The sequence below is a fragment of the Trichococcus ilyis genome, from assembly GCF_900109135.1.
Lineage (GTDB): Bacteria > Bacillota > Bacilli > Lactobacillales > Aerococcaceae > Trichococcus > Trichococcus ilyis.
On the sequence record NZ_FNYT01000028.1, the window covers coordinates 1 to 40,611 of the forward strand.

40 protein-coding genes and 1 pseudogene are annotated in these 40,611 nt (G+C 53.7%); 25 read left to right on the top strand and 16 right to left on the bottom strand.

Annotated elements, in window-relative coordinates:
• The 5 genes and pseudogenes from BMX58_RS14735 to BMX58_RS11670 form a co-directional block, all read left to right on the top strand.
• A pseudogene (locus BMX58_RS14735) lies at positions 1-323 on the top strand (IS701 family transposase); the annotation flags it as partial.
• Positions 324-476: 153 nt separating this feature from the next.
• A complete protein-coding gene (amrS, locus tag BMX58_RS11655; RefSeq protein ID WP_068624491.1) occupies positions 477-1,349 on the top strand; it encodes an AmmeMemoRadiSam system radical SAM enzyme in 873 nt (290 codons plus the stop codon).
• A gap of 16 nt (positions 1,350-1,365) precedes the next feature.
• On the top strand, positions 1,366-1,980 hold the full coding sequence (gene amrB, locus BMX58_RS11660) for an AmmeMemoRadiSam system protein B (protein WP_068624493.1): 615 nt from the start codon (positions 1,366-1,368) through the stop codon (positions 1,978-1,980).
• Between the two features lie 37 nt (positions 1,981-2,017).
• Positions 2,018-3,235 (top strand): methionine adenosyltransferase, encoded by a 1,218-nt coding sequence (metK, locus tag BMX58_RS11665; protein WP_068624495.1) that lies wholly within the window; start codon positions 2,018-2,020, stop codon positions 3,233-3,235.
• A complete protein-coding gene (locus BMX58_RS11670) occupies positions 3,228-3,923 on the top strand; it encodes a methyltransferase family protein (RefSeq protein ID WP_068624497.1) in 696 nt (231 codons plus the stop codon). Before metK ends, BMX58_RS11670 begins: the two co-directional genes overlap by 8 nt.
• 61 nt (positions 3,924-3,984) lie before the next feature.
• Here the strand turns inward: BMX58_RS11670 and queC are convergent, their stop codons facing one another.
• From queC to BMX58_RS11685, 3 genes are read right to left on the bottom strand one after another with little or no spacing between them, the layout of a single operon-like run.
• Entirely contained in the window at positions 3,985-4,653 is a 669-nt protein-coding gene (gene queC, locus BMX58_RS11675; protein ID WP_068624498.1) for a 7-cyano-7-deazaguanine synthase QueC, read from the bottom strand.
• Positions 4,654-5,154 (bottom strand): preQ(1) synthase, encoded by a 501-nt coding sequence (gene queF, locus BMX58_RS11680; RefSeq protein WP_068624501.1) that lies wholly within the window; start codon positions 5,152-5,154, stop codon positions 4,654-4,656. It lies immediately after the preceding gene.
• An 18-nt stretch (positions 5,155-5,172) separates the two neighbouring features.
• The gene (locus BMX58_RS11685; RefSeq protein ID WP_068624503.1) at positions 5,173-5,670 is read right to left on the bottom strand and encodes a QueT transporter family protein; all 498 of its coding nucleotides are present in this window, start codon (positions 5,668-5,670) and stop codon (positions 5,173-5,175) included.
• A gap of 348 nt (positions 5,671-6,018) precedes the next feature.
• On the opposite strand from BMX58_RS11685, the gene BMX58_RS11690 reads away from it, so the two are divergent.
• The 3 genes from BMX58_RS11690 (at position 6,019) to mnmH (ending at position 9,206) form a co-directional block, all read left to right on the top strand.
• Entirely contained in the window at positions 6,019-6,495 is a 477-nt protein-coding gene (locus BMX58_RS11690; RefSeq protein ID WP_068624505.1) for an SRPBCC family protein, read from the top strand.
• 94 nt (positions 6,496-6,589) lie between these two features.
• On the top strand, positions 6,590-8,038 hold the full coding sequence (locus BMX58_RS11695; RefSeq protein WP_068624507.1) for a DEAD/DEAH box helicase: 1,449 nt from the start codon (positions 6,590-6,592) through the stop codon (positions 8,036-8,038).
• Positions 8,039-8,165: 127 nt separating this feature from the next.
• Positions 8,166-9,206, top strand: coding sequence for a tRNA 2-selenouridine(34) synthase MnmH (gene mnmH / locus BMX58_RS11700; protein WP_162268642.1), 1,041 nt, complete (start codon positions 8,166-8,168; stop codon positions 9,204-9,206).
• Positions 9,207-9,352: 146 nt separating this feature from the next.
• Here mnmH and BMX58_RS11705 read toward each other — a convergent pair whose 3' ends face one another.
• Genes BMX58_RS11705 through selD form a run of 4 tightly spaced genes read right to left on the bottom strand, consistent with a single transcriptional unit; the run spans position 9,353 to position 12,465 of the window.
• Positions 9,353-10,513: an aminotransferase class V-fold PLP-dependent enzyme gene (locus BMX58_RS11705; RefSeq protein WP_068624508.1), complete on the bottom strand. Its 1,161-nt coding sequence runs from the start codon at positions 10,511-10,513 to the stop codon at positions 9,353-9,355.
• Complete coding sequence (locus BMX58_RS11710; RefSeq protein WP_068624510.1) at positions 10,506-10,778, bottom strand: putative Se/S carrier protein; 273 nt, start codon at positions 10,776-10,778, stop codon at positions 10,506-10,508. The genes BMX58_RS11705 and BMX58_RS11710 overlap by 8 nt, the downstream gene beginning before the upstream one ends.
• The gene (gene yedF / locus BMX58_RS11715; protein ID WP_068624512.1) at positions 10,775-11,398 is read right to left on the bottom strand and encodes a sulfurtransferase-like selenium metabolism protein YedF; all 624 of its coding nucleotides are present in this window, start codon (positions 11,396-11,398) and stop codon (positions 10,775-10,777) included. The genes BMX58_RS11710 and yedF overlap by 4 nt, the downstream gene beginning before the upstream one ends.
• A gap of 35 nt (positions 11,399-11,433) precedes the next feature.
• On the bottom strand, positions 11,434-12,465 hold the full coding sequence (gene selD / locus BMX58_RS11720) for a selenide, water dikinase SelD (protein WP_068624514.1): 1,032 nt from the start codon (positions 12,463-12,465) through the stop codon (positions 11,434-11,436).
• Between the two features lie 243 nt (positions 12,466-12,708).
• Between selD and recQ the strand changes: the two genes are divergently transcribed.
• From recQ to BMX58_RS11735, 3 genes are all read left to right on the top strand, one after another.
• The gene (gene recQ, locus BMX58_RS11725) at positions 12,709-14,910 is read left to right on the top strand and encodes a DNA helicase RecQ (RefSeq protein ID WP_239420603.1); all 2,202 of its coding nucleotides are present in this window, start codon (positions 12,709-12,711) and stop codon (positions 14,908-14,910) included.
• A 306-nt stretch (positions 14,911-15,216) separates the two neighbouring features.
• Positions 15,217-16,878 carry a L,D-transpeptidase family protein gene (locus BMX58_RS11730; RefSeq protein WP_131814087.1) on the top strand — a complete coding sequence of 554 codons (1,662 nt, stop codon included), beginning with the start codon at positions 15,217-15,219 and terminating at the stop codon, positions 16,876-16,878.
• A gap of 48 nt (positions 16,879-16,926) precedes the next feature.
• Complete coding sequence (locus BMX58_RS11735; protein WP_239420604.1) at positions 16,927-17,925, top strand: asparaginase; 999 nt, start codon at positions 16,927-16,929, stop codon at positions 17,923-17,925.
• Positions 17,926-18,183: 258 nt separating this feature from the next.
• Here the strand turns inward: BMX58_RS11735 and BMX58_RS11740 are convergent, their stop codons facing one another.
• Genes BMX58_RS11740 through BMX58_RS11750 form a run of 3 tightly spaced genes read right to left on the bottom strand, consistent with a single transcriptional unit; the run spans position 18,184 to position 22,296 of the window.
• Positions 18,184-20,070 (bottom strand): ABC transporter ATP-binding protein, encoded by a 1,887-nt coding sequence (locus tag BMX58_RS11740; RefSeq protein WP_068624520.1) that lies wholly within the window; start codon positions 20,068-20,070, stop codon positions 18,184-18,186.
• Positions 20,060-21,799, bottom strand: coding sequence for an ABC transporter ATP-binding protein (locus BMX58_RS11745; RefSeq protein ID WP_068624521.1), 1,740 nt, complete (start codon positions 21,797-21,799; stop codon positions 20,060-20,062). The genes BMX58_RS11740 and BMX58_RS11745 overlap by 11 nt, the downstream gene beginning before the upstream one ends.
• A 56-nt stretch (positions 21,800-21,855) precedes the next feature.
• Entirely contained in the window at positions 21,856-22,296 is a 441-nt protein-coding gene (locus BMX58_RS11750) for a MarR family winged helix-turn-helix transcriptional regulator (protein ID WP_068624523.1), read from the bottom strand.
• Between the two features lie 180 nt (positions 22,297-22,476).
• On the opposite strand from BMX58_RS11750, the gene trxA reads away from it, so the two are divergent.
• Both trxA and budA read left to right on the top strand, forming a co-directional pair.
• Positions 22,477-22,791, top strand: coding sequence for a thioredoxin (gene trxA, locus BMX58_RS11755; RefSeq protein ID WP_068624526.1), 315 nt, complete (start codon positions 22,477-22,479; stop codon positions 22,789-22,791).
• Between the two features lie 156 nt (positions 22,792-22,947).
• Positions 22,948-23,661: an acetolactate decarboxylase gene (budA, locus tag BMX58_RS11760; protein WP_068624529.1), complete on the top strand. Its 714-nt coding sequence runs from the start codon at positions 22,948-22,950 to the stop codon at positions 23,659-23,661.
• A gap of 72 nt (positions 23,662-23,733) precedes the next feature.
• Here the strand turns inward: budA and pfkB are convergent, their stop codons facing one another.
• Positions 23,734-24,648, bottom strand: a complete 915-nt coding sequence (gene pfkB / locus BMX58_RS11765; protein WP_068624531.1) for a 1-phosphofructokinase — start codon at positions 24,646-24,648, stop codon at positions 23,734-23,736.
• A gap of 236 nt (positions 24,649-24,884) precedes the next feature.
• On the opposite strand from pfkB, the gene BMX58_RS11770 reads away from it, so the two are divergent.
• Entirely contained in the window at positions 24,885-27,275 is a 2,391-nt protein-coding gene (locus tag BMX58_RS11770) for an AAA family ATPase (RefSeq protein WP_068624534.1), read from the top strand.
• A gap of 237 nt (positions 27,276-27,512) precedes the next feature.
• Here the strand turns inward: BMX58_RS11770 and BMX58_RS11775 are convergent, their stop codons facing one another.
• Genes BMX58_RS11775 through BMX58_RS11785 form a run of 3 tightly spaced genes read right to left on the bottom strand, consistent with a single transcriptional unit; the run spans position 27,513 to position 29,004 of the window.
• Complete coding sequence (locus BMX58_RS11775) at positions 27,513-27,878, bottom strand: type II toxin-antitoxin system PemK/MazF family toxin (protein ID WP_068624535.1); 366 nt, start codon at positions 27,876-27,878, stop codon at positions 27,513-27,515.
• Complete coding sequence (gene mazE, locus BMX58_RS11780) at positions 27,862-28,098, bottom strand: type II toxin-antitoxin system PemI/MazE family antitoxin (RefSeq protein ID WP_068624537.1); 237 nt, start codon at positions 28,096-28,098, stop codon at positions 27,862-27,864. Before mazE ends, BMX58_RS11775 begins: the two co-directional genes overlap by 17 nt.
• Before the next feature lie 54 nt (positions 28,099-28,152).
• Positions 28,153-29,004 (bottom strand): DegV family protein, encoded by an 852-nt coding sequence (locus BMX58_RS11785; RefSeq protein ID WP_068624539.1) that lies wholly within the window; start codon positions 29,002-29,004, stop codon positions 28,153-28,155.
• Positions 29,005-29,139: 135 nt separating this feature from the next.
• On the opposite strand from BMX58_RS11785, the gene BMX58_RS11790 reads away from it, so the two are divergent.
• Complete coding sequence (locus tag BMX58_RS11790) at positions 29,140-29,475, top strand: hypothetical protein (RefSeq protein ID WP_068624542.1); 336 nt, start codon at positions 29,140-29,142, stop codon at positions 29,473-29,475.
• Positions 29,476-29,763: 288 nt separating this feature from the next.
• Here the strand turns inward: BMX58_RS11790 and rlmN are convergent, their stop codons facing one another.
• Together rlmN and BMX58_RS11805 are read right to left on the bottom strand one after the other, a co-directional pair.
• Complete coding sequence (rlmN, locus tag BMX58_RS11800; protein WP_068624548.1) at positions 29,764-30,828, bottom strand: dual-specificity RNA methyltransferase RlmN; 1,065 nt, start codon at positions 30,826-30,828, stop codon at positions 29,764-29,766.
• Positions 30,829-30,949: 121 nt separating this feature from the next.
• Positions 30,950-32,227 (bottom strand): NRAMP family divalent metal transporter, encoded by a 1,278-nt coding sequence (locus BMX58_RS11805; protein WP_068624550.1) that lies wholly within the window; start codon positions 32,225-32,227, stop codon positions 30,950-30,952.
• Between the two features lie 240 nt (positions 32,228-32,467).
• Here BMX58_RS11805 and BMX58_RS11810 point away from each other — a divergent pair, with 240 nt between their 5' ends.
• The 10 genes from BMX58_RS11810 (at position 32,468) to BMX58_RS11855 (ending at position 40,218) form a co-directional block, all read left to right on the top strand.
• Positions 32,468-32,845 carry an iron chaperone gene (locus BMX58_RS11810; protein WP_068624552.1) on the top strand — a complete coding sequence of 126 codons (378 nt, stop codon included), beginning with the start codon at positions 32,468-32,470 and terminating at the stop codon, positions 32,843-32,845.
• A 46-nt stretch (positions 32,846-32,891) separates the two neighbouring features.
• Positions 32,892-33,227, top strand: a complete 336-nt coding sequence (locus BMX58_RS11815; protein ID WP_068624554.1) for a DUF1622 domain-containing protein — start codon at positions 32,892-32,894, stop codon at positions 33,225-33,227.
• Positions 33,228-33,364: 137 nt separating this feature from the next.
• Positions 33,365-33,907: a ferritin-like domain-containing protein gene (locus BMX58_RS11820; protein WP_068624556.1), complete on the top strand. Its 543-nt coding sequence runs from the start codon at positions 33,365-33,367 to the stop codon at positions 33,905-33,907.
• A gap of 318 nt (positions 33,908-34,225) precedes the next feature.
• Entirely contained in the window at positions 34,226-34,810 is a 585-nt protein-coding gene (locus BMX58_RS11825) for a nucleotidyltransferase family protein (RefSeq protein WP_068624558.1), read from the top strand.
• Between the two features lie 4 nt (positions 34,811-34,814).
• Positions 34,815-36,941: a xanthine dehydrogenase family protein molybdopterin-binding subunit gene (locus tag BMX58_RS11830; protein ID WP_068624560.1), complete on the top strand. Its 2,127-nt coding sequence runs from the start codon at positions 34,815-34,817 to the stop codon at positions 36,939-36,941.
• Complete coding sequence (locus BMX58_RS11835) at positions 36,938-37,414, top strand: (2Fe-2S)-binding protein (RefSeq protein ID WP_093088855.1); 477 nt, start codon at positions 36,938-36,940, stop codon at positions 37,412-37,414. Before BMX58_RS11830 ends, BMX58_RS11835 begins: the two co-directional genes overlap by 4 nt.
• A complete protein-coding gene (locus BMX58_RS11840) occupies positions 37,408-38,256 on the top strand; it encodes an FAD binding domain-containing protein (RefSeq protein WP_068624563.1) in 849 nt (282 codons plus the stop codon). The genes BMX58_RS11835 and BMX58_RS11840 overlap by 7 nt, the downstream gene beginning before the upstream one ends.
• On the top strand, positions 38,253-38,867 hold the full coding sequence (locus BMX58_RS11845) for a hypothetical protein (protein WP_068624565.1): 615 nt from the start codon (positions 38,253-38,255) through the stop codon (positions 38,865-38,867). Before BMX58_RS11840 ends, BMX58_RS11845 begins: the two co-directional genes overlap by 4 nt.
• Before the next feature lie 10 nt (positions 38,868-38,877).
• Positions 38,878-39,396, top strand: a complete 519-nt coding sequence (locus BMX58_RS11850) for a nucleoside-triphosphatase (protein WP_068624567.1) — start codon at positions 38,878-38,880, stop codon at positions 39,394-39,396.
• A gap of 102 nt (positions 39,397-39,498) precedes the next feature.
• Entirely contained in the window at positions 39,499-40,218 is a 720-nt protein-coding gene (locus tag BMX58_RS11855; RefSeq protein ID WP_068624569.1) for a pseudouridine synthase, read from the top strand.
• Positions 40,219-40,611 lie beyond the last annotated feature (393 nt).

Below are 40,611 nucleotides of genomic sequence, written 5' to 3' on the forward strand. Positions count from 1 at the left end.
GTTGGGCAATCGAGGTTATCTTTTATGAACAGAAGACCTTTTGGTCATTCGGCAAATATATGGTCAGAAGTAAAAACGGGATTGAAAGCTACGTCAACTTCTTAGCCATTGCCTATAGCGGCGTTCAGCTTCTTCCCTTCAAACAGAAGAAGTATGCTCATTTGAAAACGGAAAGTTCTCAAGTGAAGAAACAACTCGTTGGAATGGCGATCCAGCAAGAAGTATTTTTCTATACTTTCGTGCTTTCCATCGAAAATAGGATTAAATCGTTGGCAATCCTAAAGGCTTATGAGCAATGGGTTGAAGAAAAACACAATTTTTAATTACTTGTAAAGTGGTATAATAAGGATTATGATACCGTTTTTTGTCACCGTTTACAATAGTTTTCTTGCCGTTGTTTTTGGATTGCCGACAAAAATGCAGTACTATATATGTAAACGGTACCATTATCGAAACGGATGATTGGAGTTGATGAAATGAAGGAAGCCATGCTGTACGAAAAATTGGAGGACGGCAGAGTCCGCTGCGGCGTCTGCCCGCATCACTGCATCATCGCTGAAGGCAAGCGGGGCATCTGCGCCGTCAGGGAGAACCGGGAGGGGACGCTGTACGCATTGAACTACGGGAAAGCGATCGCGGTCGCCATCGATCCCATCGAGAAGAAGCCGCTCAATCATTTCCTTCCGGGCACCACAGCCTATTCGTTTGCCACGATCGGCTGCAACCTGCGCTGCCTTTGGTGCCAGAACTGGGCGATTTCGCAGGCATCCAAACCGGATCGTCCGATTTACGGGGAGGACATCAGCCCGGCAGAACATGTGCGGCGGGCGTTGGCAGCCAAGTGCCCTTCCATCGCCTACACTTATACGGAACCGATCATCTTTGTCGAATACGCGCTCGACACGATGAAGCTGGCCCGTGAAGCCGGCTTGAAGAACATCTGGAAAACGGCCGGCTATGCGACGAAAGAGACTTTGGACGCCATCATCCCGTACCTGGATGCCGTCAATGTGGATCTGAAAGGGACTGATGACGAAGTCTACAAAGAATATTGCGGCGGGACCGCGCAACCGGTATTGGACACGATTAAACATTTCCATGCAGCAGGCGTGCATCTCGAAATCGCCACGCTGGTCGTCCCTGGGGTGAATGACCGCCCCGACCAACTGGAACGGATGGCGCGCTTTATCGCCGAGGAAGTCGGCAAAGAGGTGCCTTGGCATGTCAACCGCTTCTTCCCGGGCTGGAAAATGCCGGACACAGCCATCACGCCTATGGAGACGTTGGAAAAGGCCGCGGCGTTAGGGAAAAAATTCGGCCTGCAGCATGTGCACATAGGCAACGCCTGAAAAAGAAGGAATCGTTATGCTGGTTTTTGGCGTCATCAGTCCGCATCCGCCGCTCATCATTCCGGAAATCGGGGGGAAGGACATCGAAAGGGTCAAACGGACAGTGGCGGCTTTGGAGATTGCGGCCGAAAAACTCGCCGCCGCAAAACCGGAGCGTCTGCTCATCATCTCGCCGAATGAAGGCTACGGCTTCGAAGTGCCCATGCATTATCTCGGCAAACAGCTGCCGGCCGATCTGGAGACGGAAATGATTCTGGTGACGGAGCCTTCCTACGAGCACTACTATGAATGGGGAAAGCAGTATGGGGACGCCTGCGACCGGTCGGATCGGCGCACGGCCGTCATCGCCTCCGCCGATCTGTCGCATGTGCTGAAGCCGGAGGGGCCATACGGCTACCATTCGGCAGGGCCGCTGTTGGACAAATTGGTCATCAAAGCTGTGCAGGAAAAGGATGCAGCCCAACTGTTGCGCTTGGATCCCGGGTTCCTCGAAAGGGCGGCGGAATGCGGGCTGCGTTCCATCCTGTTCCTGATGGGAGCGTTCGAAGGAAAGGCGTATGAAGCGGAGGTGCTCTCCTATGAAGGTCCGTTCGGGGTCGGTTACCTTGTTGCCACTTTCTCGTTATCCTGATGCAGAAAAGTAAATTTAGAACAAGAGGCGATTACATATGAAAAAATCATTTTTCACCTCGGAATCCGTCATGGAGGGTCATCCGGACAAACTCTGCGACCAGCTGGCCGATGGGATTCTGGATGCCATTCTGGCCGAGGATCCGTTCGCGCGGGTGGCCTGCGACGTTTCCGCCAGTACCGGTCTGATCACGGTCTTCGGCCAGATCACGACAACCAGTGTAGTGGATATCCCAGCCATAGTGCGGGCCATCATCCAGGATGTCGGCTACACCGACAGCGACTATGGTTTTGATGGGAAATCCTGTTCCGTGCTGATCGGTCTGGACAGGCAATCAGCGGATATCGCCGCAGGGGTAGGCTCATCATTGGAAAACCGGCTGGGGTCAAACGATGAATCGGACCGATTGGGCGCAGGCGATCAAGGGCTGATGTTCGGCTATGCCTGCAACGAGACGGCGGAGTTGATGCCCTTGCCGATCACGTTGGCGCACAAGTTGGCAAAAAAAGTTGCCGAGTTGCGGAAATCAGGGGAGCTTCCTTACCTGAGGCCGGACGGCAAAACGCAGGTGACCGTAGAATATGCGGATGGCCAGGCCAAACGGGTCGATGCCGTCGTCATCGCCTGCCAACATGACGAAGCGATCACGCAAGACCAGATCAGACAGGATATGCTCAGTAAGGTGATCCCGGCCGTCATCCCTCTGGAGCTGTTGGATGACCGGACGAAATATTTCGTCAATGCGACCGGCCGTTTCGTCATCGGTGGCCCTGCCGGCGATTCGGGTTGGACCGGCAAAAAAATCATCGTCGACACTTACGGCGGTTATGCACGCCATGGCGGAGGCTCCTTTTCCGGAAAAGATCCGACCAAAGTCGACCGCTCCGCTGCCTATGCCGCCCGGTATGTGGCGAAAAACGTCGTGGCTGCGGGCTTGGCGGCCAACTGCGAGATCCAGATGGCCTATGTCATCGGGGTGGCCAGGCCCGTTTCTGTCCGCGTCGAAACGTTCGGGACGGCCAGCATTGCCGAGGAGCAGATCGAAGAATTGATCGAAAAACACTTCGATCTTCGTCCGGCTGCGATCATCCGTGAGTTTGACCTGCGGAAACCTATTTACCAAAAGCTTGCCTGCTACGGCCATTTCGGAAGGCCCGAACTGGACTTGCCCTGGGAGCGGACGGACAAAGCCTATTTGCTGGCGGATGAAGCGCAGGATTTGAAACGCCAGACAGGGGATGAATTTCATGGATAGAAAGCAGGTTCGGAAGGAAAAGAGCAATTTGCTTCAGTTGGTCCTGTTCCGCCTTTTTTCAGGTTTGCTTCTGATCGGAGGCATCCTGTTCGCCTTGGCGGGCACCTTCCGCTATTGGCAGGCTTGGCTTTTTCTGGCGGCATTGGCGCTGCCTTTGGTCATGACGCTTATCTTTTTGTTGCGGAAGGATTCTGCCTTGCTGGAAAAACGGATGAACCTGAAGGAACCGCGCAAAGAGCAACGCAAAATTATTCAAATTTCAGGGTTGTTCATGCTCGTGGGCTTTTTCCTGCCGGGACTGGACTACCGTTTTCAGTGGTCCGATGTCCCGATTTGGCTGATTGTTGTCAGCGTCATTGTGTTCGAATGCGCCTACGCGATGGTGGTCGCCGTTTTTGCCCAGAACAGCTATGCCTCCCGCGTCATCGAAATCCAGGAAGGGCAGCAGCTGATCGATACCGGGCTCTACGCCGTCGTCCGCCATCCGATGTATTTGGCGTCCATCATCCTCTATCTGGCCATTCCGTTGGTACTGGGTTCCTACTACGCCGTGATTCCGATGGCGCTGAGCTGTTTAGAAATCCTCGCGCGGATCAAGGACGAGGAGGAGATGCTGAAGGAAGGGCTGCCGGGCTACACAGCCTATACCCACCGCGTCAAATACCGTTTGCTTCCGTACGTTTGGTGATGTTTTGACCGCAAACAAATAACCCTCAAGCTGACCTGCAGCTCAAGGGTTATTTGTTTGCTCACTTGCTAAGATATTCGGCCAGTCCCGCGTTCCGGAGTTTGCAGGAAGGGCATTCGCCGCAACCGCCGGGGACGCCCATATAACAGGTATGGGTATGTTCCTCGATGTAGGCGAGGCAACCCAGCTGATCCGCCAGTTCCCATGTCTGTGCTTTGGTCAGGTACATCAACGGCGTTTCGACGTTGAAATTGTAATCCATAGCCAGATTCAGGGCCACGTTCATCGATTTGACGAACACATCCCGGCAATCCGGGTAGCCGCTGAAGTCCGTTTCGCAGACGCCAAGGATGATGGTGCGGATGCCTTTGGACTTGGCGAAGATGCCCGCCAGCAACAGGAACAGCGCGTTCCTGCCGTCGACGAAGGTGTTCGGATAGTCTTCGGCATCGGCTTCCTCGATTGTCTGCGTTTCGTCCATCAAGGCGTTCGTCGTGACTTTGCCCATGACAGTCGCGTCCAGGATGTGGTGTTCGACCCCGAGATCGTTGGCGATCCAGGCGGCCCGCTCCAGTTCGATGTTGTGGCGCTGGCCATAGCTGAATGAAAGGGCCACGGTGTTTGCCGCACCGTACTTTTGGATGGCTTGGATCAGACAAGTCGTGGAATCCTGACCGCCGGAAAAGATGACCAAGGCTTGTTTTTGGGTTGTTTCGTTCTTGTTTTCCATTTAGCGGTTGTCGACTTTCTCGGGATAGAGATCGTGCTGCGCCAAACGTTGCCAAGCCACGTCTGCCCATTTGGTGTCGGGCTTGCCGTAGTTGCAGTACGGGTCGATCGAGATGCCGCCTCTCGGTGTAAATTTGCCCCACACCTCGATGTATTTCGGCGCCATCAAGGCGATAAGATCCTTCATGATGATGTTCATGCAATCCTCATGGAAGTCGCCGTGGTTGCGGAAGCTGAATAGGTAAAGCTTCAGCGATTTGCTTTCGACCATGATCTCTCCGGGTACGTAGGAAATGTAGATGGTCGCAAAATCGGGCTGCCCCGTCATCGGGCACAGGCTTGTGAATTCGGGACAGTTAAATTTCACAAAGTAATCATTGTCCGGATGTTTGTTCGGAAACGTCTCGAGTACTTCCGGAGCGTAGTCCTGCGGATATTTTGTCTGTTGGTTGCCCAGTTGGGTGATGCCGTTCAGATCGGCTTCATTTCTGCCTGCTGTCATGTCTGTTCCTCCTTGCGCTCATGATTTCAGAAGCGCGCTTTTATAGAAGCGTTTTTCCAGGGCCTGCACCAAAAAGTAGCCGACGAAAGCCGGTACCGATTGGCCGATGCAAAGGCTGACGACAAGCGGCAGGAATGGGATGGCCAACAGCTGCGACAGGTAGATCGGCACGCCGATTCCAGGGATGAAAATGATCGGCAGGATCAGGCACCACTTCGGGAGGTTGTATTTGCGGACAGCGTAAACGAGCGAAGCCGTCACGATGCCGACGAGGGTCCCGCCAAGCATGTCGATGATCCCGAGTCCGCCGAAGAACAGGTTCGACAAGAGATTGGCGAGGCCTGCAGGGATGATCAGGAATGGGTTAAAATAAGCTAGGGCGTAAAGAGTTGTGGCGATGCGGATTTGATATTGTCCAAAAGCGAAAGATTGTGTCAGAGCCATGATGACGATGTACATAGCGATATACATTGCTGATAAAGTCAATTTTTGGGTTTTTGTGAATGATTTTTGCATCGGTCCACCTCCTAATTTTTTTTACAACGCCTTACAGGAATCTGCACAAAAAAAAGACGCATGAATGCCGAGAAGGCCGTCTCTAAGGAGAAAACAAGCCAACTCAAAAAACATTTCTGCGTTTTGATTGCGTGATTCTGTTACCCTAGTTTTATTTAACGACAGGATGGTTACGAACTGTCCCGAATAGTTTAACAAATAACCGAAGAATTGCCAAGTGCGGTTTTCGAAGTTTGTCGACCCAAGTTTGTATAAGGGGGTTCAATTGATTATAATGAAGCTAAAGATAGCGCTGCCAAAAATGCGTGTGAGAGTCAGCAGGTTCAATCAGCAGGAAGGATGGATAAAATGGACTACATCAAGAGCCACATCAAGAAAAGCATCTTTATCGAAGCGCCGCTGGGCAAGGTATGGCAATACGCCGCAAATGTCGGGAATTGGGGAGACATTCATGATGGCCTGAAAATCATCAATCAGATCAGCGGAAACGGCGGGCTGGGCAGTGTCTACAAAGCGGAATACGACATGTTCGGGAAAATGGTGCCGGTGAACATCGAAGTGCAGCAGTCGGAATTGTTCCCCGAGGAATTCGTCATGCGCGCAGCCATCCGGGTGGACACGTTCGATCCGAAGGAAGACTCTTTCGTCCGCCAAAATTACACGGCCAAAGCGGAGGAAGGCGGAACGACCCTGCACTTGGAAAGCATCCAGAATATCCCTTACGTCGATAAGCACAAAACCTTCGACAAAGCAGCGTATCTTGAAAAACGGGATGAGATCGCGCAACAAGCCATTGAACGGATCAGGCTGTTCTGCGAGGAATGACGGCGGGAAAGGAACGGAACTGTCATAAATGTTTCGTTCCTTTCCCATTTTTCTGTTATACTGAAACGGCAAATAAAGTTGAAAGTAGGACAAGATGGATTATACAACATTTGAAGACTTCGCGATCAGCGAAGAAATTGTTACGGCACTGAAGGCATTGCGTTATTTCAAACCGACGGAAGTGCAACAGCAGGTCATCCCGATGGCCTTGCAGAACAAGGACATCATCGTCGAATCCCAGACGGGCAGCGGCAAGACCGTCAGCTTCGGCGTACCGTTGTGCGAAAGTGTGGAATGGGAAGAAAACCGTCCGCAGGCGCTGATTTTGGTGCCAACAAGGGAACTGGCCTTGCAGGTGAAAGAGGACATCACCAACATCGGAAGGCTGAAGCGGATCAAGGCCACGGCTGTCTTCGGCAAGACTTCCTTCGACACGCAAAAATCGGAACTGAGACAGAAAAGCCATATCGTCGTCGGGACGCCGGGTCGGGTATTGGACCATCTGCAAAAAGGCACGCTGAAGGTCGATAAATTGCGCCACTTGGTTTTGGATGAGGCGGATGAGATGCTGAACATGGGCTTCATCGACCAGGTCGAGGCGGTCATTGACTTCCTTCCGAAAGAACGCCAGACGCTGCTGTTCTCCGCGACCATGCCCGATGAAGTGGTGCGTTTGGCCAGTTTCTATATGAAGAAAGACCGCGTTTCAGTGAAAATGGAAAGCGACGAAACGTCCAAACCGAAGATCATGCAATCCTTCATCCGCGTCCAAGCGGAGGGGAAAGAAAAGGTGTTGCTCGATTTGCTGACGGTCGAGAACCCGGACAGCTGCATCATCTTCTGCAATACGCAGGAAGCCGTTAACCGGCTGTACACTTTCTTGAGCAAAAACGGGTTGCCGATCGACAAGATGCACGGCGGAATGGTTCAGGATGACCGCACGGCCGTCATGGATGATTTCCGCAAAGGCAAGCTACGCTATCTGGTGGCTACCGATGTAGCTGCGCGCGGCATCGATGTCGATAACGTCACGCATGTCGTCAATTACGACGTCCCCGAAGAAAAAGAGAGCTTCATCCATCGTACCGGCAGGACCGGACGCGCCGGCAAAACCGGGATAGCCCTGACCTTCGTGACGCCGAAAGAAGAAAGAGGCTGGAAAGAGGTGCAAGAGTTCGCCCAGCTGGACATCGCGGAGATCCAACAGCCAAGCGCACGTTTGGTGCAACGCCAAAAGCCGGCCTTCGAGCGGAAACTGCAGGAACGCCTGGTCGTGAAGCGGGCGCGCAACCGTGAACTGAACAAGGACATCACCAAAGTTTATTTCAACGGCGGCAAGAAGAAAAAACTGCGCGCAGTCGATTTCGTCGGCACGCTGACGAACATTCCCAACGTCGATGCCGATGACATCGGCATCATCACCATCCAGGAAAACGTGACCTACATCGAAATCCTGAACGGCAAAGGTCCGTATGTGATTTCCGAGATGCAGAACCGGACCGTCAAAGGAAAAGCGCTGAAAGTGCATAAAGCAAGGAAATAGACCGGGAAATGATCCGCACACCCGCAGAAAAAGGGTGTGCGGATCGTTTTGCTGTATTCCTTTACGATTTCGGGTGGCATTCCCGACTGCCAAAAGCTATACTAAGATTCAGAAAGTGGTGAACCAATTGAAACCAGTCGCAACGTATGAAGAAATAGAACAGCAACGCGGAGACAAATCGATTTTGTATGTGGATGTGAGGAGCCCTTCCGAATATGCGAAAGCAACCATACCGGGCGCCGTGAATGTGCCTGTCCTGGATGATGAGGACCGGAAAGTGGTCGGAACGCTGTACGTGGCCGGCCGGGTCGACGAAGCGAAAAGCCACGGTATCCAAGCCATATCCCCACGATTGCCTGAGATGTTCCGGCTATTCCAGGAATATGTGAGAGCCTACGACCAAGTCGTCATCTTTTGCAGTAGAGGCGGATTCCGCAGCAATTCGATCTTTTCCTTGCTGAAATCCTTGGGCATGAATGTTTACCGGATGGAGGGCGGCTACAAAAACTACCGCAGCACGATCAACAAGCTGATCCCAGCATTGTTCGAAAGGATCCAGTTTGTGACGCTTTATGGTAACACCGGGACCGGAAAAACAGCCATCCTGGAGGAATTGAAGAAGCGCGGAGCGAATGTACTTGATCTGGAGGCCTGCGCCAACAACAGAGGATCCGTCTTCGGCAACGTCGGCTTGGCCAAGAACCAGCCGCACAATCAAAAAATGTTCGAGAGCCTGCTGGTCGAGAGCGCCGCAACCTGGAAAGCGCCGCTGATCGTCTTTACCGAAGGCGAAAGCAAACGGATCGGCCGGGCTGTATTGCCGCCATCTCTAGTGGAAGCGATGTATGCGGGGGTCAACCTGAACATCGAAGCTTCCTTGGATTACCGGATCGGACAGATCAAAAAGGATTATCTCCACAGCGATGAAGCGGAGCTCATCGCAGCGCTTGAACGCCTGAAACCTTATCTGAATGAAGCGCGCGTTGAAGGCTACAAGGAACAGGTACGCCAGCACGCTTTTGACGCAGTCATCGCAGATCTGTTGGTGAAATACTATGATCCCCGCTACAACTTCAACAAGAAGGAATTTGCCGCCACCTTCCGGAACGAAGACGCCGCAAGGACGGCCGAAGCCATTTTGGAATGGATGAAGCGCAGGAACGATTGATCAACAAAAGCAAAACAGAGCAGCCGCCCGCGAATGGGGTGGCTGCTCTGTTTATGTGCGTATTTTTCAAGAAAGGTACGCGGCATATCCGAGTTTCTGCGTTCGGGTTGTCGGATACTTTCGGTATATCGGACAACCCCCGACTATTATCCTTCTTCGGCCAAGCTCCGCAGCGCTTTGGCGGCATAGTCGATTTCCTCCAGCGTATTGAAGCTGGAGAAGCTGAAGCGGACCATGCCGATTTTCTCTGTTCCGAACGCTTGATGGATGAGCGGGGCGCAATGGGCGCCGGGCCGAACCGCAATCCCGTAATCCATGAAGAGCGCATCACTGAGGTCGCCGGAATCCCAACCCTCAAGATTGACGGAAACGACCGGAGCCCGTGCCGCTGATTCATCAAAATGACCGTAGATTGTGATGCCGGGGATGTCCTTGATCTGTTCCCGGAAGCGGAGAGTCAGCTCCTGCAGCTGCCGGCCGATTGCCGCCAGACCTTTTTGCCCGATGTAATCCAGTCCGGCGGAAAGTCCGGCCAAGCCATGGACATTCTGGGTGCCGGCCTCGAACAGTGTCGGCATCTGCGCAGGGTACTTTTTGTCGAAAGAATGGAAGCCGCTGCCGCCGGTGAAGACCGGAACGAAAACCAATGGCCGGTCGCCGAGACAGATGCCGCCGGTCCCTTGCGGCCCGTAGAGACTTTTGTGTCCGGTGAAGCAGAGCACGTCGATGTGCTGCCCGATCATGTCGATGGCAAGTACGCCCGCGCTTTGGGAAGCATCAACGATGAACAGCAGATCGTGATCGCGGCAGTAGCTGCCAATCCGCTCCAGATCCGCAGCATTGCCAGTAACGTTCGAAGCGTGGTTGACTACGACAGCGCGGGTATCGGGGCGCAGCAGGCGTTCGAAATCGGGATAAAGGAGCGTCCCAAATTCATCGACCCCGACAAAGGATAGGGCGGCGCCTTGTTCCTCCAGTTGGTAAAGCGGACGCAGGACGGCATTGTGCTCCGTAACGGTCGTGATGATGTGGTCTGTCGGTTTCAGCAGGCCTTTCAGGACCAGATTCAGCGATGCCGTTGCGTTGGCCGTGAAAGCGACATTGGACGCATCCGGAACGCTGAATAGGGCTGCTGTTTTCCGGCGTAGGGATTCCGTCAACCGCAAAGCGTTCAGGGAAGCGGTATGGCTGCCCCGGGCCGGATTGCCCAGCTGCCCATCAGCGATGGCGCGGTAGACTGCTTCAGCCACCGCTAACGGTTTTTTCAGCGTAGTTGCGCTGTTGTCGAAATAATAAAGTTCAGTCATGCCAAGCCTCCACGGATTTTTTCCGGTTCTCAAAACTTACTTCGTAGCAGCCGTCGTTGGAAATGGCATGCTCCGTCAACAATAAACGGACCGCATTCAGTTCCTCGAGGTGCGTCTGCAGCACCAAGCCGCAGCCGGCCGAAATCTGTTCCGGCATGGGGATCAATCGGCATTCATGCCCGGCTTCCAGAACAACCGCTTCGGCGGCTGCCGCGGCTTGGGATGTCGGAAAGGCAACGATGCCATAATGTTTGCGGTCGATCATGGGCTTACTGTCTTGCTGGTGCGCAGGATTTCAACAATGCGGTACATGTTTGTGAAGGAACCGACCGCCAATTTGTCCTTCACGCCATAGAATTCTCCGCAGATGCCGCAAGTCAGCACCTCGACGCCGTCTTCCTCCAGCGCTTTAAGGTCGTCCAGCACGGCCGAGCCTGCTGTCGTCAACAGCGCTCCGGCATTGTAGCAGAGCACTTTTTCAGGCAGGACTTCCTGTTCCGTCAGCGAGAAGAGGAAGCTTTTCATCAGTGTGCGGCCAAGTTCTTCACTGCCGTTGCCGATGAAGTCGCTGTTCAATACGACGACATAGCTTGTGCCGAATGGTTCGACTGTGCCGGAAACTTGCTCCGGAATCGGAGTCTGTTCGGCAACAGCAAGTTCGTTGCCGGCTTTCGGATCTGAAAGTTTTACTTCATAAAGGGAATCGTTGATTTTTTCGACCTGGACGATCAGCTTCAGCTGCTCCGCCATCTTGGCGAGGTTCTGCGTGGCGATTTCATTGTCCACGCTGATAAGCACGGTCTCCCCGTTGCTTTCCTTCAAAGCCCGTTTGGTCAGGATGACCGGCATCGGACAAGCTTGTCCGGTTGCATCTATTTTTTTCATGCGCTTTTCCTCCTGGTTAAGACATAGTTTCTTGCTTAATGAACGACTGTGATTTTTTTGTCAGTTTTTTCGGTCACTTCGCCGATGATGCCGCAGGGCAGGCCCAGGGCTTCGATTTCGGCAAGCAGAGCGTTCGCTTCTTCGGCAGGGACACTCACCAGCAAGCCGCCGGATGTCTGCGGGTCGAAAAGGATCTCCTCCATTGCATAGTCATCAATCCGGAAGTCGACATCGGCTCCCAGATGATTGCGGTTGCGCTGTCCGCCGGCTGTGATCAGAAATTCCTGAGCTCCTTGATAGGCTCCGCCCAGGCAAGGCACGCTGTCGGCATAGACCGTCGCGGAACAGCGGTCGCTGACCATTTCCGAAAGATGCCCCAACAGGCCGAAGCCGGTGATGTCCGTGCAGCTGTGGACAGTGTGGTTTTTCAGGACTTCCGCCGCATAACGGTTCAGCGTCGTCATCGAGGCAACGGCCGCATCGAAGGCTTCCTGGGCCATTTCACCGGCGCTGTAGGCCGTTGTAATGATGCCGGTTCCCAATGGTTTCGTCAGCAGCAGGACATCGCCCGGCAAACAGGTGTCATTCCGGTAGATCCGATCGGGATGGACCCGTCCCAACACCGACAGACCGTATTTGGGCTGGGGGTCGTGGATCGAATGCCCGCCGACCAGCACGCCGCCTGCCTCCTGGACTTTCCTGAAGCCGCCTGCCAAAATTTTTCCGAGTATGTCGGTGCTTTTTGTTTCGGGCCAGCAGACGATGTTCATGGCCGTCAGCACTTCGCCGCCCATCGCAAACACATCGCTCAAGGCGTTGGCTGCGGCAATCTCCCCGAAAAGCGTGGCGTCCGCGACCATCGCGGGAAAGAAGTCCAGCGTCTGGATCATGGCCGTCTGATCATCGATGCGGAATACCGCGGCATCATCGGACGAGTCGAAACCGACCAAGAAATCCGGATGCTGCTGTTTCGGAAACTGGCTGAGCAGATCCCCCAAAACGCCGGGGCCGATTTTCGCATTGCAGCCCCCGCAGATAAATAATTCATTTGATAATTCCTGTTGCATATTTTTCACTCCTGTAGGTCATGACGTGTTCACCATCTAATTATATACCACAGGTCAAAGCATCAGGCCGATAATCTGCATATTTTATCATAGAGGGATTAGGATTAGGATTGGGATGGGATGCGGCGTATTTTCTGAGAGAAAAACAGGACGCGGATGTGATATGATGAAGAAGTCATTCCTGATCACCGTTCAGGAATATTCGATTAAAGGAAAAAGATAAACAATTAAGGATGGATGCAAGTGGTTGATAAAGAATTACTGTACGGGACACTAAAAAAATATTTCGGCTACGACAGCTTCCGGGACGGCCAGGAGGAATTGATCACGAACACGCTGCAGGGGAATGACGTGCTCGGGATCATGCCGACGAGCGGAGGCAAGTCGCTCTGCTACCAACTGCCGGCGTTGCTGCTGGACGGCATGACGATCGTCGTATCGCCGCTCGTGTCCTTGATGAAGGACCAGGTCGACAGCCTGCGGGAAATGGGCATCGCCGCGGCGTACCTGAACAGTACGCTTTCCCGGGAAGAATTCCTGCAATTGATGGACGACATGCGCTCCGGGCAGCTCAAACTGCTCTACATCGCGCCGGAGCGGATCGACAACGAATCTTTCATGAATGCGTTGCGCCTTGTGAAGGTGCCTTTGTTGGTGGTCGATGAGGCCCACTGTATTTCGCAATGGGGCAGCGATTTCCGCCCATCCTATCAAGGGGTCGCCCGTTTGTACGATCTGTTCGACAGACGTCCGCGGGTTGCCGCCTTCACCGCTACGGCAACCGAACCGGTCCAGGAAGATATCATGGTCCAATTGCGCCTACAGCATCCGTTCCGGTTGGTGACCGGTTTCGATCGCGGCAATCTGGCGTTCAGCGTGGAAAAACCCGCCGACAAGTTCAAGTTCCTGCTGAAGGATCTCAATCCGAAAGAAGCGAGCATCATCTATTGCTCGACCCGGAAAAACGTCGAATCGGTCCAGAAGAAACTGGAACAAAAAGGCTTTGCCGCGACGCTCTACCATGCCGGCTTGCCTGAACACGAGCGCCAACGCAATCAGGACGATTTCCTCTTCGACCGCAAACCGATCATGGTCGCCACGAATGCTTTCGGCATGGGGATCGACAAGAGCAACGTGCGCACCGTCTACCATTACAACATGCCCAAAAATCTCGAAAGCTACTATCAGGAAGCCGGAAGGGCGGGCCGTGACGGAGAGGAAGCGCGTGTCATCCTGCTGTTTTCGGCGCAGGACATCATCATCAACAAATTGCTGAACAGCCATACGAACGACAGCGAAGCCACCAACAAGCTGAACAAAATGATCAACTATTGCTACACGAACCAGTGTCTGCGCAGTTATATCCTGGAATATTTCGGGGAGACGCCACTGACCGATGATTGCCAGCATTGCTCCAATTGCCTGCGCCGCACGGAACAGCGGGACATCACCGAAGAGTCCCAAAAAATCCTTTCCTGCATCGTGCGGGTGCGCGGACGTTACGGTGCCCAGAAAATCATCGGCATCCTGACGGGCAGCAAACAGAAGGGCATCACCGATTTCGGGCTGGATCAGCTGAAGACGTACGGACTTATGAGCGCCTACAACGAGGCGGAAATCCGTGAAATGATCGGCGTTTTGATCGCGGATGAATACCTGCAGGTGACAGGCGATCAGTATCCGCTGCTCCAAGCCACCCCGAAAGCGATGGAAATCCTGAAGGAAGGAAAAAAAGTCGGGATGTCTTATGCGGTCGATACCGGCAAAGGCGCCGCCAAACAGAGCGGAGGCGGCTTGTACGATACCGGACTGTTCGACCGGCTGCGCAGTGTGCGCACGGAAATGGCGAACGAGCACGGGATTCCTTCCTATATCGTCTTTTCGGACAGCACGCTGCATGAGATGGCCCGCAACTTCCCGACGGATGATGACGGCTTCCTGCGCCTATCCGGGGTCGGCGAAACGAAACTGGAGCGCTACGGTGAAGTGTTCATGGGCGTCATTGCCGATTATCTGAATGAGTTTCCTGATGCCGAAACGCTGCTGCAACAGAAACGGTTGGAGCAGAAAGAGCTGAATATTCACGCAGGCAATCCGGAAACCGCCGAGAAACGCCCGAAACCTGCGAAGAAAAATTACACCGGCACGACCTTTGAGGAAACTTATCGCCTCTATCAGGAAGGCATGTCGGTCGAGGAAATCATCGCCGCCAGAGGATTGGCGCGCATGACCATCGAAAACCATTTCCGCCAGTTGGCCGAGCTGCCCGCCTATGCGATGGAGTTGGCGGATTTCGTCTCGGCGGATCAGACGGAGGCCATAAATCAAGCGATCGACGAATCCGAAGACCAGCATCTGAAACCGCTGAAGGAAAAACTGGGGGACGACTACAGCTATTTCCAGATCGGGATGGTGTTGGCTTTCCGGAAAAGAGCGCAGTCGTAGGATGAATGTGGGAGGATGAGGGTGTGGAATTGTCGAATGCCACTGCAGCATTCGACAATTTCGCTTTCTGCGGATGCAGAATAGTCGAATGTCTTCCGGCATTCGACAATTTCGTCCCATCCACACGCAAATAGCCGAATGTCACTCGTACATTCGGCTATTTTGCCACACCGGCATAGACGCCGCGCCGTCCGCGATGCTTGTGATTTTTTTACGGGACAGGGTTTGGTATAATGAAGGAAAGAGAACGGTTACGTGTTGGCGCTCCAATTTCTGTCGCATGTGGTCCTGCTGGGAGGGATTTCGATGAGAAGGAATGTTTTGATCATTTTGCTGGCGTGGCTCATTTTTGCCGGATTGGCCCCTGCCCGCATCGCGGCCCCAGCCTATTCAACCGAGGCTGGCGCACTCGTCCAAAAAAGTTTGCTGGCACTTGATGCTCCGGCGGCGCAGATGGACGGTGACGGGGAGCTTGCCGAAACCGGCAAAAATCAGGTGCTGAGGCAGACAAGAAGCGTCGCTGCTCTTGCGGGGACGCAGGAACCCACGCTGTCTCCGGCGGCAAGTGGAAATGCGGAATTAGTTTATACAACATACTTACAGAACGCTGGTTGGCAAGCCGAAGTGCGGGAAGGCGCCATCAGCGGCGGAGCGGCTTCGCCGATCGAAGCCATCCAGGTGCGCCTGACCCATTTGGCTGAAGCCGGCAACATTTCCTATCAGACCTACAGGCAGGACAGCGGCTGGTCAGGCTACGCCAAAAACGGTGAAATAGCCGGAACGGCGGGGACCGGCGAAGCGGTCGAAGCCTTGCGATTTAAGCTGACCGGTGCCTTGGCCGGACAATACGACCTCTATTACCGGGTCCAAACGGAGCGCTTCGGCTGGCTCGACTGGGCCACAAACGGCGAAACGGCCGGCACGGACGGATTCCGTTATCCGATCGAAGGGGTCGAGGTCGTCCTGATGAACAAGGAACAAGCCTTTTCAGGCAAGCGTGAGCAGAGTTTCGTCAAACGCACCGATCCGGTCCTCTCCTACGGCAGTTATCTGACCGCTTCGGGCTGGCAGGAGCCGGTCCTCAATCCTGCGCAAAGCGGTTCCCCGGATTCCTCGCAGTCCCTTGAGGGCTTGCAGGCGAAATTGGCTTCTCAACCGTACCCCGGATCGGTCACTTACCGCGCCGCCACAAGCGAGAACGGCTGGTTCGAGTGGACGCAGGACGGATTGGAAGCGGGACTGCCGGGTACGGGCCAAAACATCGAGCGGATCGAAATGCAATTGACGGATGAACTGGCTGCGCATTATGATATCTATTATCAGGTCCATGTGCCGGGGGTGGGTTGGCTTGATTGGGCCAAGAACGGCGAAACGGCCGGGACACAGGGATACGACTATGACATCAGCGCCGTCCAGCTGCAAGTGGTCCAAAAGGATGCGCCAGCGCCCGGGAACACGGCAGTCGCCTTCATGAAGTACGTGCCGAAACCGCCGCCCGCTCCGGTTGCCCCGCCGCTTCCGGCTTATCCGACGGGACCCGATTGGACGGTACAGGAGGGCATCTTCCGGACCAACGCCGGCACCAACTATTATGTCGGCTCCAGCTACATTATCGTCAGCATCGCCTATCAGCGCGTCTGGGCCTACATCGGCAGCCAGCAGATCGTCAATGCTCCGGTCATCACCGGCAGGCCTTCGATGCCGACGCCTAGAGGGCTGTTTGCGATCCAACCGTACAAGGAATCGCCGAGCGTTCTGATCGGCGAAGATTACGAATCGCCGGTCCAATATTGGATCCCGTTTTTGGGCAATGCTTACGGCTTGCATGACGCCTCTTGGCAAACCCAAGGCTTCGGCGGCGACCTTTACCTTTATTTGGGTTCGCACGGTTGCGTAAACACACCGTACTATGCGGTCCAAACGCTTTACAACACTTATTCCGTCGGCACGCCGGTCGTGGTCTATTGACCGAAAGCTGCCGACCAAGCAAAAAAATTTGAACAAGCAGGTGGATACGTGACGAAGAAAAAGATATTGATGATCGGAACGGGCGGCACGATCGCCTCCAAAATAACGCCGAACGGGCTCGATCCCCAGCTGACTTCCGAAGAGATCTTGGCTTTCATCCCCGGCATCTCGGAAATATGCGAAGTCGATACGCTGCAGATCTGCAATATCGACAGCACCAACATCGCGCCCGAAATCTGGGTGCTGATGACCAATACCATCCGGGAAAAGTATGATCAATATGACGGATTTGTCGTCACCCACGGAACCGACACGATGGCCTATACGGCTGCCGCGCTTTCCTATCTGATCCAGGATTCCCCCAAGCCGATTATCATCACCGGGGCCCAAAAACCGATCAATATGGAAATCACCGATTCGAAGACGAACCTTTTCGACAGTTTCCTTTATGCGGCGTCCGATTCCGCCAGCGGTGTCCAGATCGTCTTCAACGGGAAGGTCATCCTCGGGACAAGGGCAAGGAAGACGCATTCCAAAAGCTTCCAGGCTTTTTCCAGCATCAATTACCCTTATTTGGCGATCATCCAGGACGGGCGCGTGATTTCGTACATTAGCCAAGAGAAGGGCGAACAGCCGCGCTTCTTCGACAAACTCGATGCGAAGGTTGCGTTGTTCAAGCTGACGCCGGGGGTGGATTCGGAAATTCTCTCCTACATGCTTGAGCGGAACGATGCCGTCATCATCGAAAGCTATGGCGTGGGCGGCATCCCGTCCGCACCGGAGTACGGATATTTCGAGGCCATCAACCACTGGATCGGAAAGGGCAAGACGGTCGTCATGACGACGCAGGTGCCGAACGAGGGTAGCGACATGGAAATCTACAAAGTCGGGCACGAACTGAAAGCCCGGGTCAACATTCTGGAAGCCTACGACATGATCACCGAAGCTGTCGTCTGCAAACTGATGTGGATCCTGGGCCAGACCCAGGATCCGGCCCGGATTAAGGAACTGTTCTACACCACGATCAGCAACGATATTCTGTACTGACATAACAAAGAAGCAAGGGCGATCCCGAAAATGGGGATCGCCCTTGCTTCTTTGTGTTTTCGGTAACTGAATTTGCGGGTCCGCTGGGGCCAGCGGGTAGACTACCTCCGGTGAAGAAGTGTTCACCGGAGGTAGTCCCACACTCCATTTATCAACTCCGACGAGTACAGCTTCGTCGGAGTTGAGGCTGAAAGTTACCGGTGTCCTCCGGCGAGCTTGCGGCTCTCCGGAGCTGAGCACGGATTCCTCCGGGTCCCCTTATTCCAACTCGAAGGCTCCGGTATACAGCTGGTAATATTTGCCTTTTTCGCCGATCAATTTTTCGTGATTGCCGCGTTCGATGATCCGGCCTTGCTCCATCAGCATGATCACATCCGCATTCTGGATCGTGGACAGGCGGTGGGCGATGACGAAGACGGTGCGTCCGCGCATCAAGGCATCCATGCCGCGCTGGACGATCGATTCCGTCCGCGTGTCGATGCTTGAAGTCGCTTCGTCCAGGATCATGACCGGAGGATCGGCGACAGCCGCCCGGGCGATCGAAAGCAGTTGTTTCTGACCTTGGGAAAGCCCTTCGCCGTCGCCGGCAATGACGGTCTGGTAGCCCAACGGCAGCCGCGAGATGAAGTCATCGGCATTCGCCAAGCGCGCTGCCGCATAGACTTCCTCGTCGGATGCGTGCAGATTGCCGTAGCGGATATTCTCCAGAATCGTTCCGGTGAAGAGGTTGGTATCCTGCAGCACGATACCCAGCGAACGGCGCAAGTCATTTTTCTTGATGTCGGCGATATCGATGCCATCATAAATGATTTTTCCGTCCTGGATATCGTAGAAACGATTGATGAGGTTCGTGATCGTCGTCTTGCCGGCACCGGTCGAGCCCACGAAAGCGACTTTCTCGCCGGGATGAGCATAAAGACTGATGTCATGCAGAATCTGCTTGTCGGGATTGTAGGAGAAATCGACGTCGAAGAATCGGACATCACCGGTCAGTTCCGTATAGCGGACCGAACCATCGGCTTGCGGCACTTTCCAGGCCCAAAGCCCGGTATGGGTTTCGGCTTCCTGCAGTTCGTCGCCGACTTTGGTTGCATTCACCAAGGTCACGGTGCCTTCATCCAATTCCGGCTGCTCATCCATCAGTTCGAAGATCCGTTCCGCTCCGGCCAAAGCCATCACGATCGAGGATACTTGCTGGGAAATCTGGTTGACCGGCATCGTGAAGGAGCGGCTCAACTGCAGGAAGGAAGCGATCGCCCCCAAAGTCAGACCGCCGAAACCGGAGACAGCCATGGCGCCTCCGAACATGGCGATCAGAGCGTATTGCAGGAATCCGAGATTGCCGAGGATCGGCATCAGGATGTTTGCGTAGATGTTTGCGTTCGTCGCGCTCCCGCGCAATTCGTCGTTGAGTTTGTCGAAGCGTTCCTTGGATTCGGTCTCGCGTCCGAACACCTTCACTTCTTTTTGTCCGTGCATCATCTCTTCGATGTAGCCGTTCACTTTTCCGAGTGTCTGCTGCTGCTTGACGAAGTTGACGGAACTCTTGCCCCCGACCGTCTTCGTGACGGTGATCGACACACCGACCATCACCAAAACGATGAGCGTCAGCGGCAGGCTGACAGCGAGCATAGCGGCGAAGACACTGATGATCGTGACCAGCGAGGAGAACGCCATCGGGATGCTTTGCGACAGCATCTGGCGCAGCGTGTCGATATCATTGGTGTAGCGGCTCATGACATCCCCATGCGCATGCGTATCGAAATATTTGATAGGCAAAGTCTGCATGTGCGCGAACAGCTCATCGCGGATCTTTTTCTGGATCCCCTGCGAAATGGTGACCATCAGGATGTTGTAGACGTAAGTCGCCACGACACCGACCAGGTAAATGCCGGCCATCATCACAAGCGCACGGTACATGCTGGTGAAGACAGGATTGGTCACTCCCAATAGTGGCGTGATGTACGCATCGATCAGCGTCTTCAGGAAAAGCGAGCCTGCGACATTGGCAAGCGCGCTGACGAGGATACAGATCAATACGAGGCTGAAAGTGAATTTGTGTCCTTGGGAGATATAGGACAGGAGCCGTCTTGTCGTTTTGCCGGCATCTTTGGCTCCGCGCCTTTTTGGTTGATTAGGCTTCATCGGTGAGTTGTCCCCCTTTTGTTTGTGAATAATACACTTCTTGATAAATGGTGTTCGATGCAAGCAACTCAGCATGCGTTCCGATGCCATTGATGCTGCCGCTTTCCATCACGATGATCTTGTCGGCATCCTGTACGGAAGAAACGCGCTGGGCGATGATGAACTTGGTGGTGTCCGGTAGTTCTTGCTTGAAAGCGGTCCGGATCAGCGCGTCCGTCCGCGTATCCACTGCGCTGGTCGAATCATCGAGGATCAGGATCTTCGGTTGTTTCACCAAAGCGCGCGCGATGCAGAGCCTTTGTCTTTGGCCGCCGGAAACGTTTGTGCCGCCTTCTTCTATATAAGTGTCGTAGCCGTCGGGAAGGCGCTGGATGAATTCATCGGCCTGAGCCTGTCGGGCCGCCTTCATCAATTCTTCATCCGTGGCGAGCGGATTGCCCCAGCGCAGATTTTCCTTGATCGTTCCCGAGAACAGGATGTTCTTTTGCAGCACCATGGCGACTTCGCCGCGCAATGTCTGCATATCATAATCGCGCACATCGACACCGCCGACTTTCACGGTACCACCGGTGGCATCGTAGAGACGCGGGATTAGGTGGACCAACGAGGTTTTGGCGCTGCCGGTCCCTCCGATGATGCCGACCGTTTCACCCGATTTGACGGAAAAGCTGACGTTCTTCAAAGCGAGCTTTTCCGGGTCGTTGGTGTAACTGAAATCGACCCGATCGAAAACGACCGAACCGTCAGGAATGACCATAACGGGATTGCTGCCGTTCTTCAGGTCGCTCTCTTCGCTCAGCACTTCCACGATCCGTTCCGCTGAAGCGCGGGAGATCGTGACCATGACGAAGACCATCGAAATCATCATCAGGCTCATCAGGATCTGGGAAGCGTACGTGATCAGACTCATCAGTTGGCCTGTCGTCATCGATCCGGAGACGATCATGCGTCCGCCCAGCAGGGACAACGCCAGAATGCTCGCATACATCGTGAATTGCATCAAAGGGCTGTTGAAAGCCAAGATTTTTTCCGCTTTGGTGAAATCGGTGTAGATTTTCTTGGAGACGGATTTGAATTTTTCGGTCTCGTGCGCTTCACGGACATAGGATTTGACGACCCGGATGCCGTAAAGATTTTCCTGCACGACCCGGTTCAGCTTGTCGTAGGTGCGGAATACCTTCTGGAAAATCGGGAAGGCTTTCGACATGATCAAATACAGACCGAAGCCCAGGAACGGGATCGCCCCAAGGAATACCATGCCGAGTTCGCTGTTGATGCTCAAAGCCATCATCAAGGAGAACACAAGCATGAGCGGAGCCCGGACCATGATCCGGATGATCATCTGGTAGGAGTTTTGGACATTGGTGATGTCCGTCGTCAAACGGGTGATCAGGCTCGAAGTCGAGAACTGATCGATGTTCGAAAACGAGAAATCCTGGATGTTGTGGTACATGTCCTTGCGCAGATTTTTTGCGAATCCGGCTGAAGCTTTTGCCGCATGCAGACCGGACAGGACCCCGAAACCCAAGGAGAAGATGGTGGAAACAATCAAAATAAGCCCAATCCGGATGATGAAGGGCATGTCGCCTTCGCCCACACCCCGGTCGATGATCATCGACATCAGAAAAGGGATGAGGACTTCGAGGACGACCTCCAAAGTGACGTATATAGGGGCAAGGATCGAGTCCTTTTTATACTCGCGTATGCTGCCCATGAGTTTTTTTATCATAGCATGAATCCTTTCCGTAATGAATTAGTAGGTGATTTTTGAAACATTCGGGACAATCAGCCTTCTGCATTTTTCGCGATCTTCTCAAGAATTTCCAAAAAAGTGACGATTTCTTCTTGGCTCAAACCCTTGGACAATTGGTTTTCCACGGAATCGATCACCTGTTCCGTATTTTCTTTCGCCTGCAATGCCTTTTCCGTCAGCATCATTTTCCGCAGCCTGGCGTCATAAGGGACGGTCTCCCGCAGCAGCAAGCCGTCGCGTTCCATCGTATTCAGGATGCCGGATACGGTCGACTTGCGGATATCGAATTTCTGCTCGAGATCCTTCTGGAAGATGTCCCGCTCGGCGGATTCTCTGGCGATGTAGGAAACGATCGCGAATTGCATGCCGGTCAAGCCATAACCATCATTTTCGGTCAAATGCCTGTTCATAAGGCGCTTGATTTGTTGCCAAAGCGAACGGATCCGGAATCCCAGCAGATCTGTGTTGCTCATTATTTTTCACCACCCATATAGTTCGTGCCCTAACTATATTATGCCTGTTGCAAGGGAATGTCAATCATCTTGCTTACTTGAAATCTTTTTTGTTTACTAATTATACGGGTGGGGGTATAATGGTTTTTGTCGATAAGAAATTCATGCAAAAATATACAGCAACAGGAAGGATAGATACGAATGAGCACACAAGTAACAGATACAACCTGGCAGAGCGAAGTACAAGACGGTTTGACATTGATGGATTTTTGGGCGCCTTGGTGCGGCCCATGCCGCATGCTCGGACCTGTTTTGGAAGAAATCGAAGAAGAGATGGACGACAAAGTGAAGATCGTCAAACTGAACATCGACGAGAACCAAATGACGGCTTCGCAGTTCGGCATCATGAGCATCCCTACGATGGTGTTGTTCAAAGATGGACAGCCTGTGGAAAAACTGACCGGCTACCATCCGAAAGATGTGTTGGTCGATTATCTGGAAAGCAAACTAGCTTAATTTGAATGGAGGCCGTCCCGTTTTTCGGGGCGGCCCCGTTTTTTTTGCTGGTCCTGCCTCGATTCGGTTGTCTGGTCACCTTTCCGCTGTGCTATAATGGGCTATCATGACAAAACGATAAAAAGATGGCGCAAGGCACAGAAAGGGCGGAAGCAGATGGGCGAAAGTACATTGTATCAGCATCAGACACTGGGGGATCTGATGGCGGGGGTGTTCGACGGGACCCTGACATTCGAAGAACTATTGAAGCATGGAGACATCGGCATCGGGACCTTCCATGATTTTGAAGGCGAACTGATCCTGTTGGACGGCATTGCTTATCAAGCGAAAGAGGATGGCTCGATTTCGAGCGTGGATCCTTCGCAGACAACGCCGCATGCAGCGGTGACGTTTTTCCGGCCGGACCGCGAATACGACATCGACCGTCCGATGACGCTGCGGAAAGTGCGCTCGGATATCGTCAAGCGCGTGCGCAGCCGGAATGTGTTCTCGGTTGTCAAGATCACCGGGCATTTCGAATACATGCACACGCGGGCGGTGCCGAAGCAGCAGAAACCTTATCCGCGCCTGATCGAAGCGACGCGCGTCCAACCGGAGTTCGAGGCCTACGATATGCAAGGGACCGCGATCGGCATCTACACGCCGGAGTTGTTCGACGGGGTAGCCAAGGGCGGCTTCCACTGCCATTTCATCAGCGACGACCGCAGATTCGGCGGACACATCCTCGATTACATCGTCGACGAAGCAAAATGCGAGATCCAGACAATCGAAAGCATCACGCAGCACTTCGCTGTCCAGTCCGATGATTTCATGGACAAGGAAATCGACTACCACAACCTGGCCGAAGAAATGGCCGAAGCAGAAGGTTAATCAGAAAAGCAGAAAAAAGCGTTGGACAGGCTCCCGAGACCGGGGCTGCCCAACGCTTTTCAGTTTGTGTAGTTACTCGATTTTTTCCAGGACAACGCGACCTAGTTGCGCCTCGATTTCAGGACCTGTGGCGATATCCGGCGAAAAGGCGGTGGCGGTTCCGGCGGCAACGGCTATCCGGAAAGCTTCCAAAGGGTCGCCGGTTCGGACATAGGTGCCGACGAAGCCGGCCACCATGGAATCACCGGCTCCGACCGGATTGGCGACTTTGCCGGATAATGGCGGCGCATAGATGACTTCCTTCGGTGTGAAGAGCAAGGCTCCGTCACCTCCGAGGGAAACGATGGCATGCTGCGCGCCCAACTCGATCAGTTGTTTGCCGTAAGGGACAACTTCCTGCCAAGTGCTGAAAGTCCGGCCGAAAAATTCGCCGACTTCCTTCTGGTTGGGTTTCACGACCAAGGGGTGGTACTGCAGGCTATTGCGCAATTCATCCTTCGTGATGTCGCAGGCAAAAGGCACGCCTTCGTTGTGAAGGGAGCGGATCAGCTGTTCATAAAAGTCCTTCGGCATGGAAGGGAGCTTGCTGCCCGACATCACCACAAAGTCCTGGGTCGAGATGTCCTCGAAGCCTTTCAGAAAATGGGCGACCTCCTCATCGGTGGCGTTGGGGCCGTAGTCGCTGATTTCGGTATCCTGGTCTGATTTCAGGACGAGATTGATGCGGGTGCGCTCCTTGATCACGGTGAACTGGTTGAGGATATTCAGTTCCTCCATGTAATCACGGACAAAGTCGCCGGTGAAGCCGCCGCGGAAGCCCAATGCAATCGACGGGATCCCGAGTGCTTTCAGGACGCGCGAAACCATGATCCCTTTCCCGCCAGGCGTGATCAGTTCGTCCTGCATATGATGGGAATGGCCTAAAGCGAGATGAGGGACGTTGACGATATAATCGATGGTCGGATTCAGTGTGATCGTGTAAATCATGTGGAACTCCTCCTGTCCTGGATGGCGCGCGGTTCTTTTTGCTTTCAATCAAAGTATAACCTTGTCGGCAGGCAAACTCAAAAAATAGCCTTCGACCTTGGGCAACTGGAGCCGGTCCGGAAAAGGAGCGAAGCATAAGCCGATGAATCGGGGCGGATTTGTGCTAAAATAAGGGGCGATGAGGAAAATTCGGTTATTCAGAAAAGAGTACACACACGGGAAGGAAGAAACTCCGGATGACAGACGAGAATTTGATTGAAAACATAGACGAGAGGCTGAAAGGGATCGAGAACAACATACGAAAAAACATGTCCTTGAGCAGCGTCCCGGTCCTGATGGAAGCCATCCGGACGCATCCGGACCATCCGCATGTGAATTATTTGCTGGGGCTCAGCCATTACAAAAACCGCAATCTCGAGAAAGCGATGCAGTACGCGCTGCGGGCCGTGGAACTGGACGGCACCGGCGATGCTTATTTGACGCTGCTGGCGAAGCTGTATGCGGAGGACGGCGACGACAAAGCGGCGGAGAGTTACGCGCAAGCCGCTTATGCCCGCAATCCCGCCAATTGGGAAGCCGCCCTTGTGCTGGCGAAAATGGCCTTCGAAAAGAACGACCTCCCGCGGGCACTGGATCTCGTCGAACAGGTGCTGAAGCACACCCCGAAATCTTACGCGGCCTTGCGTTTGAAGTCGAAGATCTACCTACAGCAGGAAGCGGAGCTGGAAACGATTTTGGGTTCCATCGAAGAGTCCGAAAAATACGGCTATGACGATGCCATCGAGTACGACCGCGTTTATGCCTACTATATCCACGGCCGCTATGACGAATGCCGCCGCATCCACAAAGAACTGGAACGGACGCGGCCGCTTTCGCACAGCACCGAAAAAGTCGGCAAGCTGATCGCGACGATGCAGTCGAGCCGGCTGGCAAGAAGGGCCCCGCATGCCGATTACTTCCATATGGATGCCGCCCATTCCAACCGGAAAGTCAAAGTCTCTTTGGAAGAGTCGCTGGCCGAACTGAACGAGCTGATCGGTCTGACGGAAGTGAAGCAGACCATCAATCGGATCGTCAAGCTGGTCGAATACGACAAGAAACGCGCCTACATGCTGTCGATCGAAAAGAACGAGCAGCCTTCCTACCATTTCGCTTTCTCCGGCAATCCGGGCACAGGCAAGACGACGGTCGCCAGGATACTGGGGAATATTTTCTATTCCTTGGGCATCCTTGAATCGGGCCAGTTGGTGGAAGTCGATCGCTCGGATCTGGTCGGCGGATACGTCGGCCAGACCGCCCAGAAGACCAAAGCGGTCATCGAATCGGCCATGGGCGGCGTGCTGTTCATCGATGAAGCCTACTCCTTGGCGTCCTCGGACAGCGATTCGCTCGATTACGGTTCCGAGGCCATCGACACTTTGATCAAAGCGATGGAGGATCACCGCAATGACTTCATCGTGATCCTGGCGGGTTATGACACCGGCATGAAGCAATTGCTGAAATCGAATCCGGGCCTGTCGAGCCGGATCAACATGCAGATCGATTTCGAGGATTTTTCCGACCAGGAACTGTTGGAAATCGCCAAAACGCAGGCAAAAGATAACCATTACACGCTGACCGAGGAAGCCGAGCAGGCATTCAAAGTCCGGATCAATCAGGAAAAAGTCGTCCCGCAGTTCGCCAATGCCCGTGCCGTCAGGAACATCATGGAGGAAGCGATGCGCGAACGGGCTTTCCGCCTGAGCGAAAAGTCGGTGACGAAGGACGATCTGGTCATCCTTGAGCCGCTCGATTTCGGCATCGATCCGAATCAACTGTTTGGGGACAATATCGAAGACCTGATGGCGCAGCTGCGCAATCTGGTCGGCTTGAAGGACGTCAAAAAACAAGTCAGCTCGATCATGAACTACGTGCGCGCCGAGAAGCGCCGCGAAAAGCTGGGACATCCGATGAACGATCTGTCCCTGCACATGGTCTTCACCGGGAACCCCGGAACCGGCAAAACCACGATTGCGCGGCTGATCAGCCAGATCCTGAAATCCATCGGTGTGCTGAAGCGCGGCCACATGATTGAAGTCACGCGCGAGGATCTGGTCGGTCAGTACGTCGGCCAGACCGGTCCGAAGACATTGGAGAAAATCAAGGAAGCATACGGAGGTGTGCTGTTCATCGATGAGGCCTATTCGCTTTATTCCGCCTCCGAAAACGACTTCGGCTATGAAGCCATCAGCACGCTGATCAAGGAGATGGAGGACAACCGCGACAAACTGGTCGTCATCATGGCAGGCTATCCGGGCGAGATGGGGCAGCTGCTCAGCATGAACTCCGGCATCCGCAGCCGGGTCGCCTACACGGTCGATTTCCCGGATTACGACAGCGAGGAACTGACGGAAATCTTCCGCATGGCCGCGACCCAGCAAGGTTTCGTGCTGACCGAGGAAGCCCAGGCGAAAGTCAAGAACCTGTTCGTGCAGTCCTATACGACCCGCGACAGCCACTTCGGCAACGCCCGCACGGCCAGGAGCCTGTTCGAGAAGGCGAAGCTGCACCAAAGCAACCGCCTGGCCGAAGACGAGGACGCCGATCTGTTCACGATTTTGCCGGAGGACATCGGAGAGAATGTTTAAGCACCTTGCATTCCAGTAGGTCGTCGAATAATAAATAAAGTTCTCGAACAATACCAGAATTGCATTGAATCGGTCTTTTTCCCGCCATGCAGCGCGGGACTTTCCCTATTGGGTCAACCAACAAGCGCCATGAACATTTTATGATCACAAAACAAGAAACACACACCATTATTTAGGGAAAATGGTGTGTGTTTCTTGTTTTGTTTCTATATTAAAGTGCCTTTTGGGAGTTCTTGTTTATAATTTGAACGAAAAATTGTGCATGAAACTTTGAGCAATTCGATAAAATTGTTCTTCTTCCATATTTTCAACGAATTGGATATCCCATTTTGCTGTTTCGGTATAGTCTAAAGAATATATCTGATTCGTATTTACCTTGCTGACCAAGGGTGCTTTAGCAGGCAATTTATCTGAAACAACCGGTATCAAAAATGGTCGTTCTTTTTCTGTTGTGGTTATCGGACAGACAATGACCATATTAGTGGCTCTGTTGTAGGCATCCTTACTCATGACAAGCGCAGGACGTCTTTTCTTGACCTCATATCCTCGAGAAGGGTCAAAATCAATGAACACAATATCCCGTTGTTTAGGAATCCATTTCATCTAGTTCTCCTTCGCGGGGTGCGTATCCGGCATCTAATTCAGGCATATAGTATTCTCCATCTGCCACACCTTCAAAATGATCTTTGATTTTGGGTATCATGGTGATTGAACCGTTCTCCTTTTTAATGAAAAAGAATTCTTCTCCTTCTTTTACTCCGAATGAACTAGGGATCGTTATCATGATTGAATTTCCTTGTTTTCTGGCTTTGATTGCAGACATACTAATCACTCCTTTGATGTGATTTTAACATGTAATTACTGCCCATTACAATGTTTATTTCTCGATCCCGGCAATCCCGAAAGCGCCAGGACCGCCATGGGAAGTGATGACGCAGCCGGTCTGGACCCAGGTGACATCCTGGAAACCTTTTTCCTTCGCGTAGGTCTCCATTTGGTTCATGATTTCTGCTTCCAAGCCCAACGAAAGGATCAGGTACAGTTTTTTGTTGTCTATATCGTAAGTCTTCAGATAGTCATCAAAAAAATCGACAACGACGCGGCTCATCTTGCCGCGGTATTTCTTGGTGGAAACCAACTTGCCGTCGATCAGTTCGATCGTCGGTTTGATCTTCAACAGCGATGCCCCCAGATAGGCTGCGTTGGAGACGCGGCCGCCTGCCCGCAGGAACTCGAGACCGGATGGCATGAACGAGAAGTGCGTGCGCGGCACGACTGCTTCGACGGCGGCAACCAATCGTTCCACTGCGATATCTGGCTCCTTTTCCAGCAAGTCGGCTGCGTAAAGCACGATCGCCGCCAAGCCGCCGGATACGTTCAGGGCGTCGATGAGGTGGATGTCTTCGAAATCTTCCGCCGCCAGAACGGCACTCTGGAAGGAGGAAGAGGCCTTGGAAGTGTAGCCGATATGCACGATGCTGCTGTCGGGATGAGCGGAGCGGATCTTCTCGAAGAAGGCAGTGTATTCGTTCGGATTGGTTGCGGTCGTCGAAGGCGTCTTTTTGGTGCGTTCATAATAGTCGATCAGGTCCTGAACCGGAAAAGATCCGTCAAGATGATCAACGTCATCCATGATGACGTGCATCGGGACAATCTGGATATTGTGTTTTTTGGCCAAATCAGCGGGAACGTCCGCACCGCTTTCAGTCGTAAGGATCACTCTGCTCATGTTCTTCCTCCATCTCCAAAAGGCAAAATTGTTATTGCCATTGGACTCAATTTGTTGGTTCCAATATACCACATTTTTTGTGCCCGACCAAAAAGGGTTATGCTGGAAGCAGAAACAGGGAGGGAACAATGAGGCATGGCCAAGAAAGCGAAAAACCGGAAATCGGACAGCGTGACGATGCTTGCGGTTGCAGGTTATGTGCTGCTCCTGGTGTTCGGGTTTCCGGCTGCCGAGAAGGCAGGCGACTTTTATCCGGCACTGTTGGTTTTGACCGGAATAGCAGCTCTGTTCGCGATCGTCCATTACCATTCGCGCGTGAATGCGTACGTCTGCCCGCAGTGCCGGCGCAAATTTAAAGTCAGCTTCCTGACGGATTTGCTGTCGTTGAACGGAGGCAAGCAAGGCAAACGCTTGGTTTGCCCGCATTGCGGATTCAAAGGATGGATGCAGGAGACAGGACCTGAGGAGTGATAAAAAAGCATGGGCTGGGGTTGTGTTGGCTGGGTTGGGGAAAGTTGCCGAATGCACCTCCCGCATTAGCGGATTTCGCCTCATTCAGATGTATAATTGTCGAATGTCTTCAAGCATTCGACAATTTCGCCCCGTCCGGATGAGAGAATGTCGAATATCACACCTGTTTTCGACAATTCAGGCCCGTCCACCCACCAAGCTAAGCCACCCAGCACCAACAAAATCAGAAACAAACCAAAAAACAGGGGCCGTCTCAACATAAAATGAGACGGCCCCTGCTAAGGTCGATTATTTTGCTGCTTTTTCCAAATGCTTGCTGCGCAATTGGCCGCAGGCGGCATCGATGTCGGTACCGTGTTCCTTGCGGATGACGCAGTTGATGTTGTTCTTTTTGAGGATATCGTAGAATGCCAGAATATCCTTTTTGGTGCTGCGCTCGTATTTGATGTGCTCGGCAACCGGATTGTAAGGGATCAGGTTCACGTAGGAAAGGTGACGCTTGTCCTTCAATAGGGCGACCAATTCGTGCGCCTGCTCCGGTCTGTCGTTCACGCCCGAAATCATGATGTACTCGAACGTGATGCGGCGGTTGGTCTTCTCCAGATACTCATCGATCGCGGACATGACTTCCTTCAGCGGGTGTTTGCGGTTGATGCGCATCATGCGGCTGCGGATTTCATCGTTCGGTGCGTGCAGCGACAACGCCAAGTTGACTTGCAGGCCGTTGTCCGCGAATTCGCGGATCTTCGGAGCCAAGCCGCTGGTGGAAACGGTGATGTGGCGCGCGCCGATCGCCAAACCTTTGGCATGGTTGACGATGTTCAGGAAGGCGATGACATTGTCGTAGTTGTCGAACGGTTCGCCGATGCCCATCACGACGATGTGGCTGACGCGTTCACCGTTGCCTTTTTGATCCAAGTAATGTTGGATCTGCATGATCTGGGCGACGATTTCGCCGGCAGTCAGATCGCGTTGTTTGCGTTTCAGGCCGCTTGCGCAGAATGTGCAGCCGATATCGCAGCCGACTTGCGTCGTGACGCAGACGGACAGCCCGTAATCCTGACGCATCAGTACGGTTTCGATCATCAGTTTGTCTTCCAGCTGGAAGAGGTATTTAGTCGTGCCGTCCGCCGATTCCTGGACGACCACTTGGTTCAGGGGCTGCAGCAGGAAGTTGTCGGATAGAAGGGCAACCAAATCTTTTGACAGGTTCGTCATTTCCGAAAAGTCCAGGACCCGTTTGATATAGAGCCAGTCCCAGATCTGTTGGGCGCGGAATTTTTTCTGGCCTTGTTCCAACAACCAAGCTTCCAGCTGACCCAAAGTCAATCCATAAATAGAAGGTGTGTTCATTATACTTTCCTTTCTTTACCGTGCAAATTTTCAATCCATATCATAACATATTTTTTTGAAAAGGGAATGGCTTCCTGAAAATAAGCGAAAAGGTGCAAAAAACGGCGTGTTGCTTGCTCTGCTAAAACCCGAGCAAATCCTTAAGGAGCAGCAAGCCGATGCCGAACATCACCAAGGTCGCGATGCCCCCGACCACATTCCCCAAGAGCCGATTCGTGTACCTGCCCATCACTTTTTTATTGTTGCCGATAAAGAGGATCAGGAGCATCAGGGGCGGTGCCATCAGGCCATTGATGGCTGCGGAGTAGTACAAAGCCCTCATCGGATCGATCCCGATGAAATTGATCATCAGTCCGATAAGCGTTGCGATGGTGATGACGCCATAGAAACCATGGGCCTCCTTCAGCTTTTTGCCCAAACCGATCTTCCAGCCGAAAAATTCGGAAATGGCGTAGGATGAAGAGCCCGCCAAAACTGGCACACCCAGCAGTCCGGTTCCGATGATGCCCAGAGCGAACAACCAATAGGCGAAGTCTCCCACCAATGGCCGAAGTGCTTGAGCGGCCTCCGAAGCGGAATTGATGGTGGTGATGCCGCTGAGATGCAGGGTCCCGGCCGTCGTCAGCACAATCATGAAAGCCGTGACAGTCGTAAAAACCATCCCGACAACCGTATCGATCTTCATATCCTTGATATCCTTGACAAAGATGCGCGGTTTCCCGATGCCGATGCCTTTGATTTTATTCTCGACAATCTCTTTTTCCACTTCTTCATCCGCTTGCCAAAAAAACAAGTAGGGAGAGATCGTCGTGCCCAAAAAGGCCACTACGTTGAGCATGAATTCCCGTGAAGGGTAAAAGGTCGGGATGAGCGTGTGCTGAAGGACAACGGCCCAATCCTGGCGGACCATGAACGCCGTGAAAAAGTAAGCGAACAAGGAAAGCGTCAGCAGCATCAGGAATCTCGAATAATGTTTGTAATCCATAAATATTTCCAGGACCAAGGTCAAGGAAGTCATGAACAGGATCCAAAAAATGAACGGAAATCCGAGCACCATCTGAGCCACCGCGGCCATCGCACCCAGATCAGCCCCGATGTTGATCGTATTGGCGATGAACAGCAGGGAGATTGCCGGATAGCTTATCCATTTTGGGTAGGATTCTTTCATGATCCCCGTCAGACCTTTACCGGATACCATCCCGATCCGGCCGCACATCTCTTGGATGGCTATCGCAAAGATGCAGGAAATCGGAGAAAGCCACAACAGATGCAGCCCGAACATGGCTCCGGTCTGCGAATAGGTGACGATTCCGGATGGATCATCATCAGACGCTCCGGTGATGACGCCGGGCCCAAATTTTTTGAGGAATTTTTTGCTTTTTTTGAGAATTTTGCCCATTTTTCTCACTCCTCACAGGGTTTTGCAGCTGCAATCGGATTTTTCGGAAACAGTTGCAATAGCCATCAGTACTTTCGGTCGAAATCGGGATAAAAGCGCGGACCTGGCCATTTTGGTTCACTTCTTTGACCTCATCATACCGACTATCGACTAAGCTTGCAAGCACTTGCATCGGCATATGATATACTTGTGGTAGGAACGCAAGCAACAAAAAAATCCGGACTATCGAGGTGGACTTTAATGGAAGAATCAGCTGCAAAAATTGACACAATCGATGCATACATCAGCCGCTATGATGAGGATATCCAGGCAATCCTGCAGGAATTCCGCAGGCTGATAAGGGAAGAGGCGCCCGATGCGACAGAGAGGATCAGCTACCAGATGCCGACCTTCTACCTGAACGGGAACCTGGTGCATTTCGCGGTGCAGAAAAATCATATCGGCTTCTATCCGGCACCGAGCGGCGTTGCCGCATTCAAGGAAGAATTGGCCGATTACAAGACTTCGAAAGGCGCAATCCAATTCCCGCTGACGAAACCGATCCCTTATGAGTTGGTGCGCCGGATCGTCCGCTTCCGCGTCGAAGAAGCGAAGCAAAAAAAGAAACAGAGCAAATAAGGAACGGATTCGTTACCGAATTTGAATCATACAAAGGAGGCGTCTCATGGATCTGCATGAATTTTTGACCGAAATCATCCCAACACTGGCCAGCCTGATCGAGGGTGTCGGCGTCCTGATCATCCTGTATGGCTGTGTCAAGTCATTGTATTTGTTCCTTACGGACAGGCTCAATCTGAGCAACAACCAGCCGAAACTCGAATTGGCCAAAGCTTTGGCACTCAGCCTGGAGTTCAAACTGGCCGCGGAAATACTGAAGACGGTCATCATCCAGACGATTGATGAATTCATCGTCCTTTCCGCCATCGTCATCCTGCGGGTCGTGCTGACGCTCGTCATCCATTGGGAAATCAAAAGCACCAATTCGGAAGAGCGCGAATGATTAACACGTGTCTTCTCTTGTTTTGTGAAAACGTTCTCTTTTCGCCTCGATTTTGACATGATTCCGCCATACTTCTTTCCTATACTATGTTTGTAGAGAAAAGAACCACGAAGCATACAAAAAAGGAGCGGATCAAAATGAAAAAATGGATGAACGGGGCAGTGAGCGGGGCTTTGGCAGTCTTATTGTTCAGCGGTACCGGCGTCATGGCATCCGAGGATGAAGGCGACTACGGCGCGGCAGCGGTCAGCGAGGGCGAAACGTATACGTTGGAAGAGATGTTGCTGTACGCAATCGAAGATGAATACATGGCCGAAGCTTCCTACATCGCGATCATGGATGCCTACGGAACGGTCAAACCATTCACCAGTATCGCCAAGGCGGAAGGCACGCACATATCCTTGCTTTTGCCGCTGTTCGAAACGTATGGTTTTGAAGTGCCGGAAAACGAAGCGGCCGATCGCATAGAACTGCCGGCATCCTTGGCGGAGAGCTTTGAAGCCGGTGTGGAAGGCGAAATCAAGAACATCGCCATCTATGGGCAATTTTTGGAGGCTGAGGATCTGCCTGATGACGTCAGAAGCGTCTTTGAACGGCTGATGGCCGCTTCCGAAAACCATTTGGCCGCCTTCGAACGCGGTGTTGCCGGAAATCCGGATGGAGCCGGCAGGAAAAAATAATCCGAAGACACAAAACAAGCCCTGCGCAGAATCAACTTGCGCGGGGCTTGTTTTTGCGTGGGGTGGTCGAGCTAGTCCGATGTTGTCGGATAACCGCGAAGAATCGGACAACCGGCGCGCGTGTGCGCCACAGCATAAAAGTTTAAAATGGCTGCTGCTGCAGTTGCTGTCAAAACTGTTCTTCCCGGACAATTTTCCTGGCAGCATTCAGTCTGTCCATTGGGAAGCGGAACGAACGGGTGTATAATGAAGACGGAAGAAACAATTATGCAACTTCAGGAATGAAAGCGTTATCTATTTGGGCGGGAGGGAATAGTGATGGTAACCGAAGGCGTCATTCTAGCGGCCGGCAAGTCTTCCCGGATGGCGGGGAAATCGAAAATGACGCTGGACTTGGCCGGCAGAACAGTGATCCAAAGAAGCATCGCCAGCCTGCAGCCGTTCTGCAGCCGCATCATCGTCGTGACGGGATTCCATGCCGAAGCTGTCAGGGAGTCGGCCGGCCACAGCGCACAAGCCGTCTTTGTCCATAATCCCGATTGCGAAAAAGGCATGTTCTCCTCTTTGCGGCTGGGACTGCGGCATACCGAAGGGGAGCGTGTCCTCATCCTGCCCGGCGATTGTCCGTTCATTGCCTATGAAGTGCCCGAAAAACTGCTTGCTGCGAAGGGGGATATCGTCCTGCCGGCCTATCGGGGGAAGCGCGGACACCCTGTCCTGCTGAGCCGCCCAGTGATCGAGAGCCTGTTGGCGGATGAGGAGTGTCAGAGCCTGAGGGAATACATCCAGGCGAACGAAGCGGAAATCATCGCAGTGGACCGCCCGGAAATCCTTTGGGACATCGATACGCCGGAGGATTACGCCAAAGCTGTGGACTATTTTCAATCGAAAGAACAGAGGTGAAGAAATGGAAAATATCAGCAAATCGATCAAGCGTTTCGATTTCGATGACAAGGTCGAGGGGAAAGCAAAATACTGCGCTGATCTGCATCCGGAGGGCATGCTGTACGCAAGGACTTTGCGCTCCGAAGTGCCGCGCGCCAAAATTCGCGCCATCCGTCTGCCGGAACTGCCGGAAGGGTACACGATCATCGACCACCGGGACATCCCCGGCAAGAATGTCGTGCCGATCGTTTACGAGGACCAGCCGTTTCTGGCCACGGATGAAGTCAATTACATCGGCCAACCGATCCTTTTGGTTGTCGGTGCGGACAAGGAAATCATCCTCGAAATCATCAATCAGATAGAAGTAGAATACCAACCACTGACGCCGATCCTGTCGATTGAGGCCGCCGTGGAGGCAAAAGCGCCATACCTGTTCGGCGACAAACCCTATTTTGTCGAATACAGCTATGCAAAAGGCGATCCGGATAAAGCCATCACCCAAGCAGTGCGCGTGGTCGAGGATGAGTTGCGCACCGGTTACCAGGAGCATGTTTATCTCGAGCCGCAAGCGCTGTTGGGGGTCTACGACGGCGAACGCGTCTCCGTTTATGGTTCGATGCAATGTCCTTATTATATCCACAGTGGCCTGAAGCAGGCACTTGGGTGGGGGGACGAACGGGTCCGGGTCGTCCAGTTGCCCACAGGCGGCGGCTTCGGAGGAAAAGAAGAATATCCGACCATCCCGGGTGTCCACGTGGCGTTGGCGGCCATCAAGACAGGCAAGCCGGTCCAATTGGTGTTCGACAGGCAGGAGGATATCCGTGCCACGACCAAGCGCCACCCCAGCATCATCAAGATCAAAAGCCATCTGGATGCGGAAAACCGCATCATCGCGCGGGAAATCGACGTCAAATTGGATGCCGGAGCCTATGCGGGCCTCTCCAGCGTCGTGCTGCAGCGGACGATTTTTTCGGTCTGCGGTGTGTATGACATTCCTAATCTGAAAGTGACAGGGAAGGCCTATGCGACCAACAATATCGTGACCGGCGCGTTCCGCGGCTTCGGCGGGCCGCAGGCATTCTTCGCCATCGAAATGCATATGGAACATATCGCAAAGGAACTGGGTGCCGACCCGCTCGTGCTGAGGAGAAGCTGCTTTTTGGAAAAAGGCGACACTTCCTCGACCGGCGGCGTCTTCCATTCCGACATCAAACTAGCTGAAATCGCCGACAAAGTAGCAAGACGCTCCGGCTATCAGGAGAAACGCGGCCGTTTTGCCGAGGGGAAGGATTCCTGGCGGGGGATCGGCTGCTCGTTCTTCTTCCATGGCTGCGGCTTCACCGGGGCGGGTGAGGCGGAACTGTTGAAGTCGAAGGTGAAATTGAGGAAATACGCCGATAGTACGGTCGGCTTGTTCGTTTCGAGCACGGAGATGGGGCAGGGGGCCTTGACCACCTTGCGCAAAATCGTCGCGGAAACGCTGGGCATCCCGATCGGACAAGTCAAACAGGCCTATCCGGATACCGCCGTGTGTCCAGACTCCGGTCCCACCGTCGCATCTCGGACGGTCATGATCGTCGGGCGGCTGCTGCAGGAATGCGCTGAGCAAGTGAAGCAGCGCTGGGACGAAGAAGCGTTCGAAGTGGTGAGGGACTACGTCTACCCGCAAAACCTGTCCTGGGACAGCGAGAAACTGTCTGGGAATGCTTATCCCGAATATTCCTGGGGCGCCAATGTCGTTGAAGTGGCAGTCGATCCGATGACGTATGAAGTCGGGATCAAAGGTGTTTGGGCGGTTTACGATATCGGCACGCCGATAGACGAAAAGATTGTGCAAGGGCAGATCGAAGGCGGCATCATGCAGGGTTTGGGGTACGCAGCCATGGAAAGGCTGCAGACCGCGGGAGGCAGATTGCTGCAGGAGAGCCTTGCCGAGTATCTGATCCCTGCAGCCACCGATTTTCCGCGGATTGCGCTTGAATTGATCGAAAACCCTTATGCAGGCGGGCCTTTCGGAGCCAAAGGATTGGGCGAACTGCCGATGGTTGGGGTAGCGCCGGCTGTTGCAGCAGCCGTAGAACAGGCGATCGGCAAAAAAATCGACCGTATCCCGCTGACGCCGGAATACATAAGGGAGCTGATGAGATGATGGAGGCTATTGTTTGCAAACTGAACGGGCAGGAAATTACGTTGGCGACGGATCCTGCCAGAAGGCTGCTCGATATCATCAGGGAGGATTTTGATTGTAAAGGCACGAAAGAAGGCTGCGGGGAGGGCGAGTGCGGGGCCTGCGCCGTGCTGTTGGACGGGCGCTTGGTCAACTCCTGCCTGATCACCGCCGCCATGGCAGCCGGAAAGGACATTTGGACAATCGAGGGTTATCGGGATACGGACCGTTTCCGGTTGCTGAAGGAAAAATTGGCGGAGTACGGGAGCGTGCAATGCGGCTTCTGCACACCGGGCATCATCCTTGCGGCGGAAGCGGTGCTTTCGAAAAATCCCCATCCGACCGAAGTGCAGGTCAGGGAAGGCCTGTCCGGCAATCTCTGCCGCTGCACCGGGTATACGATGATCGTCGATGCCATTCTGGCCGCAGCCAGGGAGGGGGAAGGATTATGGTGAAGGTGTTCATCCCGGGCACGCTGGCGGAAGCCTTGGAAATCAGGGGACTGCACAAGACTCTCATCATCAACGGCGGAACCGACGTAATGGTGAAGTACCGGCGCTGGAACGGCATGGCGCCCAACTTTCCGATGGATGTGCTCCACATCGGGAGTCTGGCGGAACTTAAGCAAATCGCAATCGTGGAGGGAAAACTCACCATCGGAGCGGCCGTCACGCTGTCCGAACTGCTGGAACATCCGCTGGTGCCTGAATACATCAAGCTGCCGATCCGCCAGATGGCTTCCCCTGCCATCCGGAACATGGGGACACTGGCAGGGAACCTCTGCAACGCCTCGGCATCGGGTGACAGCCTGCCGATGCTCTATGCGCTCGACGCGGAGGTGACGCTCGCATCCGTGCGGGGAATCCGCAAGCTTCCCGTCAGGCAATTCATCACCGGTGCCAAACAGACGCAGCTCCAGCCCGACGAACTGGCGACCGAGGTCACGCTGCCGCTTGCCGACTATACGCTGTCCTATTACCGGAAAATCGGCGGCAGGCAGGTCAACGCCATTGCCAAGGCGAGTTTCTTTGCCGTGGCAATCAAGAAAAATGGCTCAGTCGAAGACGTGCGCATCGCTTTCGGGTCCGTCGCGCCGACCGTCATCAGGTGCCGGGCTTGCGAAGAATCCTTGATCGGGACGGCGGAAGCGGGACTGGCTGCAAAAATAGAGACAGTGCGCATGCGTTACGGGGAGCTGCTGACCCCGCTGGACGACACCCGTTCAACGGCGGACTATCGGCGGCAAGTATCGCTGCGGTTGCTGGAGGATTTTATCGGGAGGAGGTTGGCGAAATGAAGGAGAAAGCCATTCAGATTGTCTTTTGGGGGTCGCTGTGGGGAATCGCCGAGGCGACATTGGGCTATGTGCTGCATATGCTGGCGATCCATCTGCCCGGTGTTCCCGGGTTCGTGATGTTCCCTGTCGCCTTCTATTTCATGCGTAAAATGTACTTGTCGACCGGGAAGGCGACTGCGGTTTTTCGGATGGCGGTTGTGGCGGCTGCCATCAAATGCTGCGATTTCCTGATTCCGGGGAATATCCCGATCCGGATCCTCAATCCGGCGCTGTCCATCCTGCTGGAAGGACTGGCCGTGGCCGCCGTATTCGCCTATGCCGAAAGGAAAAAAAGCGCCATCGGCTACGCGTCCGTTTTTTCGATGGGGGTCCTTTGGCGTGCTGCCTTCCTGCTCCATCTGTTCCTGATTTCGCTGTTCGGCCTTTCGGCGGCGCTCGTGACGGAAGGGCTGCTGGTCAGCCTGCGCTTCCTGATTTTGGAAAGCTTCGTGAACGCCGGTTTCATGTTCGCTTATCTGAAAACCGAAAAGTCCATGCGGATTGTTGCGGTGCGCCCGGCCTTTGCCTACGCGGCGCTGGCGGCGGCCATCATCCTGACGCTTGCGCTGTAGGGACGGCGAAATGGGACAGGTGCACATCATCACCGGTGAAATGGATGCCGGAAAGACCAAAAAATTGCTCCGGATCTACCGGGAACTGCCTGCCGGAACCGCAGACGGCTTCGCCTCCGTCAAGGCTTTTTATGATGAGGGTATGTTCGCAGGCTATGATCTGAAACGATTGGCGACCGGGAAGGAAGTCCCTTTCATCAGGCTGAAGCAAGCAGGGGAAACGCCCCCGGAAGGCAGCTTCGCCTTCGACCGCTTCACCTTCCTGCTGGCCCCGCTCGCGGCAGCGGAGCAGGCAATCCGGGAACTTCTTTCCGATCCGCTGATCCGCACTGTCCTGCTGGATGAAATCGGCCCGGTCGAGCTCAGCGGGAACGGCTTCTGCGGAGCGCTGCAGGAACTGCTGAAGAGCGATAAGGATCTGTACCTCTGCATCAACAGGAAGAATCTGGAGTCGGTAATGAAAAAATTCGGGATCGCAACATACCAGCTGATCGAAGTCGTGCAGGATAAATCCCCCTCACGCGCGTAAACGAGAAGGGGATTTTTTATGGTCAAATGCTGGCACTTGCGTCCTGTCCCGTTTCCGCTTAGAATGGAGGGACTGTAATCAGAACGGAAAGGAAGAGGACGGATGCGATTGGACAAACTGCTCGCGGAATGCGGCTACGGTTCCCGGGGACAAGTGAAGAAGCTGATCCGCAGCAAACAGGTCAGCATCGACGGCAACATCGTGCTGGCGGACAACCACAATGTCGACCCGCAGCTCCAGACGGTCGCCGTTTCGGGGAAAGTGCTGGAACGGGAAACGAATGTGTATTATATGCTGCACAAGCCGGCCGGGGTCGTGACGGCGGTATCCGACGAGGGCAACCGGACTGTCATCGATCTGATCCAACCGGCCGATCGCCGTCCGGGCCTTTATCCCGTCGGCCGATTGGACAAGGATACGGAAGGATTGCTGCTGATCACGGATAACGGGCAGTTGGGCTACCAATTGCTGCTGCCGCACAAAAAGGTGACGAAGCGCTACGAAGTTGTCGTCAACGAGCGCGTGACCGCCGCCGATCAGGAAGCCTTCGCCGAAGGGATCGTTTTCCACGGCGGAACGACCTGCAAGCCCGCGCGACTGACCATCCTCAGCGAAGCGGACGAGGAGAGCCGCGTACTGTTGGACATCAGCGAAGGGAAATTCCACCAGGTGAAGAAGATGTTCCTTTCGGTCGGCAAAAAAGTCACCTACCTGAAACGGCTGTCGATGGGACCGATCGAGCTGGATGAATCGATTCCCCCCGGCAGCTACCGGCCGCTCAATGGAGCGGAACTGGCACAACTGAAGCCCTATTTCCGCTAGGGAGAAGGCAAATCAACCAAAAAGAGGAGGAGCTGCTTACAGCTCTTCCTCTTTTTGGCGGTGTGCCCGGCATGGGTGATAACTTGGTGGTGAAAGTCCACTACAGGCTTTGCAGTAGGAACTGTTAGCGAAGGACAAGGGTGTCCACCGTGAGGTGGAATCTGAAGGAAGTCGGACGCAAACACTTGCACTGACGAACAGAAATCTCATATGAGGCTGTATGGAGACGGACGAGCTTGCCGCACATAGCAAAGTCCTATACTGCACAAATCTCCTACAGTAAATGAGGCAGTGACATGAGTGGAAGGTTATCATTCTTACCCGGGGAGGTCTCGCTAGCAGGACTCCCTGTAGTAACAACGAATAGCGAGAAGTCAGCAGAGGTCATAGTAG

Coding starts and splice junctions, on each gene's coding strand:
- amrS (WP_068624491.1), top strand. CDS start 477: ATGAAGGAAGCCATGCTGTACGAAAAATTGGAGGACGGCAGAGTCCGC.
- amrB (WP_068624493.1), top strand. CDS start 1,366: ATGCTGGTTTTTGGCGTCATCAGTCCGCATCCGCCGCTCATCATTCCG.
- metK (WP_068624495.1), top strand. CDS start 2,018: ATGAAAAAATCATTTTTCACCTCGGAATCCGTCATGGAGGGTCATCCG.
- BMX58_RS11670 (WP_068624497.1), top strand. CDS start 3,228: ATGGATAGAAAGCAGGTTCGGAAGGAAAAGAGCAATTTGCTTCAGTTG.
- queC (WP_068624498.1), bottom strand. CDS start 4,653: ATGGAAAACAAGAACGAAACAACCCAAAAACAAGCCTTGGTCATCTTT.
- queF (WP_068624501.1), bottom strand. CDS start 5,154: ATGACAGCAGGCAGAAATGAAGCCGATCTGAACGGCATCACCCAACTG.
- BMX58_RS11685 (WP_068624503.1), bottom strand. CDS start 5,670: ATGCAAAAATCATTCACAAAAACCCAAAAATTGACTTTATCAGCAATG.
- BMX58_RS11690 (WP_068624505.1), top strand. CDS start 6,019: ATGGACTACATCAAGAGCCACATCAAGAAAAGCATCTTTATCGAAGCG.
- BMX58_RS11695 (WP_068624507.1), top strand. CDS start 6,590: ATGGATTATACAACATTTGAAGACTTCGCGATCAGCGAAGAAATTGTT.
- BMX58_RS11705 (WP_068624508.1), bottom strand. CDS start 10,513: ATGACTGAACTTTATTATTTCGACAACAGCGCAACTACGCTGAAAAAA.
- BMX58_RS11710 (WP_068624510.1), bottom strand. CDS start 10,778: ATGATCGACCGCAAACATTATGGCATCGTTGCCTTTCCGACATCCCAA.
- yedF (WP_068624512.1), bottom strand. CDS start 11,398: ATGAAAAAAATAGATGCAACCGGACAAGCTTGTCCGATGCCGGTCATC.
- selD (WP_068624514.1), bottom strand. CDS start 12,465: ATGCAACAGGAATTATCAAATGAATTATTTATCTGCGGGGGCTGCAAT.
- BMX58_RS11730 (WP_131814087.1), top strand. CDS start 15,217: ATGAGAAGGAATGTTTTGATCATTTTGCTGGCGTGGCTCATTTTTGCC.
- BMX58_RS11740 (WP_068624520.1), bottom strand. CDS start 20,070: ATGAAGCCTAATCAACCAAAAAGGCGCGGAGCCAAAGATGCCGGCAAA.
- BMX58_RS11745 (WP_068624521.1), bottom strand. CDS start 21,799: ATGATAAAAAAACTCATGGGCAGCATACGCGAGTATAAAAAGGACTCG.
- BMX58_RS11750 (WP_068624523.1), bottom strand. CDS start 22,296: ATGAGCAACACAGATCTGCTGGGATTCCGGATCCGTTCGCTTTGGCAA.
- trxA (WP_068624526.1), top strand. CDS start 22,477: ATGAGCACACAAGTAACAGATACAACCTGGCAGAGCGAAGTACAAGAC.
- budA (WP_068624529.1), top strand. CDS start 22,948: ATGGGCGAAAGTACATTGTATCAGCATCAGACACTGGGGGATCTGATG.
- pfkB (WP_068624531.1), bottom strand. CDS start 24,648: ATGATTTACACGATCACACTGAATCCGACCATCGATTATATCGTCAAC.
- BMX58_RS11770 (WP_068624534.1), top strand. CDS start 24,885: ATGACAGACGAGAATTTGATTGAAAACATAGACGAGAGGCTGAAAGGG.
- BMX58_RS11775 (WP_068624535.1), bottom strand. CDS start 27,878: ATGAAATGGATTCCTAAACAACGGGATATTGTGTTCATTGATTTTGAC.
- mazE (WP_068624537.1), bottom strand. CDS start 28,098: ATGTCTGCAATCAAAGCCAGAAAACAAGGAAATTCAATCATGATAACG.
- BMX58_RS11785 (WP_068624539.1), bottom strand. CDS start 29,004: ATGAGCAGAGTGATCCTTACGACTGAAAGCGGTGCGGACGTTCCCGCT.
- BMX58_RS11790 (WP_068624542.1), top strand. CDS start 29,140: ATGGCCAAGAAAGCGAAAAACCGGAAATCGGACAGCGTGACGATGCTT.
- rlmN (WP_068624548.1), bottom strand. CDS start 30,828: ATGAACACACCTTCTATTTATGGATTGACTTTGGGTCAGCTGGAAGCT.
- BMX58_RS11805 (WP_068624550.1), bottom strand. CDS start 32,227: ATGGGCAAAATTCTCAAAAAAAGCAAAAAATTCCTCAAAAAATTTGGG.
- BMX58_RS11810 (WP_068624552.1), top strand. CDS start 32,468: ATGGAAGAATCAGCTGCAAAAATTGACACAATCGATGCATACATCAGC.
- BMX58_RS11815 (WP_068624554.1), top strand. CDS start 32,892: ATGGATCTGCATGAATTTTTGACCGAAATCATCCCAACACTGGCCAGC.
- BMX58_RS11820 (WP_068624556.1), top strand. CDS start 33,365: ATGAAAAAATGGATGAACGGGGCAGTGAGCGGGGCTTTGGCAGTCTTA.
- BMX58_RS11825 (WP_068624558.1), top strand. CDS start 34,226: ATGGTAACCGAAGGCGTCATTCTAGCGGCCGGCAAGTCTTCCCGGATG.
- BMX58_RS11830 (WP_068624560.1), top strand. CDS start 34,815: ATGGAAAATATCAGCAAATCGATCAAGCGTTTCGATTTCGATGACAAG.
- BMX58_RS11835 (WP_093088855.1), top strand. CDS start 36,938: ATGATGGAGGCTATTGTTTGCAAACTGAACGGGCAGGAAATTACGTTG.
- BMX58_RS11840 (WP_068624563.1), top strand. CDS start 37,408: ATGGTGAAGGTGTTCATCCCGGGCACGCTGGCGGAAGCCTTGGAAATC.
- BMX58_RS11845 (WP_068624565.1), top strand. CDS start 38,253: ATGAAGGAGAAAGCCATTCAGATTGTCTTTTGGGGGTCGCTGTGGGGA.
- BMX58_RS11850 (WP_068624567.1), top strand. CDS start 38,878: ATGGGACAGGTGCACATCATCACCGGTGAAATGGATGCCGGAAAGACC.
- BMX58_RS11855 (WP_068624569.1), top strand. CDS start 39,499: ATGCGATTGGACAAACTGCTCGCGGAATGCGGCTACGGTTCCCGGGGA.